Annotated in this window: 52 protein-coding genes (2 of these 52 cut by a window edge); 15 read left to right on the top strand and 37 right to left on the bottom strand. The window is 53.8% G+C overall.

Annotation, left to right across the window (positions count from 1 at the left end; genetic code table 11):
- The 4 genes in view from pstA to phoB are tightly spaced (at most 31 nt apart) and all read left to right on the top strand, a layout consistent with a single transcriptional unit that may run on beyond the window.
- Positions 1 to 79: the 3' end of a phosphate ABC transporter permease PstA gene (gene pstA, locus KORM41_RS04315; RefSeq protein ID WP_068145072.1), read on the top strand. 1,241 nt of this gene lie to the left of the window's left edge; 79 of the gene's 1,320 nt are visible here — the last part of the coding sequence; the start codon falls outside the window, past its left edge; the stop codon is at positions 77 to 79.
- A gap of 31 nt (positions 80 to 110) precedes the next feature.
- A complete protein-coding gene (gene pstB / locus KORM41_RS04310) occupies positions 111 to 881 on the top strand; it encodes a phosphate ABC transporter ATP-binding protein PstB (protein ID WP_068145174.1) in 771 nt (256 codons plus the stop codon).
- A gap of 11 nt (positions 882 to 892) precedes the next feature.
- On the top strand, positions 893 to 1,603 hold the full coding sequence (gene phoU, locus KORM41_RS04305) for a phosphate signaling complex protein PhoU (RefSeq protein WP_068145068.1): 711 nt from the start codon (positions 893 to 895) through the stop codon (positions 1,601 to 1,603).
- A 28-nt stretch (positions 1,604 to 1,631) separates the two neighbouring features.
- Entirely contained in the window at positions 1,632 to 2,321 is a 690-nt protein-coding gene (gene phoB, locus KORM41_RS04300) for a phosphate regulon transcriptional regulator PhoB (protein ID WP_068145065.1), read from the top strand.
- A 12-nt stretch (positions 2,322 to 2,333) separates the two neighbouring features.
- Here the strand turns inward: phoB and KORM41_RS04295 are convergent, their stop codons facing one another.
- The 15 genes from KORM41_RS04295 to KORM41_RS04220 form a co-directional block, all read right to left on the bottom strand.
- Positions 2,334 to 4,226, bottom strand: a complete 1,893-nt coding sequence (locus KORM41_RS04295; RefSeq protein WP_068145062.1) for an XrtA/PEP-CTERM system amidotransferase — start codon at positions 4,224 to 4,226, stop codon at positions 2,334 to 2,336.
- Positions 4,205 to 5,743: an exosortase A gene (xrtA, locus tag KORM41_RS04290; protein WP_068145059.1), complete on the bottom strand. Its 1,539-nt coding sequence runs from the start codon at positions 5,741 to 5,743 to the stop codon at positions 4,205 to 4,207. The genes KORM41_RS04295 and xrtA overlap by 22 nt, the downstream gene beginning before the upstream one ends.
- Positions 5,743 to 6,960 carry a TIGR03087 family PEP-CTERM/XrtA system glycosyltransferase gene (locus KORM41_RS22155; RefSeq protein WP_068145056.1) on the bottom strand — a complete coding sequence of 406 codons (1,218 nt, stop codon included), beginning with the start codon at positions 6,958 to 6,960 and terminating at the stop codon, positions 5,743 to 5,745. Before KORM41_RS22155 ends, xrtA begins: the two co-directional genes overlap by 1 nt.
- Before the next feature lie 5 nt (positions 6,961 to 6,965).
- Positions 6,966 to 8,012, bottom strand: coding sequence for a FemAB family XrtA/PEP-CTERM system-associated protein (locus KORM41_RS04280; protein ID WP_068145055.1), 1,047 nt, complete (start codon positions 8,010 to 8,012; stop codon positions 6,966 to 6,968).
- The gene (locus tag KORM41_RS04275; RefSeq protein WP_082719743.1) at positions 8,009 to 8,932 is read right to left on the bottom strand and encodes an XrtA system polysaccharide deacetylase; all 924 of its coding nucleotides are present in this window, start codon (positions 8,930 to 8,932) and stop codon (positions 8,009 to 8,011) included. Before KORM41_RS04275 ends, KORM41_RS04280 begins: the two co-directional genes overlap by 4 nt.
- Positions 8,922 to 10,010 carry an XrtA/PEP-CTERM system-associated ATPase gene (locus KORM41_RS04270; RefSeq protein WP_068145052.1) on the bottom strand — a complete coding sequence of 363 codons (1,089 nt, stop codon included), beginning with the start codon at positions 10,008 to 10,010 and terminating at the stop codon, positions 8,922 to 8,924. The genes KORM41_RS04275 and KORM41_RS04270 overlap by 11 nt, the downstream gene beginning before the upstream one ends.
- Before the next feature lie 6 nt (positions 10,011 to 10,016).
- Positions 10,017 to 11,498 (bottom strand): TIGR03016 family PEP-CTERM system-associated outer membrane protein, encoded by a 1,482-nt coding sequence (locus KORM41_RS04265; protein ID WP_068145050.1) that lies wholly within the window; start codon positions 11,496 to 11,498, stop codon positions 10,017 to 10,019.
- A 12-nt stretch (positions 11,499 to 11,510) separates the two neighbouring features.
- Positions 11,511 to 12,698, bottom strand: coding sequence for an XrtA-associated tyrosine autokinase (locus KORM41_RS04260; protein WP_068145046.1), 1,188 nt, complete (start codon positions 12,696 to 12,698; stop codon positions 11,511 to 11,513).
- 16 nt (positions 12,699 to 12,714) lie between these two features.
- Positions 12,715 to 14,346, bottom strand: coding sequence for an XrtA system polysaccharide chain length determinant (locus tag KORM41_RS04255; RefSeq protein ID WP_082719742.1), 1,632 nt, complete (start codon positions 14,344 to 14,346; stop codon positions 12,715 to 12,717).
- A gap of 48 nt (positions 14,347 to 14,394) precedes the next feature.
- Positions 14,395 to 15,024 carry an XrtA/PEP-CTERM system exopolysaccharide export protein gene (locus tag KORM41_RS04250; RefSeq protein WP_068145168.1) on the bottom strand — a complete coding sequence of 210 codons (630 nt, stop codon included), beginning with the start codon at positions 15,022 to 15,024 and terminating at the stop codon, positions 14,395 to 14,397.
- Between the two features lie 300 nt (positions 15,025 to 15,324).
- On the bottom strand, positions 15,325 to 16,302 hold the full coding sequence (gene galE / locus KORM41_RS04245; RefSeq protein ID WP_231727136.1) for a UDP-glucose 4-epimerase GalE: 978 nt from the start codon (positions 16,300 to 16,302) through the stop codon (positions 15,325 to 15,327).
- 19 nt (positions 16,303 to 16,321) lie between these two features.
- Entirely contained in the window at positions 16,322 to 17,452 is a 1,131-nt protein-coding gene (locus tag KORM41_RS04240; protein WP_269448950.1) for a glycosyltransferase, read from the bottom strand.
- An 81-nt stretch (positions 17,453 to 17,533) separates the two neighbouring features.
- Positions 17,534 to 20,290, bottom strand: a complete 2,757-nt coding sequence (prsT, locus tag KORM41_RS04230; RefSeq protein ID WP_231727134.1) for an XrtA/PEP-CTERM system TPR-repeat protein PrsT — start codon at positions 20,288 to 20,290, stop codon at positions 17,534 to 17,536.
- A 77-nt stretch (positions 20,291 to 20,367) separates the two neighbouring features.
- Positions 20,368 to 21,765 carry a TIGR03013 family XrtA/PEP-CTERM system glycosyltransferase gene (locus tag KORM41_RS04225; RefSeq protein ID WP_068145024.1) on the bottom strand — a complete coding sequence of 466 codons (1,398 nt, stop codon included), beginning with the start codon at positions 21,763 to 21,765 and terminating at the stop codon, positions 20,368 to 20,370.
- Between the two features lie 157 nt (positions 21,766 to 21,922).
- Positions 21,923 to 22,873, bottom strand: coding sequence for a nicotinate-nucleotide--dimethylbenzimidazole phosphoribosyltransferase (locus tag KORM41_RS04220; protein WP_068145021.1), 951 nt, complete (start codon positions 22,871 to 22,873; stop codon positions 21,923 to 21,925).
- A gap of 159 nt (positions 22,874 to 23,032) precedes the next feature.
- Here KORM41_RS04220 and KORM41_RS21990 point away from each other — a divergent pair, with 159 nt between their 5' ends.
- On the top strand, positions 23,033 to 25,480 hold the full coding sequence (locus KORM41_RS21990) for a hypothetical protein (RefSeq protein WP_068145019.1): 2,448 nt from the start codon (positions 23,033 to 23,035) through the stop codon (positions 25,478 to 25,480).
- A gap of 108 nt (positions 25,481 to 25,588) precedes the next feature.
- Here the strand turns inward: KORM41_RS21990 and KORM41_RS04210 are convergent, their stop codons facing one another.
- The 15 genes from KORM41_RS04210 to KORM41_RS04140 all read right to left on the bottom strand — a co-directional run bounded on the left by KORM41_RS04210 (position 25,589) and on the right by KORM41_RS04140 (position 40,435).
- Positions 25,589 to 25,990, bottom strand: coding sequence for a helix-turn-helix domain-containing protein (locus tag KORM41_RS04210; protein WP_068145015.1), 402 nt, complete (start codon positions 25,988 to 25,990; stop codon positions 25,589 to 25,591).
- Positions 25,991 to 26,247: 257 nt separating this feature from the next.
- Positions 26,248 to 28,884, bottom strand: a complete 2,637-nt coding sequence (pepN, locus tag KORM41_RS04205) for an aminopeptidase N (RefSeq protein WP_068145012.1) — start codon at positions 28,882 to 28,884, stop codon at positions 26,248 to 26,250.
- On the bottom strand, positions 28,884 to 29,375 hold the full coding sequence (locus KORM41_RS04200; protein ID WP_068145009.1) for an Lrp/AsnC family transcriptional regulator: 492 nt from the start codon (positions 29,373 to 29,375) through the stop codon (positions 28,884 to 28,886). The genes pepN and KORM41_RS04200 overlap by 1 nt, the downstream gene beginning before the upstream one ends.
- A 141-nt stretch (positions 29,376 to 29,516) precedes the next feature.
- Entirely contained in the window at positions 29,517 to 29,972 is a 456-nt protein-coding gene (locus tag KORM41_RS04195; RefSeq protein ID WP_231727132.1) for a DoxX family protein, read from the bottom strand.
- Between the two features lie 24 nt (positions 29,973 to 29,996).
- Entirely contained in the window at positions 29,997 to 30,722 is a 726-nt protein-coding gene (locus tag KORM41_RS04190) for an HvfC/BufC N-terminal domain-containing protein (protein ID WP_068145006.1), read from the bottom strand.
- Positions 30,715 to 31,596, bottom strand: a complete 882-nt coding sequence (gene bufB / locus KORM41_RS04185; RefSeq protein ID WP_068145003.1) for an MNIO family bufferin maturase — start codon at positions 31,594 to 31,596, stop codon at positions 30,715 to 30,717. Before bufB ends, KORM41_RS04190 begins: the two co-directional genes overlap by 8 nt.
- 41 nt (positions 31,597 to 31,637) lie before the next feature.
- Entirely contained in the window at positions 31,638 to 31,916 is a 279-nt protein-coding gene (locus KORM41_RS04180; protein WP_068144999.1) for a BufA1 family periplasmic bufferin-type metallophore, read from the bottom strand.
- A 264-nt stretch (positions 31,917 to 32,180) separates the two neighbouring features.
- The gene (locus KORM41_RS04175; RefSeq protein ID WP_156431890.1) at positions 32,181 to 35,384 is read right to left on the bottom strand and encodes a tetratricopeptide repeat protein; all 3,204 of its coding nucleotides are present in this window, start codon (positions 35,382 to 35,384) and stop codon (positions 32,181 to 32,183) included.
- A complete protein-coding gene (locus KORM41_RS04170) occupies positions 35,371 to 36,108 on the bottom strand; it encodes an OmpA/MotB family protein (protein ID WP_197420956.1) in 738 nt (245 codons plus the stop codon). The genes KORM41_RS04175 and KORM41_RS04170 overlap by 14 nt, the downstream gene beginning before the upstream one ends.
- A complete protein-coding gene (locus KORM41_RS21985; RefSeq protein ID WP_068144992.1) occupies positions 36,098 to 36,790 on the bottom strand; it encodes a hypothetical protein in 693 nt (230 codons plus the stop codon). Before KORM41_RS21985 ends, KORM41_RS04170 begins: the two co-directional genes overlap by 11 nt.
- A gap of 23 nt (positions 36,791 to 36,813) precedes the next feature.
- Positions 36,814 to 37,467, bottom strand: a complete 654-nt coding sequence (locus KORM41_RS04160) for a protein phosphatase CheZ (RefSeq protein WP_068144989.1) — start codon at positions 37,465 to 37,467, stop codon at positions 36,814 to 36,816.
- A 67-nt stretch (positions 37,468 to 37,534) separates the two neighbouring features.
- On the bottom strand, positions 37,535 to 38,200 hold the full coding sequence (locus tag KORM41_RS04155; RefSeq protein WP_156431889.1) for a MotE family protein: 666 nt from the start codon (positions 38,198 to 38,200) through the stop codon (positions 37,535 to 37,537).
- 31 nt (positions 38,201 to 38,231) lie between these two features.
- A complete protein-coding gene (locus KORM41_RS04150; RefSeq protein WP_068144981.1) occupies positions 38,232 to 38,657 on the bottom strand; it encodes a DUF6468 domain-containing protein in 426 nt (141 codons plus the stop codon).
- Positions 38,657 to 39,820, bottom strand: coding sequence for a flagellar motor switch protein FliM (gene fliM / locus KORM41_RS04145; protein WP_068144979.1), 1,164 nt, complete (start codon positions 39,818 to 39,820; stop codon positions 38,657 to 38,659). Before fliM ends, KORM41_RS04150 begins: the two co-directional genes overlap by 1 nt.
- Before the next feature lie 42 nt (positions 39,821 to 39,862).
- Positions 39,863 to 40,435, bottom strand: a complete 573-nt coding sequence (locus KORM41_RS04140; protein WP_082719738.1) for a flagellar basal body-associated FliL family protein — start codon at positions 40,433 to 40,435, stop codon at positions 39,863 to 39,865.
- 334 nt (positions 40,436 to 40,769) lie between these two features.
- On the opposite strand from KORM41_RS04140, the gene KORM41_RS04135 reads away from it, so the two are divergent.
- From KORM41_RS04135 to flgH, 4 genes are read left to right on the top strand one after another with little or no spacing between them, the layout of a single operon-like run.
- Complete coding sequence (locus KORM41_RS04135) at positions 40,770 to 41,516, top strand: flagellar hook-basal body protein (RefSeq protein WP_068144973.1); 747 nt, start codon at positions 40,770 to 40,772, stop codon at positions 41,514 to 41,516.
- Between the two features lie 28 nt (positions 41,517 to 41,544).
- On the top strand, positions 41,545 to 42,330 hold the full coding sequence (flgG, locus tag KORM41_RS04130) for a flagellar basal-body rod protein FlgG (RefSeq protein WP_068144968.1): 786 nt from the start codon (positions 41,545 to 41,547) through the stop codon (positions 42,328 to 42,330).
- A gap of 12 nt (positions 42,331 to 42,342) precedes the next feature.
- Positions 42,343 to 43,305, top strand: a complete 963-nt coding sequence (gene flgA, locus KORM41_RS04125) for a flagellar basal body P-ring formation chaperone FlgA (RefSeq protein WP_068144965.1) — start codon at positions 42,343 to 42,345, stop codon at positions 43,303 to 43,305.
- 15 nt (positions 43,306 to 43,320) lie between these two features.
- Entirely contained in the window at positions 43,321 to 44,088 is a 768-nt protein-coding gene (gene flgH / locus KORM41_RS04120) for a flagellar basal body L-ring protein FlgH (RefSeq protein WP_068144963.1), read from the top strand.
- Between the two features lie 190 nt (positions 44,089 to 44,278).
- On the opposite strand, the gene dksA is transcribed toward flgH, so the two are convergent.
- The gene (gene dksA, locus KORM41_RS04115) at positions 44,279 to 44,716 is read right to left on the bottom strand and encodes an RNA polymerase-binding protein DksA (protein WP_068144960.1); all 438 of its coding nucleotides are present in this window, start codon (positions 44,714 to 44,716) and stop codon (positions 44,279 to 44,281) included.
- A 173-nt stretch (positions 44,717 to 44,889) separates the two neighbouring features.
- Positions 44,890 to 45,318: a flagellar assembly protein FliX gene (locus KORM41_RS21495; RefSeq protein WP_082719737.1), complete on the bottom strand. Its 429-nt coding sequence runs from the start codon at positions 45,316 to 45,318 to the stop codon at positions 44,890 to 44,892.
- Between the two features lie 211 nt (positions 45,319 to 45,529).
- Between KORM41_RS21495 and KORM41_RS04105 the strand changes: the two genes are divergently transcribed.
- The 4 genes from KORM41_RS04105 (at position 45,530) to KORM41_RS04085 (ending at position 48,892) form a co-directional block, all read left to right on the top strand.
- On the top strand, positions 45,530 to 46,657 hold the full coding sequence (locus tag KORM41_RS04105; RefSeq protein WP_068144955.1) for a flagellar basal body P-ring protein FlgI: 1,128 nt from the start codon (positions 45,530 to 45,532) through the stop codon (positions 46,655 to 46,657).
- Complete coding sequence (locus tag KORM41_RS04100) at positions 46,657 to 46,989, top strand: rod-binding protein (protein WP_082719736.1); 333 nt, start codon at positions 46,657 to 46,659, stop codon at positions 46,987 to 46,989. The genes KORM41_RS04105 and KORM41_RS04100 overlap by 1 nt, the downstream gene beginning before the upstream one ends.
- Before the next feature lies 1 nt (position 46,990).
- Positions 46,991 to 47,476, top strand: coding sequence for a hypothetical protein (locus KORM41_RS04095; RefSeq protein WP_068144951.1), 486 nt, complete (start codon positions 46,991 to 46,993; stop codon positions 47,474 to 47,476).
- 585 nt (positions 47,477 to 48,061) lie between these two features.
- On the top strand, positions 48,062 to 48,892 hold the full coding sequence (locus KORM41_RS04085) for a flagellin (RefSeq protein ID WP_068144944.1): 831 nt from the start codon (positions 48,062 to 48,064) through the stop codon (positions 48,890 to 48,892).
- A 120-nt stretch (positions 48,893 to 49,012) separates the two neighbouring features.
- Here the strand turns inward: KORM41_RS04085 and pseC are convergent, their stop codons facing one another.
- From pseC to KORM41_RS04065, 4 genes are all read right to left on the bottom strand, one after another.
- On the bottom strand, positions 49,013 to 50,212 hold the full coding sequence (gene pseC / locus KORM41_RS04080) for a UDP-4-amino-4,6-dideoxy-N-acetyl-beta-L-altrosamine transaminase (RefSeq protein ID WP_068144940.1): 1,200 nt from the start codon (positions 50,210 to 50,212) through the stop codon (positions 49,013 to 49,015).
- A gap of 8 nt (positions 50,213 to 50,220) precedes the next feature.
- Positions 50,221 to 51,258: a UDP-N-acetylglucosamine 4,6-dehydratase (inverting) gene (gene pseB / locus KORM41_RS04075; protein WP_068144937.1), complete on the bottom strand. Its 1,038-nt coding sequence runs from the start codon at positions 51,256 to 51,258 to the stop codon at positions 50,221 to 50,223.
- Positions 51,259 to 51,327: 69 nt separating this feature from the next.
- Positions 51,328 to 53,340, bottom strand: a complete 2,013-nt coding sequence (locus tag KORM41_RS04070; protein ID WP_082719735.1) for a hypothetical protein — start codon at positions 53,338 to 53,340, stop codon at positions 51,328 to 51,330.
- A 4-nt stretch (positions 53,341 to 53,344) separates the two neighbouring features.
- A complete protein-coding gene (locus tag KORM41_RS04065; RefSeq protein WP_197420955.1) occupies positions 53,345 to 54,568 on the bottom strand; it encodes an ATP-grasp domain-containing protein in 1,224 nt (407 codons plus the stop codon).
- Between KORM41_RS04065 and KORM41_RS04060 the strand changes: the two genes are divergently transcribed.
- Positions 54,506 to 56,374: a thiamine pyrophosphate-binding protein gene (locus KORM41_RS04060; RefSeq protein WP_068144929.1), complete on the top strand. Its 1,869-nt coding sequence runs from the start codon at positions 54,506 to 54,508 to the stop codon at positions 56,372 to 56,374. The two genes, KORM41_RS04065 and KORM41_RS04060, sit on opposite strands and share 63 nt — an antisense overlap.
- A complete protein-coding gene (gene fabG, locus KORM41_RS04055) occupies positions 56,371 to 57,123 on the top strand; it encodes a 3-oxoacyl-ACP reductase FabG (RefSeq protein WP_068144926.1) in 753 nt (250 codons plus the stop codon). Before KORM41_RS04060 ends, fabG begins: the two co-directional genes overlap by 4 nt.
- Positions 57,124 to 57,149: 26 nt before the next feature.
- Here the strand turns inward: fabG and KORM41_RS04050 are convergent, their stop codons facing one another.
- Positions 57,150 to 57,671, bottom strand: the 3' portion of a protein-coding gene (locus KORM41_RS04050) for a hypothetical protein (protein WP_156431888.1). 27 nt of this gene lie beyond the right edge of the window; only the last 522 of its 549 coding nucleotides appear in the window; its start codon lies beyond the right edge, outside the window — the gene reads right to left on this strand; it ends in the stop codon at positions 57,150 to 57,152.

Genomic DNA, 57,671 nt, shown 5'->3' with positions numbered 1-57,671 from the left:
CTTGGTGCTGCTAACATTCCTCATTGCAATGAACGGCCTAGCCATCTGGCTGCGCCAGAAATTTGAGCGGCACTGGTAAGATGTATAAAATGGCCTCAGAGTTGGAAACCATGACTGAAACACGCAAAGCAAAAATGATGGCGAAAGACGTGCACGTATTTTACGACACGAACCACGCTGTCAAAGGAATTTCGCTGGACCTCCACCAGGATGAAGTCACAGCGCTGATCGGGCCTTCCGGTTGCGGCAAGTCCACCTTCCTCCGCTGCCTGAACCGTATGAATGATACGGTCGCCAGTTGCCGCGTTGAGGGTGAAATAACGCTTGACGGTGAAAACATATACGCGCCCAGCATTGATGTTGTTCAGCTTCGCGCTCGGGTGGGTATGGTTTTCCAGAAACCGAACCCGTTCCCCAAGTCTATCTATGACAACGTAGCCTACGGCCCGCGTATTCATGGTCTGGCACAATCTCGCACAGACTTGGATGAGATCGTTTCTACAGCGCTTGAGAAAGCCGGTCTTTGGAACGAAGTCAAAGACAGGCTGGAAAGCCCAGGCACGGCCCTTTCCGGTGGTCAGCAACAGCGCTTATGTATCGCCCGTGCGATTGCAGTAAACCCTGAAGTAATCCTGATGGATGAGCCTTGTTCGGCACTGGACCCGATCGCCACGGCCAAAGTTGAAGCCCTAATCGATGAACTTAAGGGCCGTTATGCTATCGCAATCGTAACCCATAGCATGCAGCAAGCCGCCCGAGTTTCCCAGAAGACAGCCTTCTTTCATATGGGCGACCTGGTTGAAATCGGGGACACGACAGAAATCTTTACGTCGCCGAAGCAAGAACGGACGCGCGACTATATCACTGGCCGCTTTGGCTAAGGAGTATTGAGATGACGGAACATACTGTCAAAGCCTATGACGAAGAACTGAAAGACCTGCGTGCGATCGTCAGTCGCATGGGCGGGTTGGCGGAAGACCAACTGGTTGGCGCCATGGAAGGTCTGAATGAGTTCGATGTTACTAAAGCGCGTCATATCCTCGATTCTGACAAGCAGCTGGACCGCTTGGAAATTGAAGCGGAAAAAGCCGCGATTGTTGTTTTCGCACGTCGTGCACCAGTAGCTGACGATCTCCGCGAAGTGGTATCCAGCCTGAAAATGACTGGTCTGATCGAGCGCATGGGTGACTATGCCAAAAACATCAGCAAGCGGACCCTTGCGATTTCCGAAATGGGCCCTGTTGCCCTGCCGCCTGTATTGGACCAGATGGCTCGGGATGCCCGTAAGATGATCCAGGATGTTATGGATGCCTATGTGCACCGAGATCCCGACCTGGCGATGGAAGTATGGGAGCGGGACGAGGCACTCGATAACCTGCACAATTCCGCTTATCGCTATATTCTCGCTCGTATGATGGAAACGCCTGAGAAGGTCGGGGTGCTGACCCATTTCCTGATGATCGCCAAAAACCTTGAAAGGATCGGTGATCAGGCAACGAATGTCGCAGAACAGGTTTTCTATACCATCAAGGGCATCATGCTTGAAGAAGCGCGCCGCCCAAAGCATGACCTGACCAGCACTGAGCTGGTGACAGACGAATAGTAAACAGGACAATCCGGAGGGCACTCCTGTGAAGACAAGAATTCTACTGATTGAAGACGACGAAAACATCACTGAACTGGTGCGCTACAATCTCGAGCGCGCCGATTATAAAGTTGATGCAGTTGCTGATGGTGAAGATGGTCTTTACCGCGCTAGTGAAGAAGCACCGGACCTGATCCTACTGGACTGGATGCTGCCGAACCTTTCCGGCCTGGAAATCTGCCGGCAGCTTCGCCGTAATGCCGAAACGCAGAACATCCCAATTATCATGCTGACGGCACGGGCAGATGAACCTGACCGTATCCGTGGTCTTGAGACCGGCGCTGATGATTATATCTGCAAGCCTTTTTCGCCAAAGGAATTGATTGCCCGTATCCAGGCTGTGCTGCGACGCCTTCGCCCTGCCCTGGCAGGCCACGAGTTGGCGTTCGAGGATATCAAGCTCGACAGCGTGTCTCACCGCGTAACGCGTGGCGGCAAGCCGATCCAGCTTGGCCCAACCGAATATCGCCTATTGCGCCACTTTATGGAAAATCCGCGCCGCGTATTCAGTCGCGAACAGCTGCTCGATAGCGTCTGGGGTCATGATGTGTATGTTGAGCCACGCACGGTTGATGTTCATATCCGCCGCCTGCGCAAGGCCATCAATGTGGACGATGCCCCGGATTATATCCGCACTGTCCGCTCAGCGGGATATTCCCTCGACAACTATAACTGACGCGCTTCAGTTTCAGGCCGGGCTGGCATCCAGCTTGGCCAAAGTGCGATCCAGCATCAGGATACACCACAATGAAGCGTGATGGTCTCTCTTCGATGCCAGATGCTCACCCACCATTGCCCTGAGCCCGGAACGCGATATCAGGCCGGTATCCAGAAGCACCTCGCTTTCACAAAGTCCCTCCAGCATTGGCGCCAGCTCTTCACGCATCCACTGACCGGCTGGGATATTGAACCCCTTTTTGGGGCGATCGATAATCTCGTTCGGGATGAAGCCGCGGGCGGCCCTTTTGAAGGCCGCCTTTCCTTCACCGTCGACAATCCTGCTTTCCGGCCCAAGTCGCATGCCCCATTCAAAGAACTTGTGATCCAGAAGCGGCACGCGCACTTCAAGAGAATGCGCCATGCTTGCCCTGTCTACCTTGGTCAGGATATCGCCCGGCAAATAGGTGTTGATATCGATATATTGCACAACCGAGAGCGGATGCGCGCCCTTGATCTGATCCGCCAGTTCCTCAAAGCGTTCCTGGGGATGATACCCGTTCAATTGCTTCTTCATCCGATCAGACTGCAACCTTGACCGGTCCCTGTCCGGTGTTTTGGCAACGGACTGGAAGTATGCCTGTGCTGAATTACGCGCCAGTCCTTCCAAGGTGGATTTGGCGCGCATAAACTGCGGTGCCCAGTCCATCTTTGGGTAAACCCTGGAGAGAGGGCCAAATATGGCACTTCTGATCATTTGAGGAATTGCGCTGCGAAACTGTTCCTCCAGCATGTGGAAACGGTACCGCCTGTAACCGCCAAAAAGCTCATCTCCGCCGTCCCCTGATAGCGCCACCTTCACGGTTTCCCGCGCCAGGGCGCAGACCCGGTAGGTCGGTAGGGCAGACATATCGGCAAACGGCTCATCATAAACATCAGCCATGACATCGATCAGGCTCGCGTCATGGGCTGATATCAATCGCATACGGTGGTGGGCGCCAAAATGGTCCGCCACCATCTGGGCATATCCGCTTTCGTCGAATTCCGGGACATCCGACCCTACTGAGCAAGTCTCAACCGGCTTGTCATTATTCCGGCTCATCAGGCCAACAACGACGCTTGAATCGATACCGCCAGACAGGAAAGCGCCCAAAGGTACATCTGCGATCATCCGCAGCTTCACGGCCTCTTCCAGGCGTTCCAGCAGCTCTTCGGACTCTTCATGAACGACCGGTGGGGTAACCATATCCAGCTGCCAGTAGCGATAAAGCTCAAACTTCCCAGTATTTTTGGACAGCCTCAGGCAGTGCGCGGGAGGAAGCTTTTCCACACCAACCAGAATCGATTTGGGGTCCGGCACATAGCCAAGCGCCAGATAATCCTCTAGGGCATCCAGACGCAGTCGGCGGTTCAGCCCCGGATACTGCAACAACGCCTTCAGTTCAGAGGCAAACAGGAAGGTACCATCTGGCAGGCTAGCGTAATAAAGCGGCTTGATGCCAAGGCGGTCGCGCGCCAGGAACAGTTCACCCTTGCGGTTGTCCCAAATGGCGAAGGCAAACATGCCTCGAAGCCGGTGAACACAGTCAGCGCCCCACTCCAGATAGGCAACCAACAAGACTTCCGTATCGCATTCTGTCTTAAAGCTGTGGCCCAAGCCCTCCAGTTCCCTTCGCAGGAACTGGAAGTTATAGATTTCACCATTGTAGGTCAGGACCACGCCCTCATCTGCGCTGAGCATGGGCTGACGGCCGCCCGCAGCATCGATGATCGAAAGCCTGCAATGGCCAAAAGCAACCTGATTGCCCCAAAAATAGCCATTGTCATCGGGGCCCCTGTGAAGGATGCTCTCCGTCATTCGGCGAACCCCTGCCTGGTCGATGCGGGTCTGAGCCGTCGTGATTATTCCGGTGATGCCACACATAAAGTCTTTTCCCGACCAGTCGGATCAACGCTGAACAGGAAGCGTTCGGGCGTCAAAGTGCTGAAAAACTTGGATAGGATAGCCCTCGCATGCTCTGGTGTCGATGGGAATTCTGTCGCGGCTACAAGCATTTGCCCTATCACAGGCCTCCCCTGCAACCGCTGTAAAGCAAGAGCTAATTTCGCCTTGAGGGCCGAGCCATAAAAACGGCCACCAACATAATAAGTGCGCCAGACAAGACGTTTTCGACCATCGCCATACAGAGCCGTTTCCTCAAAAACAGCACGACCAATTGCCTGGCTGCTAAGGCCCTGTCCGTAAAAGAGGCTCCAGCCCTTTTCGAAGGTTACAGCCACCGGCGATGCCAGCCGGTGCCCAGCCCTGTCAGGCAAAAAAAACGCCGAGACACCAAATACCGTGTCAGCCTCCAGCCGGTACAGCCAAGGCGATGAGACATCAGCTTTCGGTATGTCAATCCAATTCGGCTGATGACCCACAGCCAATTGTCGGACGCCGCAGTCTTCGCAGCTAACAACCTGCATATCCGGCAAGCAGGAAAGTTTAGCCTGTCCTCCGGCAGGCAGCCAAAGTCCGGACGACAGTACTGCGAGCAGGCTCAGTACAACGGCAATCAGCCCGAACAGTTCTGACTGTTCGCTCTCACCCCGCGCCTCGATCCGCGTGTCCGCTCTTTCAATCTCATCATTCAAATCGGAAAACCGGTAAGCTGCCGCGATCAGAATAATCAGTACCGCGCTCAGGAACCCCCAGCCATAGACGATATGATCAACATCCTTGGCAAAAGAACTGTCCGTAGCCTCGGCGATCAGCAAGGTGCCATAAACCCTCACAGCATTGGCAATAATGGGCACGATAATGGACGCCACCAGCATCAGGACACGCCGTCGCCAACTTTTGAATGCCAACCGACACAATAAAATGCCAGTGATAAGGCTTGAAAACAGAAACTTCACGCCTGCGCAGGCCGCTGCAACCTCAAAGATACCGGACGACAGCTGGATCAATACGCCATCAGCCTGATGCCCTATCCCTGTAAGCTTTAAGGCCCAGATAACAATCTTTGCCGTAAATACCTGCAGCGGCGCCACCAGTGCACTGCCAAATGGAACTATGGCAAACAAAAACAGCATTGGGAAAAGGATGCCCCGGTAGAGTTGCGGCCCCAATGTTGCAAGCACAAGAAACTGAATAGCTCCGACGAAAGCTAAATGCTGCACTATCTTTGCTTCCGCGGCTCCGCCCAGCAGCCAAAGGCTAGCAACAAACATCAGCCCTACGGCACCCGGCCACCAGAAGCTTACGGGCACTTTGTCCAGTCTGCTTCGTTCCCGCCAGATCAGCCACAGACTGACAAGAGGCACCCAGATGCCGTGACTGAAAATATCAACCGTCCAGACCAATGTAGCCAGATGGCGAAGGGTGTCAAACCAGGCAACAACCAGAAGGAGCAGTCCTGCCCCAAGAACAGCAAGGTTTTTGCGTACCTCTGCCGCCATCAGCCAACGTCCTTCTGGCAAACCTCGGCAATAAGCACGTCGAGCTCGGCAAGTGTCCTGGACCAGCCATAATGAGTTTCCATATGGACGCGGGCAAAAGCTCCAAGTCTGGCTGCATCGTCTGGATTGCACAAAAGACTGATGATTGCACTGCCTAACCCATCTGCTCCATCCGCCACCAGCAGATGCTTGCCCTCTTCCGCTTCGATACCTTCCTTGGCCGCAGGGGTTGCTACAACGGCTTTCCCCATGGCCATGCCCTCCAGCACCTTGTTTTGCACGCCGCGCGCAGTCAGAAGCGGCGCGACGACAATGCCTGTCCCGGCGATGGTTTCGGCCATGTCATCCACAAAACCAAGCACCGACACGTTCGAGTTTTCGGCCAAAGCCTGAACCCTTGGATGGACCGGCGCGCCTGCAATCAGGAACCGGGCCTCCGGCACCGACCTGCACACAGATGGCCAGACATTGGTGACAAACCACTCCACTGCTTCAACATTGGGCTGATAGTCCATCGCGCCTGTGAAGATGACAGTTTGCGGTGCCACTGCAGTATCCTGGAAGCGCTTTGGATCGAAAGCCTTCAGGTCCACCCCGTTGTTGATATGACAGACCCGCGCCCTGCTTGTGGTCGGAAGTTTGCTGCGGAACAAAGCGGCCTCGGCCTCACTTACAAAAGTGGTCGCTGACGCAGCCTCCGCGACTGACGCTTCGAAGCGGAACAACAAGCGGGCTTCCCTGGCGTAAACCCAGGACATTGGGAAGCTATGCTGCGCGGCATAAGCGGCCCACTTGTCACTGTCCACGTCCACAAGGTCGGCAATCACCGGCACCCTTTCTGGCTTATCGGCAATCAGCGGTGCGACCGCGCCTGAAAACAGGAAAACAAGGTCGATCTCGTCCCTGGCAAACAGGTCGTCCACATAGGCCTTCAACTTACGCTTCGGATAGGCCGCAAGTGTCATGGGCCGCGCGGTTAACAGCCCAAGGGCCGCGCCCGCAAACTGCGATAATCGGCTGACATAGTGGTAGCAAAGACTTTTGACCTTAGTGTGAAGAAAGTCTATGTGCACCAGGTCCCTGGGCTGATCCACATAAAAGGCCAGATGCACCTCATGCTTTTCAAGCAAATGCTCAAGAAAATGCCATGACCTGATCTTGTCGCCTTTATTAGGCGGATAAGGAATACGGTGCGCGAGGAAAAGTATTCGTGCCATATGCGCTACCCCAGATGCCTTGCCACCGGCGGACCAATCAAGTTTGCCAAACCGAGGGGCAGACGCTTCCAGGCAGCAATCAGAAGGCTGAACTTGCGGTTTTGCGGCGACATATTGGGGATGCTTGCACCAGGAGCCAGACGGTATTCATATTCAAGCGGTGTGGGCTCAAAACCCCAGTTTTTCTTGAAATTATATGGCCCCGTTCCCACTTTGCTACGACCAAAATCGAACTTTGCATGACCGTCCGCGACGGCTTTCTTCATCAGGTCAAAATACATGAAATCATGTGCTGCCAGGCCGCGTGCATGCGCACTGCTTCCGGCGTAAAAAGGCAATATGGTATCTTTGGTGCGGAAGCTCATCAGGCTTGCTACGCCTAAACCATCTCCATCACGGATGATCTGAATCAGCACATCGTCACCAAACACCGCCTTGAATGCCTGAAATAGTGCCTTCGGAAATACAGGCGTGCCGAGGCCATGAACTGAATAGGCATAGAGATCATAAAACTCAGAAACAACTGAACTCCAATCACTTACAAGGCCATGCTTAAGTGATTTCCGGACAACGGCCCGTTGTTTGCGCGGAATCTGCAGGAGCATTTCCTGCTCGTCGCCGGGCACGATGTCCTTGATAAAGGTTGCGGCTTTTCCGCTTGCCGTCTGCCAGTCGGGCTCACCTTGGTGGCGCGCACGCAGTGTACGATATTCAAGCGTATCGCATCCGGCGTCACGCGCGAGCTTCCAGGCCGCCTCGTCCAGCGCCTGATATGCTTCGTCATTGACCGCCAGCGGGCCACCATAAACACCAAACATGGTCGATGTTGCCAGTTTGCCGAACAATAGACTAAGCCTAAGCGTAAGTGGCAATACGCCGACAATCGCCCCGTCCTGCTCTGCGATAAGGAATGGGCTTTCGTGCCCTGCCCCGTCTTCAATGACCTGTTTCCAGCCAGCGCGGTGACAAAAGGTTCCATCAGGGTGCGCTTCAACGAATTCGTCCCATGGCGCAACCGCTGCAGTATCAAGTTGTCTAACGCGGACTGTCATTGGCTGCCAGCCTTGCCCTCTTCCGTGAAGGCAACACCAAAAATTTCATCCATGCGCCCCCACGGACGGCTGTCACAGAAGCGCCCCACCTTTCTGGCCATGCGGCTTTGGTTCGTATAGTGCCTGAACCGTGACAAGAGCGGCGCATCTGCAACATAGGGCTGATCAGGGTCCATTTCCCAGGGATGCATATAAAAGACACCTGGCAGGCCGGTTTGGCCGGCACTGCCGCTGAAAAGCCCTTTGCCTAGGAAATACGGTAGCAGGCGGAAATAGCCGCCCCCTGACGCAGGCCATGCCCGGCCAAGATGATAGACGCTCATCGGCACTTCCAGAATTCGGCCCTTGCCAACAGGCCAGAACGGCCGCCGCGGCGCCTCCGGCATACCATAATGATCATGATGGACTGGATAGAGGCTCGAGCTATAGCGAAAGCCAAGTTCTTCCAGGCATTCATAGGCCCACCATACATCCGGCGTCAGCGAAAAGCTGGGGGCTCGATATCCAGTCACTGGCGCGCCTGTCGCATCTTCAAGCTGGGCCTTGGCCCCAGCTACGTCCTCAAGAAACTGGTCACGCGTCATGGTAAAAAGGCGCTTGTGGTCTCGGCCGTGGCACGCCACTTCGTGTCCAGCTTCGTGGATGGCGGTAATAAGCAAAGGATGGCGTTCCACCACCCACCCCAGACAAAAGAAGGTTCCCTTTACGCCGTGGGCATCAAGAAGTTTTAAGACATTGTGGGTTTGGTGTTCCACGCGACTTTCAAGGCCATGCCATTCGTCACGGTGCAGCGTATTCTCAAACGCACCAACCTGGAACCATTCTTCAACATCAACGGTAAAAGCAGACCGGTCACCAAATTTGATGCCGGTCGCCACTGGCTCAATCGACGTAAGGACAGATGTAGCCTTACTTGTCATCCTTTTCACCGCCACCAGCCAACTGAGCCATGAGGCTGGTCAGTTGCTTCAGGGTTTCGTCCTGCGACTTCATCATATTCTCGAGCTGGTTGATACGGTCCTGCATCTCTTCCTTCTCTTTGTCCTTTTCTGCGGACTTTCCGGAAGAAGACTCTTTGGCACCACTGCCCCCCGATCTCTCAAGCGGGACTGAAGGATCATTCTGCAGATTGACGGGCGCAGTAGCGGGCCGATGAATAGCTGAAGATGTCGGCGTAACCTGCCTTGTATCGCTGGCCATATCAGCAATTACAGCGTCTACCGTTTCAGCATCTACGGTGTGAATTTCTTCAAGCGCACCATAAAGCAGGATCCGCGAACAAAGGGTGTTCAGGCGCCGGGGCACACCAGCACTGTGTTGATAAATGGCCTCAACTGCATCAGCCGTGAAGCAAGGGTCATTGTCCCAACCGACCAGGCGAAGCCGGTGCTCGATATAGCCTGCGAGCTCTTCCTCTTCCATCGGCTCAAGATGGTGGGTCGCGATCACACGCTGTCGGAGCTGCTCCAGTTCAGGGGCAGAGAAGATACGTTCGCGAAATTCCGGCTGACCAACCAGAAAGCTCTGGAGCAGAGCCTTGTCACCTTCCTGGAAGTTTGAAAGCATACGCATCTCTTCCAGTGCTGCGTTGGACAGATTCTGCGCCTCGTCAACCACTAGAAGCGCACGGCGCCCCATCTGGAACTGTTCCCGCAGATACTTTTCTAGCCTTGCCAGCAGTTGGCCTTTGTCTTCCGCCTGAGCATCCAGGCCGAACGCTGCCACAACGCTACGCAAAAGGTCCTCGGCGCTCAGTTGGGTGCTTACGATCATTGCCGCGATAAACTCGTTACGGTCCAACGTCTCAAAGAGGTGCCGCACAAGTGTAGTTTTACCGGTACCAATGTCACCGGTCACGATAATGAAGCCTTCCCCCTGGTTCAAACCATAGGTGAGGTAAGCCATCGCCTTCTTATGAGTGCGCGAACTGAAATAAAAGCGAGGATCCGGCGTCAGCTGAAACGGACGCCCCTGCAAATTGTAAAAACTTTCGTACATACCGCCTTAAAACGTCCCTCTTAGATACAGGGTCAACGCATTTTCCATTAAGTCCGAGCCCTGCTCATTCGACTGCCTCTGGCTATGACTCGCATTCACCGAGAAGGTAAAATACTTAGATACGCGCTTTGACCAATCCAAGCTGCCCACAAAATAATTATCTACCCGAACTCCGTCCTCAAATCTACTGCGACGATAACTTATTGTTCCGGATAAATCAGTGTTTTTATTCACCTGCCTTTTAAAGCCAGTGGAAACACCCCAAGATGAGGCTGTACCTGAATTATCATCAAAGGTCCGCCACTCCATGTTACCGTTCAGATATAGCTGAGATCGCTTGTGCCGCCATGTCAGGACAGCGCTGGCGTTCCGGCGACGAAAATCCACATCTGACAAGGAAAAACTCGGGTCCGTTTCATCCACCGGCAGCCCTTGTGTGTCGATAATGCCACGCGACGGATCAAACTGCAGCGACTGCAACGTATCGTTGAGGACAATTGCATTGGAGGTGATGGTATCCGTGTAACTGGCAACCAAATCCAGGCGCACCGAGAAGAAATGCTGCAGGCGACCATACCACTTAGTCCGATTGCCTTCTTTCCCCAGCTTCATGGTAAGGTCAAGTTTGCTTCCCGGTGTTAGCCGAAAGCCTGTCTCCCAGGACATGCCATCAACCGCCAGCGCCTGTGTTTGCAAGCCGTTCTGGGCATAGCCGAGAGAGCCAATAAGCGAAAAATGCCGATTAAACTTCAACTGAAGTTCTGCGCCTGCACTTTCTGTTCGGAAATCATTGACATCCAGGCTGCGCTGACTTCGCTGGCTGCTGGCATAAAGCCGCCACTCCAAGTTATTGAACCGCTGTCCCGAACCAATGGACGCACGCACTTCGTGGGTCTGTGTGTCCGAGAAGTTTGTAGTGATAGTTTCATCCGCCAAGTTGTCTGCAGGGCTGAGGGTCAGTCCATACCGGTAACTTATGCGCCAGTCGGCATAGTTCCGAACTGTACCTTTCAGGATTGCACTGCCTGTATAGCTCTGCACCAGTCGCCGATTGGTGCTTTTATTGGCGATGCTTTTGGAAAGGCTGCCACCCCGGTCCAGAAACACCTGCCGCAAGCTGGCGCGACTGTTGACTGTAAGATGATCTTCCCAAACATCCATATCAAAAGTGCCGAAAAGATTGTGTCGGCTTTCCGACGATCCGTCCGACAAAAAGCGGAGATAGTCGTAGGAATAGTCGAGTGCACCGCGAAGTTTTCGTCCCTCTATGCGGGTATTAAGGCCGGGCGCAAAGTTCAGCACCGTGTCAGCCTGCCTGTTTCCTTCACTCAGCAGAGAATTATCGGAAAAAGCCAGTTTGGCCTCTACCCTAGGGTCGAACCAGATATGCTGGGCGTGTAGGGCACCTAACTCGGCACCCAGGCATAAAGCCAAGGCACCAAGTAAGAAGAGCCGGAATATTCGGATATTGCCGGAGAAAGCCCCCACCTAGCATTTCCCCTATCGGCCGCCGTACCCGTAGTAAGACGCAAATTTCTTGTTGCTACCACTGTAACGGGTCTTGTTCAGAAGCAGGTTGATATGCTCGCAGGCACTGATCATGCTCAGGCTTTCCTTGATCTGAGGCTCAGTGGTCTTTTCCGCCTCAATCACAAAGATTGTCTGCCCCATGTATAGCGCCAGAACCGAAGCTGCCGAGCTCGCAAGTACGGGCGGAGAATCAAAAACCACCAGTCGGTCTGGATACCGAGACCCGATCTCGCTTACAATCTTTTCCATCCGCTCACTGGCGAGCAACTCTGTTGTCAGGTTGTGCTGTCGACCTGCGGGCAACAACACAAGGTTCGGGATATTAGTGCGGATCAGGCAGTCGCCAATTTCAATCTCTTCATCCGCCACGACATCCATCAACCCCCGACCACCACTGACGCCAAGGCGGTTCAGCACCTCAGGCTTTGAAAAGTCAGCATCAATCAGGAGAACAGTCGTATCTTGTTCCGTAGCCACGGAAAGCGCCAGGTTAATGGCGCAGAATGATTTACCTTCGCCAGGATTGGAACTGGTAACAAGCACCACGTTACCGTTATCGACCCGCCGCTCTTTGCCAAACGCGTTCAGTAGGATGGAGCGCTTAATGATACGGAACTCTTCGGACATCAGGTTGGGCGGCATGTCGGGCGTGATATAGCCAGCTTCCCGAAGCGCCATAAGGTCAATTTGCTGTTCCTTACGCTTTCCGCTTCCGGCTTTGCTGGCCTTGCCTACCTTTTCAGGTTTTAGCGGCGCCTTCATTTCGTCTAGCTCAGGCTTTGGGCTAGGCTCTGGCGGCTGCACCGGCAACGGCTTGTCGACAATCTTGTCTGCCAGTCTATCAGCAGTGCTGCGACGCGCCTCTGGCGACCCGATACCGCCTATCGCTGCTTTCTTTTGTGTGTCGCCGTCAGCCGCATCGGTCCGCGGCGCCCCAGGCTGTCCGATACCCCTGAACTGCTTCGGTTGTTCCTGCTGGGAAATAGGGTTTAAGGATGACGGATCAGGCTTCTTTTCCGAAGGAGCCTGGCTACCGACCCCAATGCCTCGCGCTTTGGACTGACCAGAACTGCCAAGCTCAGCCGCGCGCTCGACCAGAGAGCCACCACTCTCCTTCTTCTTCTTTTCTTTCTGCGCTGCCCGTTCGATCAGGTCCATTACACGATACTCACCCTTAACCTACCGTCGGCGCGCCGAAAATATCGAACGCAAGCAGGGATACGAAAATGATCAACAGCAGAAGGACACCTCCGGCAAAAGACAAGAGGTCGATGCTGCGGCGGCGGTTCTCCTCCTCCGACATGGATTTGGTGACATTACCCAAAATAGGCAAGTCAAAATGCGACCTGAGTTGATCCACAGTGATTACTACGGGACGGAGCTGAGACAGCACCAGCGCAACGCCAATCCCAGCAATGAGAGAGCCCACGAAAACACCGGCAAAATAAATCAGGCGAGGCGGACCGCTTGGGCTTTGTGGCGTGATCGGCTCTTCAACCACCCGAAGCGAGAGAGCCTCATCTGTGGCCTCCACATCTGCCCGAAGGTCAAGGTCCTGCTTCTGCTGCACGAATTCGTTATATTGTCCACGGATCGAAACATAGTCCCGCTTGAGCTTGCTCTCCTGTGCCTCGATCTCCGGCACTCGCTTGGCCTTTTCCTCCATTTCAGCAACGGTCTTGCGCTGATCGCTCTCACGTTGCTTCAGTGTTTGCAGCTCTGTCCGCGTCTGAATGATCTGAAGCATCAACTGCTCGTACAGACGGTTTGGCGTTTCTGTCGTCAGGTTGGAATTGCGCCCTGCTTCTGCTGACCCCTCGAGCTCAGCAGCCAACGCGTCCTGCTTGTCCTGAAGTTCTTTCTTCAGGGCATCGATCTGCCGGGTGACATTCACCACATCGGGGTGGCGGTCTTTAAGGCCAAGCACTCTGAGCTGATCCAGTTTCTTCTCAAGATCCGCGATGCGCTCCTCCAGCGGATCAGCATCTCCCCCCCGGGAGCCGGTGCGGCTTGATCGGGCTTCTCGAATGGTGGCTGGCACATTCTTGATCTGCTGTTCGAGTGTATCGTGAGTGACCTGGGCCTCTGCTATCAGGCTGCTGGTCTTGCGTAGTTCCACCTTGGCCGTGTCCAAACGCTGGATGAAACTGCCAGCAGACCCAAGGTATTCGATGTTGTCTTGCTGGAATTTTGCCACTGCCGTCTCAGCATCCGAGAGTTTCTGAGCATATTCCTGGATCTTCTGATCAATAAACTCGATAGCACTGTCTGATTTCTGCCGACCGTCCTCGGTATTGCGCTCCAGGAAAAACGCCAGCAAGCTCGCTACGACGCGCTTTGCGACTTCCGCACGCTGACGGTCGCTCAACCTGTCATCATCAATCGAGTACTGAATCCTGAACATCCCCTCATCAAGCGGAAAAATTCGGATGTCTCGCGTCAATTGAGCGACTAGGGCATCCAGGTCCTTGTCGGTCCGCGCCAGTTGGTCAAGATAGTCTGACCGTCGGATGATCTTCTCGAGGTTAGACCGCGTCACAACGGTACGGCGGACGATATCCACCTTGCGCATCAGGTCAACATTGATGCCCATTTCGCGCGCAATTGTTGGCAGGATTGTTTCTGTATCTACAAATATCTGGGCTGTTGCCTCATACTTGTATGGCATTGTCGCAACCAAAGCCCACCCCAGAAGGCTAACCAACCAGGTTGTTCCAAGCATATACCAACGCTTTCGCCAAATACCATAGGAAATGGCTTTAATCTGTTGATATATATCATGTAAACTGGACTGCTGAACAGCCATTATCTTTACTCCGATACCAACATTTTATACCCTGCAGCTAGCAGTATACTACAGAATGCTCTCTGGGATAATCAGTACATCACCCGGCAGTATCTTAACATTTGCCTCGATTTCACCGTCCTTGAGCAAAGATTCGATCTTCACCCCGTATTCTTTTTGTTCGCCATTCTCAAAACGAACCAGCGTTGCGCGGTCTCCGGCGGCGAATTCCGTCAGGCCGCCGACCTGAATCATCACATCCAGAAGCGTCATATTCGCACGATAAGGAATAGCCTGCGGGCTTGCTGCCTCGCCCACAACGCGCACCTGCTGTGAAAATGGGCCAAAGAAGTTCTGCACCACAACAGTCACGATTGGCTGGGTGATGTATACGCCAAGCTGTTCTTCAATGTCCCGTGCCAGCTGACTTGGCGTCTTGCCTGTGGCTGGCAGGTCTTCAACCAGCGGCATGGTAAGACGGCCGTCCGGGCGCACGGTTACAATCACAGAAAGTTCCGGACTTCGCCAGACATGGACACTAAGCCCATCTCCTGGCCCAATTAGATAATTGGGGCCTGGTCCTTCATTAGGCGGCACGAAAGGCGCCGGAGGCAACCTGTCTGGCCAGTTGAAGAAATAACACCCACTCAACAGACTGGCGCCAGCAATCAGCACAAAAAGCCTGCCCCATAATTTCAATGCCGCTGTCACGAGCCCTTTTTTCCTAACGTCATATATTATTGGCGCAACTACTACGTCTAAGCGCAATATGCCAAGCAGATTCCAAATAAATCAAGCGCTTTATTAATGACTTAGGTTGTATAAAACCAGCCATTTTCGCCATTTCATTGGTCACTTTGCTTTGCTTTCGGATCAACACTGAACTTTTTACCCTCTTCATCGCCCGAGAACTCAGCATAGTCGTCATTTTTAACCATCCAGTAAATTAACCAGGCAGCCAAGAAGCAGAAAATTATAAAATACAATGTTTCCAATACCTTAACTCCTTTTCTTGGTCGCCTGCTCTACCTGCCAGTCAAATGCAGTCTGCAATATCTCTCTCAAATTATCATGCTTTGGCCGCCAGTCCAGCAATGCCGGCAAGCGTGTTGTGTCGGCAATTACAGACGGCGCCTCACCCGCACGTGCTTCACCGTACCCAAATGGCACATCCCGTTTGGTCACCTCTATCAATGCATTGATAACCTCAAGAACACTGTAGCCCGTGCCATAGCCAAGATTCAGCCGCTGGCTTGTGCCACCCAGCTGCAGATACTCCAGAAGGCTAACATGTGCGTCGGCCACATCAGCTACATGGATATAGTCCCTTACGCCTGTTCCGTCCGGCGTTGGCAGGTCCTGGCCAAAGATAGTCAGCGGCGGTGCTATCCCTAAAAGAGCATCAATAGAACGACCGATAAGATGGACTGGCTGCTCCAGATACTGGCCATGACGCATGGCAGGATCAGCCCCGGCCACGTTGAAATATCGGAAAATGCCATACTTCAGCGCACCTGTCGCTGCCACATCCTCCAAAAGCCGTTCCGTGAAAAGTTTGGACCAGCCATAGGGATTCAAGGGAATCGTCTCATCATCCTCAGAAACCGGCCGGTTCGGCGCCGTACCATATACGGCTGCGGTGGATGAAAAAATGAAATCAGCTACACCGCCTGCCACACAAGCCTCAACTAACGCCCGGCTCCCCTCTGTATTATTTTCATAATATTTCAATGGGTTAGAAACGGATTCATCTACTTTGATGGACCCCGCGAAATGCAGGACACTGCGTATGCTATGTGACGCAATGATATCTTTCACCAGTGCCTGGTCATGGACACGGCCTTCATAAAAATGGGTCTGATCATGAAATTCGTGGCGCATGCCGGTAGACAGGTCATCAAGCACACACACATCATAGCCGCAGTCAAGAAGTGACAGGACAGTTTGGCCGCCAATATACCCTGCACCACCGGTCACAAGTATGCTCCCCCTGCCCTTAGCCAACAGCCTGCCCTTTCTTGAATTCTTCTACTGCCTTCTCAAAAATAGCCTGCTGCGCCAAAGACACTTCTCGCCAACCGAATTGCTGGGCGTATGCGCGCACAGACCGGCGCCCCGCGTGATTATAAATGACATCCTTGATCGCAGTTGCATAGGCTTCTGGTGTCTGGCTATAAACCAGTCGCCCAGCCTCTGGTACAGTAACTAGGTCAAGCGCACCCGCAACGGCGTTTGAAACCACAGGTGTACCACATGCCATGGCTTCAAGAAGTACATTCGCCCAACCTTCGCGTTCCGAAGGTAACATCAGGACGTCCGCCCGCCCCAAAAGTCCGGGCATCGCCTCCGGAGGCTGTTGGCCAAGGAATGTCACCCTGGATGAAATACCGAGTGATTGCGCCAGCACCTTAAGTGACGGGAGTTCTGGGCCCTCCCCCACCATCGTTACGCGGGCACCGGGTATTTGGCCTGCTGCTTTCAAAACAAGGTCTGGCCGTTTGCGTGGAATTAGCCAACCAGCGAACACGAGATGGAAGTCGTCAATACCATGAGGCTTTGCAGACACGTCAGGTAGAATATGAAAGCGGTCAGCATCCACACCATTCCTGAGCGTCGTTATCGGCGTCCGGACACCCATTTCCGCAAGCTCCTGACGCAAACTGTTACTGACAGTAATGATATGGCTACTGCTCTCAGCGGCCTGAAGGATCTTCCCCCTGAATACCGGCAATCTGCCAATTTCTGTCACATCGCTGCCCCTTGCGGTCATCACAACAGGTTTGTCGAACGCGCGACCGAGCATCGCAGCGGCAACACCATCAGGATACAGATAATGGGCGTCAATCAGGTCAGGGTCAAAGCCACTCTGCTGCAAAGCCCGCAACTTCCTGGCCGCAGCGCGGGCCAGAAACCAGGGATTTAATCGCATGCCCACCTTCGGCACCACAAGAAACCGCGGATGATGAACAATTATGCCATGTCGCACTTCTCGCGCTGGCACCTTGGCGTATTCGCCGTACCGGCCAAAGACGGAATGCCCAAAAGGAAACCATGGTACGGGGGCCATGACCTGCGCCTCTATGTCCGTATCAGCCAACAAATGTCGCAAACGGTTTTCTACAAACACCCCAAAACTTGGCTGCTCGCAGTTTGGAAATAGGCTTGAAAAAGTTAATATTTTCAATTTATTGAAGCCAAAAAATAATGTTTAACGTAAATTACTAAGCTGACGGCGAGCATCCGCAGCTTGGCTAAACTCCGGGTTCAACTGCAGGGCTGCTTCAAATGCCTGCACCGCGTCTTCTCGACGCCCGCGCGCAAGATATGCCATTCCTAAATGGTAGCGATAAAGCGCTTCGGATGGCGCGCGCCTGGTTGCCTGCTCAAGTGCCGGAATAGACGCCGAAGTATCCCGGTTCGCCTGCAGCAAAATCCAACCATAAGCATCCAGGATAAAGGGGTCCTCAGGGCGGATCAGATAGGCCCGTTCAATTAGAGGCACGCTTTTGCGGTTGCCATCTTCCATATAGGCCATCGCCAAAACAGCAGCGACATAAGCGTCTGCCACACCATTCCGCAGAATAGTTTCATATTGCTTGATTGCAGCTCCGGTCCGGCCTTGGTCGGCATAAAGCTTGCCAAGCTTGAGCCGTGCATCTCGGCTGACCGGCTTGTCCTCGACAAAGTCTTCCAGCGTCGCAATGGCGGCTGTTACGTCACCGAGTTGTTCCTGCGCCTGTGCAAGACCGACAAAAAGATCACTGCTGGATGCAGTAGTCATGGCCGCCCGATAGGCTGCAACAGCCTCTTCCGGACGGCCCGCCCTAAGCAGGAAGTCCCCTACCACGCCAGCAGACACATCTACCGGGCGTTTGCCGGGTATCAGGCCGCTCCGCCTGACAATAGCCTCATCAAATCGTTCGGCCAACGCGTCCGCCGCGAAGAGGTACCAATCAAGCACGTCAGCGTCTGGTCGATCCTTTTCGGCCTGCATCGCACGCCGGAAGGCCGTTTTGGAACCGGTATATAGCTTCATTGCCAGCATTGCCCGGCCCTGGAGCAGATGCGCTTCGCCACTGTCCGGATGATAGGCCACATAGCGTGACAGGGGCCGCACAGCCAATCGAGCTTCACCAAGCCCCAGCAGAAGCTCTCCCATCCGACGTAGCAGGTCTGGCCTGTCGGCCGCCATTACGGCAGTATCTTTTGCCTGCGAAATCGCTTCCGCCGTCTTTCCCGCACCGCCCAGCGCTTCGGAATAATCAGCCCAAACATCGGCGGAATTCGGTATAGCCCTTACCGCTGCACTAAAATAGTCTGTTGCCTCATCCGCCTTTCCCAGCCTTAGCAAGGCCCTGCCTAACATAGCCTTGGCGCGTGCGTCATTGGGCGTGATTTCAAGAAGTCGCTTCAGATCGTCTTCTGCATTCGCATATTGGCCCATCTGAATTTGCGACAGAGCCTTGTTCCTGAGAGCTGTATAATACTCCGGGTTTCTGGAAAAAGCAGCTTCGAAGGAACGGGCTGCCGCAGCATACTGCCCACGCTTGAACTCAAGTGAACCCCTAAGGTTGTAGCCAAGCCCCCGGTCCGGCGCATATGCCAACATCCTCGCAACTGTCTGCTCCGCTCCATCCAGATCGTTCTCCCGGATTTGCATGCCCGCAAGAATGGCCAGGCTCCGTAAATTGGCTTGTTGGTTCTGGACGGCCCGCGCCAAGGTTGACAATGCGTCTTCCGTTTGGCCAGCAACAAACCGTGCAAGCGCCAGCTTGGCAATCAGGTCAATGTCATTCAAACCCGCCTGTCCGCCGGTTTGTGCAGCCAGCGCTTCATACAGGATCTTCCCGTTTTCAATATCGCCCAAACGCATGGTCGCTGCAGCTGCAATCGCCAGAATGTTTGGGTCGTGCGGGCGAGCTTCAAGCGCTGGGCGGAGTATGTTCAGCGCTGCCTGAGGGCGTTCATGCTTGAGAAAGGCTGATGCCAATGTCATCCGCGCTGGCAAGTTTGCTGGCCGGGCTCGGACCACCTTCGCAAGCAACTCTTCGGCTTGAGGGAAGTTACCCAGTTCGTAGGCAACCAGCCCACGGATATAGATCGCCGGCAGATAGTTTTCCGTGACAACACGGGCAGAATTCAGAAGCGTGTTTGCCTCTTCATACCGTCCCTGACGGGCCAGAATGGTACCTGACAGATACATAGCCATCGGGTGTTTGGGAGCGGCCGCATAAATCGCATCCAGATAGGCCTGAGCATCTTCTATGCGTCCCTGGTCGATCCGGATCGCAGCAAGCTCGATGTTCGCCAGAATGTTGCCAGGAAAAAGCTTCTGCGATTCCAGAAAAAACCTCTCAGCAGCCTCGGCGTCACCCTGATAGCGGGCAATCAGGCCTTCTGTATAGCGCACCATTGTATTGCCCGGCGCAAGAGTTGCAGCCCTGTTGGCGTAATCGGCGGCCAAATCCAGCCTGCCATTTTGAAGGCCGAGGCGCGCAAGTCCAAGGTAGGCTTGGAAATTGCTGTCATCCGCTGCCCGCCCGAGTTCATAATTCTTGTGCGCCTCGTCGTATTTTCTCAAGGCGAAATTCGCATCACCGAGAACGATATAGGCCTCAGCGCGCTGATCGGCGGGAATATTGACACCACGCAGGGCGCCAATCGCATCAGCAAACTTCCCCTGTAGCAATTTGGTCTTGGAAAAAGGAACAGCGGTCTGGGCATAATCGGCGCCAAGACGGCGCGCCCTTTCGATGGCTGCCTCCGCGGCGATTCCGGCTCCGCTCTGAATATAGGCCCGAGAAAGCAGCATGTAGAGGTCGCTGTCTGCCTTGCCTTCCTGCTGCAGGCTTTCTAGGCGTTGGATAGCCGCCTCATAGTCGCCAGCCGCCATCAGCTGGCGTACGTCTTCTTTGCCTGCCTGGGCTAAAGCGCCCCCGGTACCCACCAAAGCAATCAGAGCCACTGCCGCAACACCTGTCTGTAGCGCCCTTTTGGTTGCCCGGATCTGGGTTGGAAATGCACTGCCTGACTGCATACTTCTTACCTTACCCCAATCGGAAAAAGAATAACCCTTATGGTCTGGATGATAATCAACAAGTCGAGAAACAAAGAATAGTTTTTAATATAATACAGGTCATATTCCAGCTTGCGACGTGCATCCTCAACGGATGCCCCATATGGATATCGGATTTGCGCCCAACCGGTCATGCCTGGCTTCACACAGTGCCTTTCCCGAAAAAACGGTATCTGCTTGTCTAGCTGCTCAACAAAAAACGGCCGTTCCGGGCGTGGACCAACAAAGCTCATATCGCCTTTGAATACGTTCCAGAGCTGCGGCATTTCATCGAGCCTTGAGCGCCTTAGGAAATTACCGATTGGCGTTATACGGGGGTCTTTTTCCTCCGCCCATTGCGGGCCGCCAGCCTGCTCTGCATCAACACGCATACTACGAAGCTTAACAAGCCGAAATCTCTTACCATTCAGCCCTACCCGCTCCTGCAGATAAAACACAGGTCCCCGACTGGTGATTTTGATGGCGATTGCAGCCGCCAGCAAAAGCGGGCTGACCAACAAGCCAAATACCAAGCTCACGGTGAGGTCCAGCATTCGCTTTGCAGCGCCTTCTAGTCCGGTTGCGCCACGAAATCCTTCGGAGAATATGATCCATTCGGCACTGACCGAACCGACATCTACATATCCCCGGATCTGTTCATAGCAGGCCAATCTGTCTTTCACTTCTACACCCGACAATTTACTGGCTATAAGCGCTTCAAGGGGCAAAGCCGTCTGCACGTTATCACGGGTTACGATGATCATTTCGATATGATTATCATGGACAAACTGATCAAGCCTGGAAATATCTTCCAACTCCACGGCATCCTTGACTTGTACGCGCTCACCCGGCAACGCAACCGTCTTGACAATATTGATCCCGGATTCCCGAGCCTTTTCTGTATACTGAAGCAGGTTTTCTGCTGTTTCGCCAGCTCCCAACAATAGAACTCTTTTTCCCAGGAAATGCGGGCTTCCAAACTTCATGAAAATGCCACGCGAGGTCATCAAGGCGATGCTGGACGTCATAATCGCCAAAACCATGATGGATCGCCAGAGTGGCAGAACCGGCACAAGAAAGAGCACGGCTGCAACGATCATGGCGGCCAGCAGCAACCCCACTGCCAGCCGAACCCAGAAGATACGAAAATCGGATAGTGACTCTGTCTGATAAGCCCCAACACCAAGCAGGACCGGTAAGCTGACAACAGGCAGCAAGGCCTTGGCAACCCATCCGGCCAAACTGAAATCTACGTCAGGCGGCAGGTCAAGAAACTGGTAACGCAACCATTCAGCCCCAATCGAAGCAGCAAAAATCAGCAGAAAATCAATGGCCGCCAATCCAAGTTTGATTGGCGATACATAATGCCGAAAGATACGAACCATCCCGATTACGCCCTACCACTTTACGACTCCCCACCTACCGAGAAGCCTAGGCATTACACCCAAAAATGCAAGTTATTGTTCTTATTCAACAACTTCCCACTGTTGGCGCATTCCTGCTTTCCGGCCATGTTGGGGCAGTCTGTTTAATGCTGAGGGTCTATTGGGTCCGGTCTCGCAAACCCAGCATAGCACACGCTGCCCCCAGAACAGAGACGCCGATAGCAATGCCGCAGCCCGGCCCACCACCGATTTCCAGACCCACGATTGGCGTCTTGCCAATCAGGTGCCAAGCCAAGGCCTGCATGGGATTATCACTTGCTGCTGGCAGCACATGGCCTGTCGCACCATCAACCAGCGCGTCAAGCACGACAGTAGCTGCTATCGCGGCCCACCCATCAGTCAGGACTGGCAGTCGGCGGCTGCGCGCCGCAACAAGCGCGCCTACGGCTGCAGCTATTTCCCGCCCACCAAGCCGACGCATAACCTCAAGCGGATCACCCTCAGCACCTTGGACTCGCGCCAGCAGCACCTTCACATTGTTGGCAAAATCTTTGTCTACTGCCGCCAAAAGAGTATCGTCACTCTGCAGCCCTTTTACAGCCAAAATAATTGCGACCGCACGCTCTGCATTGCCCGGTGCCATGTCCGTTAGCCCGAGGATGTTTCCGCCTGCTGCCGTTGCTTCCATACCAAAGGCCACAGCAGCCATACAGTCCTGCTCCGACCAGTCTCCATCACTTGGATGGGGCATCTCTGGCGCAAGCTGGATAGCGCGTAGACCGATCCCTTTTTCAACGCACAAAAGGTTCACAGCTGCAGCCCCCTTGGACGTCGCTTCAATATAGTCAGTCACGCTTGATGTATCCTGCCCTTCATAACTGGAGGCCAGGACGCAGATATGGCTTTCTGCTATGCTGGGGTTGGATGAACCTTGCCAGCTTGCCGCCCAGGCAGCCAGCTCGGCCAGACCGCTAGTGCTGTCTACCGGCTTGCCGGCTAAGGCTTCTCGAACCTTTTTTGCAGCACAATCGTCCGCATCAGGCAATTGGGCAAGAATGGCCCGAAGATCATCAAAGGGGCGGCCTGTTAACATGTTTTTACGATCCATACTTTAGTCTGGGAACAAAAGGCTTGCTATAATGGGCCAGTGATTAGCCCGCAAACCACGAATAAAGCAAGGGAAACCAACAAAAATGCGTTTGTTAAACGTCATTTTGATGTATTAAGTTAAATTTGAGACAAGTTTTTCGTTGTTGAGGAAACAGAGATGCTGAAAAGCAACAAATCGCTCATTATCTCTACCCTGCTGACCGGCACTGCAGTCGCTACAGGTACGCTGATCTATGGTGCTTGGCAGCAGGAGGACGAGCTCAGCATTCTTGACGACACGCTGCCACCGGTTATTGGTGACCGCCTGCTGCCCCCTCCAGCGACATATGTCATGACCACGCCGCCTCCGGTTGAAATACCCGGGATCAGGCGCTTGAGAGTGGTGCGTCCAGCCCTGAGAAGCGCTGTTTCCGGCACGCAAGATACAGCACCTTTGCAGGATACAGATGAAGAAGCGGCAGATTTCTACCTAACTGGCACCAGAAGTGCTGACCTGATCCGCTCACCGGTTGAAGCCCGGATCGAGACCTTCCCCACGGTCACCCTGGATGAAGCCGTTGAAGGGGCGCTTGCTGTAGACGAATGGGGCTTCCAGGTCGTGCAATCTTATCTAAACCAGGCGATGGGCGATTCTGACGCACTTAAAGCCAGGATGGATGCCCTGCTTTCAAAAATCGAAGAAGCTGCCGGTGACTATGATCTGGCAACCATCTCCGATGCTGCAAACCTGATTATCGAAGCCGGTGCACGGACGCACTGGACAGCCTTTATGGCGCCTTTCGTGCTGGACGATAACTTCAAGCTGACAGAAGGGGCGATGGGCTGGGACCTTGGCCCATCCGGCGGTACGCCGTATGAAAAATTTGTCCGCGTCAGTTCCGAGAGCAAGATGCTGGTCGGCGACCACATGAGCGATGAAGCAGCCGACAGCGGCCCGTCCATCCTTTCAAATGGTGTCCGCAACGTGGAACAATTTGTTGCGAACAATGTTCCAAACGGCCGCTACCGTGTTGTCATTTTGACCGCCCCTCGCCCTAACGGCCAGTCGCCGCTGTATCCATTCGGCGTGGACGTCAAGCGTAATGGCGGCAAAGTCAATATGGTCGACACTCGGGCGACAGATGATCTCGTTCCCGTAATGAAGCTGGGCACTAACGGCCCGGATCGCCTGTCTGCAGGGTCTGGCCATGACAATAATGCCACCACCAGTGACAGCACTGATTTTAACGCTGAAAGCTATAGTCTGCAGGCTAGCGCGTCGGGGCCTCTTTTCTTGTCAACCCTTGATGCTGCAGGCAAAGACCTGCATCTGGGCAGCGGCCCAATTGGCGCGGCAGCAATCAGCGGGCTTTCAGGCCTCTCGCTTGATGCAACACAACCATTCATGCAGTTTGAAGGCTCTGGCGGCTCTGGACCTGCCACCGGCCACATGCTTGTCACCCGTGTAGAGGTGGTTGACGGCACGCTGCGGATCAACTTTCGACAACTGGGCGGCCAGGACACCTATATCACCGCTGTAATCATCTATCCTGAGCCCTCGGATGAAATTGAAGAAGAGCTGGCTGAAGAAGTCGCTGACTTTATTGAGCGAATTGCACCAGCGGCCGGCCAGAATATCACGGTCGAAAGTGTGCTTGAAATCGACACACCTATCATTGATCCAGGCGCTGCCTTTGCCGATGCTTCTGCAGGCTTGCCAACCCAGGAGGCGGTAGCGGCAACCCCTCAACCGTCTACGTCCAATACGGGAAGCACCCCTGAGCCCGCGGCTGAACCTGACCCAGCGCCAGAGCCGACGCCGTCCGAAGACCCGAACGATACACCGGAAGCGCCTGTTCCAGAACCTAACGACGGAACACCGGACCTTGGTTCGCCCACAACGCCTGAGCCTACTCCAGAGCCGACCCCGGAGCCGACACCGGAGCCCACTCCGGAACCAACGCCTGAGCCAACGCCAGAACCAACGCCGGAACCAACACCGGAGCCGACACCGGAGCCGACACCGGAGCCAACGCCAGAACCAACACCTGAGCCGACACCGGAGCCGACACCGGAGCCAACGCCAGAACCAACACCTGAGCCGACCCCGGAGCCAACGCCAGAACCAACACCTGAGCCGACCCCGGAGCCAACGCCCGCCCCTGAACCCCAGCTTGCTGCAGAAGCCGGCACCTATGATGCGGTACTGCTAGGGGAAGACTTCCAGCTGGATGGCTGTGCCTCCAGCTTCGAAGCAGAAGCACTTTGCAACCTGACCGACACATCTGAGTTTGAGCTTGTCTGGTTGTTGGATGGCCAGGAATTGGGTACTGGTGCGAACCTGCTTGTGCAGAGTGGCGAGGGCACGCTTTTTGATGCCACTGGCAATTATCTGGTCACCCTGCGTGTTCGCTATGATGGCAGCCTTCTGGGGAACGGCGAATTCGTCAACCTGATCTCAGGTGGTCGGCTGTTCCTGCCTGGCGACTTTATCCTCACCAGTTTGGACACTGCGGTTATTCGCGTCGTGTCTGTGCCAGAACCAGCAGGCTTCCTGCTGCTGGCTCCCGGGCTGGTTTATCTAGCGCGCCGCGAACGCAAAAAGCGCAAGAAACAAAAGGCATAGGAAGAACGGACCATTGGACCTGCCTTTCGTAGAAAAAAGTCTTTAAAAGAAAAAGCGCGGCCCCCAATTGCCGCGCTTTTGAATTAAGAGTCTCGAGCAGAGAGGGCTTTACATCCCGTATTCGTCCACACCGCTTGCAAGCAGGCGGGCGAGGCCCAACACTTTCTTGCGAATACGCGGATCGGCGATGCGGTAATAGGCTTCCACAAGTTCCTGGGTTTCCTGACGCTCGAACGCGTCTTCGTCCATCCCTTCAATTGCGGCGTTATAGCCAGGCAATTTAGTTTCGGCACCCTCGAAAAAATAGGCTACAGGCACATCAAGGGTTGTAGACATTCTAAAAAGACGACTGGAACCGATGCGGTTGGTACCGCGCTCGTACTTCTGAACTTGCTGAAAAGTCACGCCCAGTTCATTACCCAACTGAGTTTGCGATAAACCCAACATCTTGCGACGCGCACGGACGCGTTGCCCTACATGTACGTCAATTGGATCAGGACTCTTATTCATTTTACTCTCTCTTTGGTGATTGGCTGCGCCCATTATAGATTGCAGCTATTTCGATAACTAGCACATTGTCCGGGCGAATTTGCCGTCGGCACTAGAATCAGATTCTGAAAACCGAACCGATTGTCATTTGCATATAAAAATCAATGACTAATTAATCTGCCAAAAAAGTGCAAAAAGGTTTATCAATCCTTAACATGGCTATCATATTAGACACGGCACATGCCATATTTTCGTTTATTACGCGAATCACCACCCCTTTATGCAAGCGATTTTTCAACCAGTTCTCTAACATCATCGCTCAAATTTGAAACCTTCAAAACAGACATCAGCGCATCTTTCATAAAACCCTTTCGAGGCTCATCAACGCGCCCCCAGCGCCCCAAGGGCGCAACAAGTCGCGCGGCGGTTTGAGGGTTGAGCTCATCTACCCTAACGATCATTTCTGCCAGGAAACGGTATCCCTCGCCATTTTTCTCATGGAATCGCACTTGGTTGAGCATTGAGAAAGTGGAAATCAAAGACCGTAGTCGGTTTGGATTCTTGAATGTGAAGGCCTCATGCTGCGTCAACTCTCGCACTTTGGACACGGTATCAGACCGTTTACTCTGTGCCTGAACGGCAAACCACTTATCGATGACAAGGTCATTTTGGCGCCACTTGTCATAAAATTCCTGCAGGACCTTATCCCTGCAATCAAAATTACTGTGCGATATCAGGGACAGGGCCGCCATGCAGTCTGTCATATTATCTGCTTCGGCATAGCGACGCTGGGTCGTTTCTTCACCATCCGGCATCAAAGCAATATAATTCAGCAGGACATTTCGAAGCCGACGATTTGCCTTTGCGCCCTGCTCGTGGCTATAGCCTTGCGCTGCCTTAAGGCTTTGATAAAGATCAATAATATTTTCTGAGGATGCATCAGCGAATGCCTTCGCCAACGTCTCGCGTGCTGTGTGAATACGCTCCGGCGCCAGGCTTTCCATTTTCTGACCGAGTGCGATTTCGCCCGGTAATGTCAGCAACTCGGCCACCAACGCTGGGTCTGTCGCCTTATCGGCCAGGTGCCCTGTAAAGACTTGAAGCAACAACTCAGGCGGGTGCCCTTCGCCGTCCTCGCTTACCTGTTTCACAAGGTAGCGACTGTAAAGGTCTTGTGTCGACTCCCAGCGTACAAAGGGATCACTGTCCTGCACGGCCAGAAAGGCCAGCTCGTCGTCGCTCAGGTCGTGATCCAACACAACAGGCGCGCTAAATCCCCTGAGGATACTGGGAACCGTTCCTTCAGGGACGTTCTTGAAACGGAACGACTGGTGGGTTTCCCTTAGGTTCACAATACAGCTGCCATCTTCCCATTTACCGTCACCTTCAAGGTCTGCTGTTACTTCGCCTCCATTCGGCCCCACAAGACCAAGTCGGATAGGCATATGGTATGGCAGCTTAACGCCCTGCCCCGGGCTGGGTGCGCACGACTGTTCAAGGGTGATGATAAGGTCACGGCCTTCATGACTGCGACGCGCGGTCACTTTTGGTGTGCCCGCTTGGGAATACCACAGCCTGAACTGTTTCAAATCGGCCCCGCTGGCATCTTCCATGGCTGCAGCGAAGTCCTCGCATGTGGCCGCCTGTCCGTCGTGGCGTTCGAAGTAGAGATCCATTCCCTTACGGAAAGCCTCAGGCCCAATGATGCTGTGCATCATGCGGATAACTTCAGCGCCCTTATTGTAAACGGTCGTTGTGTAAAAGTTATTGATTTCAATGTACTTTTCTGGACGAACAGGGTGTGCCAAGGGCCCGGCGTCCTCAGGAAACTGCAGCATGCGCAGCACGCGAACGTCATCAAGACGCTTGACCGCACGAGACGTCATGTCGCTTGAAAACTCCTGATCGCGAAAGACCGTCAGTCCTTCTTTCAGGCTGAGCTGAAACCAGTCCCGGCACGTCACCCGGTTCCCTGTCCAGTTGTGGAAATATTCGTGGCCGATCACGCCTTCGACATGATCGAAGTCGGCATCTGTCGCAGTTTCCGGGCTGGCCAACACATATTTGGTATTGAAGATATTGAGGCCCTTATTTTCCATCGCCCCCATATTGAAATCGGACACCGCAACGATGTTATAGACATCAAGATCATATTCGAGGCCGAAGACTTCTTCATCCCAGGCCATGGAGCGCTTCAGCGACTGCATGGCATAATCGCACTTGTCCAGGTCCTGCTCTGAAACATAGATGTTCAGGTCAACCTGCCGCCCAGAAGCGGTAGTGTAGCTGTCATTCTGGCATGCCAGATTGCCCGCCACCAGGGCAAACAGGTAGGAAGGTTTTGGGTGTGGATCGTTCCATTCCGCAAAGTGACGCCCGTCGCCCAAGTCACCCTTCTGCCCTGGGTTGCCGTTTGATAGCAGAACCGGGCAACTTTTGGTATCTGCCTCAATCCGAACATGATAACGCGTCAGCACATCCGGACGATCGGGGAAATAAGTGATATGGCGGAAGCCTTCAGCCTCGCACTGGGTGCAGAAGTTGCCGCCGGAAAAATAGAGCCCCTCAAGCCGTGTGTTTTCCCTGGGACGCAGTCTCGTTACCACGCCTAGCTCGAATTTTTCGGGAACTGATCTCAGCTGCAGGACTTCCGCAGATTTGACGAACTGGTCGTCAGGCACAGGGGAGCCGTCGATTTCAAGCGCCAGCAGGTCCATATAGGGCCCGCCGTCAAGCCTGAGCTCGCTGCCTGCCCCCTTTTTCATCCGGAACAGGGAACGTGCCTCTACTTCTGCATAATCGTCATGCAGTCGAAAAATCAGATTGATGCTTTCAATGGTAAAAGCTGGAGCCTCATAGTCCTCCAGCCTTATCTCCTGCTTGGGCGCGGAAGCCGCCGACCGGACATCCACCATTAACTCCGCTTCCGGCGACCGCGGCCACTTTCGATTGCATAGTCAAGAGGCAGGGCTGTGGTGTATTTGATCCGCTCCATGGCAAAGGAAGAGCTCACGTCCGTCAGCTGAACCCGTTTGATCAGCTTCTTGTAGAAGGTGTCATAGGCCGCCATGTCTGGCACCACCACGCGCATCAGATAGTCGATTTCGCCGCTCATGCGGTAAAGTTCCACCACTTCTGGGAACTCGCAAACAAGTCGCGCGAACTCATCAAGCCAATCAAAATTATGCTCGTTGGTGCGGATGGCGACAAAGACATCGAGCGGTACATTGATCTTGTTGCGGTCGACCAGGGCAACACGGCGCGTGATATAGCCCTCCTGCTCCAGAATCTGGATCCGGCGCCAGCATGGAGTGGTCGACAAACCAACTGCCTCGGCAATTTCCGCCGTGCTCAGCGTCGCGTCTTTTTGCAGCAAATTCAGAATCTTACGGTCGATTTCATCCATGACATGTCCTTAAAACAAAGCAAGAGAGATACTTCGGTCTGTATTAACCGATTTTCATTCTAAATAAAAAGCAATTCGACGGAAAAAAACTCAAAAAGCAGGCAAAAAGACCACCTTCATTTTCAAAATTTCGTGATTAGCTTATTTTGCAATCCGAAGGACCAACAAACGGTCCAGAGACAAGCGCCCCGCCCCCATCATCACAATAGGCAATAAAGCTGCAATCCAAGTTGTGTGCTCTGGAAAATAGCCTGGATAGACAAAGAGCTGGATCACCAGTGTCATGCCCATAAGCCCGGCCGCTGCGAACCGGCTTCCCAACCCCACCATCAACATCAGCGGCAGGAACGTTTCGGCATAAAGAGCCAAGTGTGCTGCCACGTCTGGATCGACAAACGGCAGCGCATACTCTTCTTCAAACAGCATCACTGTCAGGTCTGAGGGTGTCAGGAAGCCACTCCCCACCTTCGACCTTCCTGACAAGTAGAATATCTTTGCAATCCAGACCCGAAGGAACAGCAGCAAATAGTCCTGCACCCCAAAGGCCTGCATAACGCGGTCGGACAGAAACCGATATTTTTCTATAAGTTGGTTCAAAGGTTCACCCTTCCCCATTTATGATTATCGGGGCTTAATCGCTCCCCTATCGATTAGCTCCTTCAACAGATCCGCCTCAATCAGCCCGAGGGCCTCGCCATGTTCAATCCTCATCAAACAATCGGCTACCGGCCCTTCCAAGGACTGGTAAAAGACCTGCCCCTCATGGAGAACCAGGAGGACCACTTGCCCTCCGCGACTAGAGATATCCAGTGCTTCCGGCTCCAGTTGGCCGCTTGCAACCTGCCAGAGGTCATAAACCGGAAAGCTGCTAACCAACAGCCGAGCGTTTCCATGCAGGCGAAGACCCGTCCCTTCCTCAATGGCAGCATGTGCCGCAGCATAATCTTCAAAAATCGCTTCTTCTGAAGCGTTTGAAAGTGCGTGCGTATACCACTCCAGCAAGGCCACATCCGCGAGATAAGGCACTGATTCTGCAGCAGGATAGGTTCGCAAGAAATCCGGGAAATTCGCACCGTAAAGAAAGAGCGCGGCCTTATTTGGTGGGCATGCGAGCGCAAAATGGCGCAGCGCCTGCTTCAAAAACAGTTCACCGACAAAAGCCTCACACAATGGGAAGACGCCTGAAAGTGCGCTGCTCAGGCTTTCCCGAAAATTATTCTGATGGATGCGCAAGCGCGCGTCTGGCGGCAAATCACCGGGCTTGACCGCCCGCAGCAGTTCTTCTTCTGGCGCTTGCCCCAATATGGTTTGAGCGAAAGATCGCTGAAGGGATAGAAGGTCAGTCACGGCACGCGCCTTCTGCCTGCGCTAGCACGCCGTTCATCACCTCGCGCGCACGCCCTGCTTCATTAAGCAGCACATCAAGGGGGGGAATATCAGAATCCCACTCAATCAGCGTCGGCCTTGGGCCGATGCGCCCCACCACACTTTCATACAGTTCCCACACGTCCTCTGAGACTTTACTGCCATGATCGTCAATCCGGATAGTTTGGCCATCCACCTCTTTGGTCACATGCCCTGCCAGGTGAATTTCACCAACCAAGGCGGCTGGTACATTTTTCAGGTAGGCGGCGGCATCCCACCCCATATTTTGGCCTGACACATAGACATTGTTCACATCAAGAAGAAGGCCACATCCCGTGCTTCCGGCGAGCTCCACAAGGAACTCTATTTCCGGCATATCGCTACCAGTGAAGGCGAGATATGATGACGGATTCTCTACAAGTATCCTGCGCCCAACCGCGTCCTGCATTGCATTGACATTATCCCTGACAACCTCAAGGCTCTGCGGGTTTAGGGGTAACGGCAGCAGGTCGTTCAAATAGGTGTCGCCCATCCTTGACCAGGCTAGGTGTTCGGAAACAAGCCAGGGCCTGTAACGCTCGACGAGAGCTTTGAATTGCCGCAAATGCGCCTTATCAAGCCCTTCAGCGGACCCAAGCGACATGCCCACACCGTGCAATGACAGCGGGTAGGTATCGCTGATTGCCTCCAGATACCGGTGATGCGCCCCGCCAGGCATCATGTAATTTTCGGCATGGACTTCAAAAAAAGCCAGCGCCGGCTTGGAAGACAACACATCATCATAGTGTTGTGTCTTCAAACCGACGCCGACCGGACATTTCGATCCTTTGGCAGCAATATGCGCTGGAAATGTCATTTTATCTCCAACCCCTCATTGAGCCGCCAGCAGAAGAATAATTAGGAACGCTTGGGCTCTTTGGAACCACCTGCAAGGCGATCACACATGCCGGCAGGTACGAAAATCCATTCTTCCGGATGGTTGTCCATCTTTGCCTGGCCTGCACAGCTATGGGCAGATGTCTGGCAATCGTTCATACCTTTGGCCACCACGCCGTAGCATTTTTCTTTCTTGCCCTTCTTGTCGTCAGCTGTTGCGACACCAGAAGCTGCAGCCAAAGCAAATGCGGCTGCGCTGGTTGTGATTACTGCGGATTTTGCGAAACGATTCAGTTTCATAGTCAACTTCCCTTTGTTAGTCGTCATAAATTCATCCGGGCTGCATCTTTGCCTGCCCTCGCCGCACCATAATCACCGAACGGTGCAGCAAATTGAAATAATATGAGCATCACGCTTTGGTGAGAGAGGCGAGAGCCCTAACCCACACCGGTAACATGGCTGTTTCCTGCTATCTTCTTTTTAAATTATCCTGAAAGCGCTTTGGTCAACTCACTGTCAGCTCACAGCAGCGCGAGGCACCCGCTTGACATCCCTCAAGCTGCATCAGCCGCCGGAGAAATCGTTCCGATATTCCCTCATAAAGGACTGCAACTTTTCCACGCTGGCGATCTGGCTGGCAATTGCGCCCAGTTCACGGCCAGAAAGCTCCTGATCGTTCGTCAGCAGTTCGAAAGCATTGGCGAAATCGCCCTCGCGCATCTGCTGGCCATAGCGGCGGCGCATTTCAATCAGCCCTGCCCGATCCTCGGTGAAGGTAAGCGCAATCGTCAGGCGAATCAGATTGAGGCGCTGTTTATCGTTCAGGGCCTCATTGCGCCGCCAGCCGTCGCCGAGAACGCGCCGCACCGTTGATGCTAGCTGAGGCCAGTTCTTATCGCCCCAGTAAATGTCAGCGCGCAGATATTCCGCAGTGTTGCTGCGATCACCATCCAGAACCACTTCCGCTTCCTCATAGCGGCTCAGTTCAATCAGTGCCCTGGCCTCTACATGGCGCCGCGAAGCTTCAATATCCTGCGGCAACCTTGGCTCTCGAGTGCCGCGCAATATTTGCAGGGCCTGTTCCGGCTTCTCATCAAGAATATGTATCTGGGCCAATCGAGCCGCAATCGCAGCGCGGGCGGCCCCTTCGGTACGCACCCGCACCTGATATTCCAGCAGTTCCGCGGCGCGGTCCAGCAGATCAACTGAAACAAGCCGGGATGCAAGGCGGCGGATCATCAGGTCACCGTCATTACCCAGTGGGGTTAGATCTCGGAAGTCGTAATAGAGGCTGATCGCAGAGATTGGTGTCATATCATCAGCGTCACCATCAAGGAAAAGCTGACGGAACACCTGGCTTGAACGGCTGATCATCTGGCGTTCCGAGGCAAGGTCAGGAAAATAGGAAATACCCTGACGCAGGGTTTCAAGCCCCAAGCGATATTGCTTTGTCTGAAAATAAAGATCGGCCAGATCGTCAAGTAGCTGAATTTCAAACCTGTTGCCACGCCACGCATAGCGAAGGCGCTCAAGCTGGTCGATGCCGTCCTGTTGCGTGATGTCATTCATCCGCAGGCTATATTTGATCCGGGCATACCGGGCACGGGCCGCAATCCAGCGCTGCGGCACGTCTGAAAGGTCATCATACTGAGCCAGCGCCATATCCAGTTGCCCTTGGCGTTCTGCAATCCTGGCGCTCTGGAAAACGGACTCAGATATCTGTTCACTTGTTAGTGAAAGGCCATTCAGAAGGTCCAGCTCACGCTGCGCTTGCTCTATATTGCCAAGCGCAAGGGAGGAACGAATAACCGCCAACTGAATTTCTGCTCGGTCATAATCGTCATAGGTCCCCATGACATCCTTGCCGCGGCGATAGTGCTCAAGCGCCTGTTCATAATTGCCGCGCGCTTCCGCAACGAGCGCACGCCACAATTCGGCGTCCTGTTCGGCCTCCAGCCCCCGCGCCGAAAGATCTGCGGCGGCTTCATCTAGCCTGCCTGCCTTGAAGTTCGCAACGCCACGGACGGCCAGATATTCGCTGTTTTCAGTCAGCAGCGGGTCTTCGTCGAGCATGCGCTCCATAATGCCCAAAGCTTCCTCACCCCGACCATGGGCCAGGAAATAGCGCGCCAGTTTCCAGCGCACTTCATTGCGGTCACTCGCCGGACGCAACGAAAGTTCATATAGAAGCCGGCTTTTGTTCTTGCGGTATTCCCAGTCATTGCCGATCCGCCAGGCCTTGAAATCGATCAGGCGGTTGAAGTTGCCTGTTAGCTGGTCGCCAATGCCAGTACCGCGAGACAGTTTCGACGCGGACAGAATGTCATTGCCGGCAGAGCGAATGGTAACCCCGTCGGCAAAACGCTCCACTGTCACGAAATCCGACAGCGGCACCACGACAATACCCTGGGATGTTTCCAGTACTTCAGACGAAGCATAGCTATATTGTTGTGGCAACCCACGGCCTTCAAGAAGTGTTGGCACAACTACGAGCAGGTCCCCCACAGCCGGGTCTTCCACTTCGATCTTACGGCCAAGGTCTGTCGCAGGAATGTGAATTTGCTGCCCCTGCGTTCCTTCTGTTTGACGCTCAGGCACAAGCGGGAAGCGCGGCTTGGCGGGCGTGTCTTTCAGGGAAACCAACCAATCATTTCGGTCTTTTTCCACCACGGTGCTCTGATCCGTCCGGATACTGAGCCGCATAACAAGCGCATCCCTGTGCTGCACCAGTTCAATATTTCGAATGCGCGGCCCCACAAGTGCTGCATTGGCTCGAAGTCCGCCCATCCGGACCCCAAGCTGGCGATCAAACACCAGCCAAAGAAAACCACCACGCTCAAAGGCCGCAGCCGCAACACCTTCTGGTGTCTGGAAGCGTAGCTTGATACCATTTTCAATTGCCGACACCGATACCGGCACAGGCTCCCCTTCAGGCTCAGAGCCCGTTACGGTCACATTCTGCTGCGGCGGCATAGGAACGCGGTTTTCCGGCACCACATCCGTCACGTTGGTGTTTGTGGTAGCGACCGGATCGGAATCATTTGTGTTATCCGCCTCAGGTTCCGCCGCAGTGATATCCCGGGTCACGCCATCGTCTGAGCCGAGGCGCGCGTCCGCTTCATCTTCCTGCGGCTCACTGGAATCTACCCCGCTCACCGGTTCCTGCGCAGGCTGCGTACCTGCAGCTTCCGATTCTTGCCCGCCTTCCGGGCTATCGCCAGCTGTAGCGTTATCCGAACCATCTGCACCACCCGGTGTATCGGATGTGGGCTGCTGGCTCACTGGTTGCGACACATCAGCCGTTTCTGATTGCGCGTCAGCCTGGGCCGGAACTTGGGTTTGCGGCTGAGCAACAGGCTGCGGCGCCCCTTCCGCCACAATATTTTCCGAATAGACGTCCACAACGAGGAATTGGCCCGACCGAAAGTGACGAACATTGGCATCTTCAGGCACAGTGAACGTAACGATAGTCTGCCCGGAAGCACTATTGGTCCGGGGATTACGAACCTGACGCAACTGACTACCGTCAATCTGGCTCAGATCGAAGCTAATGTCTCCCTCAGCTGTTACACTGACTTCTGTACCTTGATGCTCGACAGAGTATGCGACAGCCTCTGGAATCGCAAAAGCCAATCGGGCGAATGTGGCCTGTTGCGCGCCCTGTACAGGCACGGTTTGCAAAGCCGCGACAGGCAGCGGAGCCAAGCAAGCGGTAGCGAACGCAACCACTGCAGCTCCGGAAAGATATCGCCACTTAGAAAAGGTCATACAGTCCTCTATCCCGTCGTTCATCAATTATAATTATATCAATGCGTTCGGCCAGATCATAGCGCCTCTGCTGGGTAAGGCTACCGGGTAATTGATTGTACCGTGTATCGGCATAGCCCAGCACCGCCATCGGCTCCCTGTACCCCGCGTCGGAAAGTATCCCTGCCACAACCCGGGCCCGAGTAAGTGAGAGTTCCCAGTTCGACCGATAAAGCTGGTTTGCAACTGGCGACTGGTCGGTGTGGCCGGCAACCTGGATTTTGTTCCGCAACTGGATCAGAACACCAGCCAAATCCCGAAGCGCATGTACGCCTGCCTCATTCGGGATCGCGTCTTTGCGTTCGAACATCAAGCTGGCAGGAATAGACATAATCACTTTGCCTTCCTTCCGCCAAACCTGACCGTTCTCAAAGAGCGGGATCTGCGCAAAGCGCTGAGAAACAATCGCCTCAAGATAGGCAGGGTTCAGCCCTTTTGGCTTTGATTTCAGAACCGACGGCGGGTCTTGATGTTCCGTTGGGCTGATCGCCGGCCGGTTTGGATTGAACTCGTCACTCATCGTTCGCACGACAGCCTGCCAGTTTTCAAACCGAATGGTGTTCATGGAGAAAACCAGAACGAAGAAAGTTAGCAGAAGCGATAACAAGTCCGCAAAGGTCAGCATCCAGGCGTTTCCCGGTACGTATTTGGCGGACCCTCGACCGAATGGAAATTTAGTTGCCATTGCGCCCTCTGCCCTCGCCCAGCTTGCTGCGCTCATTCCGGTCAAACGTCCGACTGAAGATAGCAAGGATTTCACCTTCCGGGATGCCAACGAAGCCAGTCGTAAACACATCACGTTCCAGTCCGGAGGTCTGCAGATAGCGGGCCAGCGACCCCGCACGGCGAACTGCGATTTCCTGGGTACGGGTCAGTTCTCTGGCCACAGCGCCTCCCCCTGTGCCGAACAAAAACGCCACTTCCTGACGTCCGCCGCTACTGACATCCGCAAGAGCCGCGATGATCTGGTCCATGAAGGGCGACATATCGCGCCTCATATTGATCGCACCGGGTTCAAACAGATAGCTCTCAGGAAACTGGATTTCAAATGCCCGGCCACCTGCTTCGGAGAAGCGCCCCGGAATATCAAGTTCGGAAAAAAAACGCTGCTGGATGGCCTTCAAAACCGGGTCCTCTGCCGCAGCCGTGCTTGCCCTTGGGTCGATATCCTCTGTCTGGGACTGCCCTGCGCGCGTGAAAGTCTTGTTCACGCTTTCCATGGCCAATGATCCCCGCGCAGCGGTATGGGTGGAAAGGGCTGTCAGAATGATGAAGAAAGCCAACAGAATAAGATAAAGTGCAACAAACAACCCCATTGTGTTGTCTGCCCCGAATATCCGTTTGCTCTCTTTCTCCTCGCTGAACATATGCTCTCTAGCTATGCCACGCGTCAGTCGAAGCTCGCCAAGATGGCATCGATCTCAGCCTGGCTATTGCCCTCGCCCTCAAGCTGCGGGCCATGCAACAGATCGGTTTCATCCTGCACAAGGCCTTCGTCATCACGTTGGATCTCTTCCTCTGGGTCAGGCGCCACATAATCATCACCGATCGCATCGGCAAGCGCGTTCAGGCGCTCTTCCAGATGGGCCAGCGTACGGGTCACTTTGGTGATGCGCTGCCCAGTAAGGTCCTGAAAACTGGAAGCCTGGAAAAGATCTGTAGAGATTTGCGCCAATCGGCCACCAACTTCATCTTCAACTTCTTCCGCGATCTGCCCAACGGCATCTGCGGCATCCATAATGGCTTCGGCAGCATCTTCTGTCGATTTTACGATGGCGTCCAACTGTTCGCCTGCATCCGGGATATCCCTGTTCGAAAGGGATTTAGGCTGCATCTCAACAAGTTCGCTTTTAGCCGCCCCGATATATTCCAGGAGCTCGCGCAACTCTGCTGCCACACGGTCAATATCGTCATCATGGGTAGTGCCTTTGACCAGGCTGCCAACCACATGTGTTATTTCATCAATTGCAATGTTATCGCCGCGGTCTTCCCGAAGCGATGCTGCGCGGTCTTCCAAACTCACGACCGTTGCCTGTTTTCCCATTCCGCTACTCCTGGCCCCACTTAAACTCAAGAAAGGCGGCTACTCCCATATACCGCCCGTCTCCCTCTTAACGTCCGCCACCCCTTACTTCGTCGATATTCGGAGGCTGAACCTGTGTGGCAAGCTCCGTCGTCAAAATCGATGCCTTCTGTGGCGACATATTTTCCATCAGGGCTGCAACCTTTGCCGGCTTCATCCGGGTCACAAGGTCAACCTGTGTCTGCAGCGCCAGCGCCTCAAAGCGCGGTGCGGCATCCTTTGGCTTCATCTTTTCATAAACCGCAACAATGGAATCCAACTGCTTTTCTTCTACTTCTTCAAACAGGCGCAAATGCTTCTTGATCTGCACCTCAAGCTCCTGCAGCTGAACGATCTTGTCATTGATCCGCTTTTCAGTGCTCGCCAGAAGCTGCTCCTGAAGATCAAGCTGTTGTTCCCGTGCCTCCAGGTCCTCGCGGCGCTGGCGCAACTGGGTAATCAATTCCATTTCTTCTGTACTTGGCAGGCCGATGATTGGTGGCGCGGCAGCGGCAGTCGCGGCGGACCCTGAGCCATCAGAATCCGTATCCGAAGCTTCGGCAGTATCAGTCTGTTCTCCGCCCTGGTCCTGGGCTGATGCGACCATCAGGTCATACCCTGAATAAAGGCTGACACCACGCAGCCCCAGCGCAAACACGGCGAAAATAATAAGCAATGGGAACAAACGAACCCGACTGTATATCGCACCACTCATTTTACTGCCTCACACTCATACACCGACCGCATCAACGCGCTTCACGCAGAGCTGCCAAAATTTCCTGCTGCTGTTTCTTGTTTGCCTTCGGCTCTTCAGATTCAGCAGTAGCCTTTCCTGACGCCGGCGTTTTTCCGCCAGTCAGGCCCTTCTCAATTCTGTCAGCAAGATTGTTGCCAGCCTCTGAAATCATGCTCAATTCTTCGGCCATGTTTTTGGCCCGCTTGATTTGGGATTCCAGTTTTTCGTCAGCATCCAGCGCGGCCTGGCGGATATTTCCGACACTACGCTGCGCATCAACAACAGCATTGTTCAGGCTGTCAACCAGTTGACGCAACTGTTCCTGCCCTTCACGTATCGTCGACAAACGCCTGTACACAATGGTCGAAACCACAATCGCCGCAATCAGCAGGATCGCAAGCACACCATCGACAATCATTTCAGGTACGATCTGCATCAATAGCTTCCGGGGTTATTGTCGTCATCAACATGCAGACGTTCAGCGGTTTGCCGTATCTGTACCGCGACATGCTGACCAGCCCGACCAATTGCACCGCTAACCATCGGCACTTCACCGCATTTTAGCACAACTTCATCGTTCGGGCTCTTGTTAAAAAGAATGGTCTGCCCGACCTCAAAATTCATGACGTCACGAAGTGACATGGTGGTCTCGTCCATAATGGCCTGCAAATCAACATCTGCCCGCCACAGTTCGGTAGCCAAGTGGGTTTCCCAAATGCTGTCACGACCAAATTTCTCACCCATGAACCGCTGCAGCAGCAGTTCGCGAACGGGTTCAAGCGTTGCATATGGGAACAGCACTTCAAGGCGCCCGCCACGGTCTTCCATATCTACGCGAAGCTTGATCAGGATCGCCGCGTTCGGCGGTCTGGCGATGGTCGCGAAACGTGGGTTTGTCTCTAGCCGGTCGAAGGTAAAGTTCACAGGACTAAGGGGTTCGAATGCGCCACACATATCCTTGAGAACCACAGAAATCATCCGTTCCACAAGCGTCTGTTCGATTGTGGTGTAGGGGCGCCCTTCGATCCGCATTGCTGCCGTGCCCCGCCGACCGCCCAGCAGCACGTCCACGATTGAGTAGATCAGGCTACTATCGATTGTCATCAAACCATAGTTATCCCACTCTTCGGCACGGAACACAGCAAGCATCGCCGGCAGCGGGATCGAGTTGAGATAGTCACCGAAACGAACCGACGTAATATTGTCGAGCGACACTTCGATGTTGTCAGAGGTGAAATTCCGTAGGCTTGTGGACATCATGCGGACCATACGGTCGAAAATGATATCCAGCATCGGAAGGCGTTCATAGGAAACCAGCGCACTATTGATAAGCGCGTGGATACCTGTCATCTCACCGGAATCGCCGTCCCCATCAAATCCGAGCAGGCTGTCGATTTCGTCCTGGTCGAGAACACGACCCGGGGACGGGCCTGAGCCGTCATCATCGTCGTCATCGCCACCGCCGGCGGCCATGGCTTCCCACTCAGCTGCCATTTCGTCCTGGTCGGGCGCATCATCTTCGTCGTCACCATCGCCGCCGGCCATGGCGGCCCACTCTGCAGCAACTGCTTCGTCGTCAATTTCTTCGTCGTCGGCCATCTTTTACCTTACTCTTTCACCCAGAGGTGTCCCCCGAAGCGGTCAGCTACCCTGCACCAGGAATTCTTGGAACAACACATCCTTGACACGCGTTGGCGCTACAGCCTGATTGATCCGCATCAATAATTCTTCCTTCAGGCGGAAAATGCCTGCAGCTCCAGCCAGATCTTCCGGCCGCAGTTCGCGCATGTAGGCATTAAATTCATCGAGAATACGGGGCATCTTGGCTTCAATATCCGTGCGGTAGCTTTCCCGGTCGATCTCGAGGGCGATGCGTACACGCAAGAAACTTGTGCCCTGCCCGCCGGTATTCAGGTTATATAACTGTTCCGGCAAATCGACGAACAGCAGCTTCAGTTTTTCCGCTGGTTGATCCTCTTCAAGCTGCTCATTTTCACGTTTGGCTGCAGCTTCCTCTGCCATTTGCTCCAGAGCTTCATCCTCGGGGTCCACATCGTCACCGCCTCCGAACAGGGTCACTGCACCAATTGCAGTGAGCAAAGCCACAACGAGCCCGGCTATAATAATGACAACCTTCTTGCCACTGACCTTCTTCCGTTCAAGTCCTTCGACAAGCTCGGCTTCACCCAGCGCTTCTTCCATTCCGTCGGACATAAGCGATCAATACCTCTTGAGTGCCTGATATGGGACGCGCCCATTCGAAATCATTTCGACTTTATCTTTATTGATACATAGTTAACAAGCCGTGAAATAGTCGTAAAGAAATCCGGCGGAAAAGCTGAGAAAAATATCACCACTGCAGCGGGCTTTTCTTTCCCACCTGGGCAAATCCTGTGGGCAAAACATGCTCCTCCACCATCCAGACATTTTCAAAAAATAAAATAAACCATTGATTTGAAACAATAAAAAATATTGGCACAGTTCATGCTTTTATCTCGGCAAACGATAACTGCGAAAAGCAGCAAACTGCGAATGCAGGAGAAAAGTTATGGATACCGCACTGTTTGTCGGGTTGGCTCATAGAAGCGCGCTGAAAAGGCGCATGGATGTTGTTGCACATAATATCGCAAATATGTCGACGGCAGCCTTCAACAAAGAAAGATCTGTCTTTCGTCAACACTTGATTGACGCTCCAGGCGCGGCCGGTACGGTCGGCGGCAAAATCGCCACGGTTATGGACCATGGCGTTGTCCGGAACCTGGAAGCCGGGACAATGATCCCAACGAGCAACCCACTTGATATCTTTATTAATGGGCGTGCCTACCTTTCTGTTCAAGGTGGCGACGGCCAGACCGTTTACACGCGAAACGGCCGGATGACCCTTGATTCCGAAAGAAATCTGACGTTGCTCTCAGGTGAGAAGATCCTGGACGAAAACGGCCAGGCCATTCAGTTTGACGAAGACGACATCGATATCAGCATTGCTACAGACGGTTCGATTTCCACCAACAATGGGGAAAGAGGCAAGCTTGGCATCGTGTCTTTTGCCAACGAGCAAAACATGAAACGCCGCGGGAATTCTCTGTATGAGACTGACCAGGCGCCTCAGCCACCAGAAAACATGACCGAATTTACCATCCGCCAAAAAGCGTATGAAGGGTCAAATGTGAATCCCATCGAATCCATGGTCGAAATGATTGACGTGATGCGGGCTTATGAAAACGCCAGCAAGCAATCAGGCGGCATTGAAGAGATGCGGAAGGATTCCCTCAACCGCCTGGCTCAAGTGAAATAGCCAGGATCAATGAGGAAAGGATAGAACGATGAAAGCACTTAGCACAGCAGCAACAGGCATGTTGGCCCAGCAGTTGAATATCGATGTTATCTCGAACAACATCGCCAACATGAACACCACAGGTTTCAAACGCGGCCGCGCCGAGTTTCAAGACCTTCTGTACCAGAACATCGAACGCGTGGGTGCGAACTCCTCCGACGCCGGCACCGTTGTCCCAAGCGGCATTCAGGTCGGCGTGGGCGTCCGTACCGCTGGCGTATACCGTATTACCGATCAGGGCAGCCTGCAGAACACCGGCAACATGTTCGATATCGCGATCAACGGCCGCGGGTTCTTCCACATCCAACTGCCAGACGGCCAGGATGCCTATACCCGCGCTGGCTCGTTCCAGATTGACCAAAACGGCCAGCTCGTGACCCCTGAAGGGTACGCGGTGCAGCCTGCCATTAACATCCCGCAGGATGCCATTGACGTTACCATCAACGAGCAAGGCGAAGTGGCAGTAAAACAGGATGGCCAGACCAACCCTGCCGTTGTAGGTACGCTTGAACTGGCGATCTTCCCGAACGAAGTTGGCCTTGAGGCCATCGGTGGCAACCTGTACCTGGAAAGCCAGGCGTCTGGTGCCGCAGTGCCCTCTTCCCCTGGTCAGCCAGGTTACGGCACCGTATTCCAGGGCTTCCTGGAGCAATCCAACGTGAATGCCGTGGGTGAAATTACCTCCATGATTTCGGCGCAGCGCGCCTATGAGCTGAACTCCAAGGTCATCCAGACCGCAGATGAGATGCTCCAGGCTGCCAATAACCTGCGCTAATAGGAGACACTGATGCGGAACTGTAGCACAAAAATCATCACTGCCCTGGCCTTCAGCACCATGCTGATGACAGCAGCCCCAGCTGAGGCGGCGGAACTAAAGGCCGCGCCAATGGTGGATGACGCTGTCATCCGCTTGGGGGATCTGTTTGATGACGTGGGCGACAAGGCCGCAGAAATCATCATGCAGGCACCAGCACCCGGCGAAGCCGAAAAACTGAACTCCTACGACCTTGACCGGATCGCAGAGGACTTCGGACTGGACTGGGAACGCCCCAATTACCTGCGCACTGTCATGATCCAGCGTGACGGCGTTGCCTTCTCGCTCACAGACCTCAACGACCTGGTGCTGGATGCAGCAAACCAGCAAGGGTTGACCCACGATGTTGAAGTAACTGTATATGGCAGCAACCGTGGCCTCTATCTGCCGACCACGGCAAGCCTTGCCGATATTGAAATCGAACGCTTCACCTTGAGCGACCGTATGGACCGCTTCAGCGCAACCTTGCTGATTCCCACCGGTAGCGCGATACCCAAGAAGCTGAAGGTCAACGGGACACTGCAGGAAGTGCGACTGGTACCGATGCTGACCCGGCTGATTGCCCCTGGTGAAGTGATCACTGCGCAAGATATTGCCTGGAACCAGTACCCAGCCAAACGCCTGAACCGCAATTCTGTTCTGGACCAGCAAAGCCTTGTCGGCCAGACGGTCCGCCGCCCGCTTCAACCCGGCCAACCTCTGCGTGTCAATGACATCATGGCCCCCGTAGTTGTGGCAAAAGGCAGCCTCGTTACCATGACCATCCAAAGCGGTGCCCTGAGCCTGAGTGCCAGTGGTCGCGCCCTGGAAAACGGTGGCGACGGCGACACGATCCGGGTCATGAACATCAAATCCAAACAAAGCGTTGAAGCAAAAGTTATCAGCCCCGGCCTTGTGAAGGTCATGAGCAACAGCTTTGCGCTTGCCGCCCTCTAACGTCGGAGACTTGTAATGATTAAGAACGCCTTACGCAAAATTGCCCTCACGGCAGCCCTCGCGTCCCTCGCGGCGTGCGGTGCGGCAGATCGGATCTCGAACATCGGCAAAGCGCCGGACATGACGCCAATCAAGGATATCAAGGCGCCTGTGGCCCAGCGCTCCATCAGCCTGCCGATGCCAAACAATACTCCGGACAAATATCAGCCAAACTCGCTTTGGCGCACCGGCGCCCGCGCTTTCTTCAAGGATCAGCGCGCAGGCAATATCGGAGACATCCTGACGGTGAATATCGATATTTCCGACAGCGCCCAGATCGGCAACTCTACCTCTCGCTCCCGCGCGACTGCGGAAGATGCAGGCTTGTCCAACTTCCTGGGCCTTGAACAGAAAATCGGCAGTGCCATTCATGGTAGCGGCGAGGGTGCTCCGACCGTTACGCCAGGCTCGCTGGTGAATGCTGACTCAACAACCTCTTACGAAGGAACCGGCAGCGTAAACCGGTCTGAGGCCATCAGCCTCACGGTCGCTGCCATCGTTACCGAAGTGCTGCCAAACGGCAACCTGGTGATCCAGGGCCGCCAGGAAGTACGAGTGAATTTCGAGAAGCGCGAACTGCTTCTTGCCGGGATTGTGCGTCCTGAGGATATCTCTAGTTCGAACACCATTTCGCACACCCAAATCGCCGAAGCCCGCATTAGCTACGGGGGCAAAGGCCAGCTAACCGATGTCCAACAGCCACGTTATGGGACCCAACTGTACGACATCATCTTCCCATTCTAATCTGACCAAACCAAGGAGGCGTCTAACGCAGGACTTAGGAACTACTTACCGAAATAAAGCCAACTTAATTCTGCATACAGTGCAGTGGCCGGAAGCCCCGAGGGGTTTACCGGCCTCTTTTTTTGCCCCCCACAGGCAATAAAAAGGGAGCCGCAAAGCTCCCTTGTTCAAACTCTCTAATCTCTGATGATTAGTCGTCGCGGTGCACTTTTTCGGCCCGTTCGTGTGCTTCCTGGGCTTCAATCGTCATCGTGGCGATCGGACGGGCGTCCAGGCGGCGCAGACTGATTGGCTCGCCAGTTACTTCACAGTAACCATATTCGCCCTCTTCGATACGGCGCAGCGCAGAATCGATTTTTGACACCAGCTTGCGCTGACGGTCGCGGGTACGGAGTTCAACCGACCAGTCGGTCTCAGAAGAAGCGCGATCTGCAATATCGGGCTCACGCAGATTGTCTTCCTGAAGGTTGTGCAGTGTCTCAGCGGACTCCCTGAGAATGTCCTGCTTCCAGTCATTCAGCTTGCGGCGGAAATATTCCAGCTGAAGCGGGTTCATGAACTCTTCGTCTGGCGACGGTGTGTATCCTTCTGGCAGCTGGATCTTTTTCGCTGTCATCGTCTCGGTCATTGTCACTCCCTAACAAACCAAATCTGGACCTTCGCCTCGAATTCCCCCGAAGGCCGAGAGCAATACATTCGGGGGGTTATATAATGATTTCCGCCCCACAGCACAAGCTGTAATAAAAACGGACGCACCAACGATCTTGTGATGTACAGGAAAAAAATAATAAGGCTTTGATTTTAAACGCCTAGTTTTGCCAGCTCAACTTCGGCCCGGAGCTCGATATCCGCCAGGATTTCATCCAGCTTCTTATCATCTGTCTTGCCGCGCTGATTCCTTGCCATATCCGCAAGGCCCCGAAGCTTAGGTGCAGGAATGGCCCCCAGAAGAATACCTTTGCGCACTTCCTCAAGAAGATCGAGCATCTCTTCAGCACGTTTTAGGCCTTTTGAGCGACGCTCTGTCGCGTCCGGTACACCCTGGAGGGCAATCACTGCATCAAGGGAAGCTATAGGCCCTGCGGCCCCTGCCCCTGATGCTGCGCCGGATGCGGAACTCTCTCTTGTTCCGGAAAGTTCGCTGGCAAAGGCCGACCCACCACTCGCACCCTTGCGAGAGGTCTTTTTGACCGTCTTTGACTGAACTGAACCGGAACCAGAGATCTTCATGCGTCTAATTTATTCCTTGAAGAACGGATGAGCAAGCATTGCTACACCCAACCGGCAGATAATTCCAATTCAATAATAGCCCAGAATTAAAATCCTTAAAATTCAACAAGTTAAACAGACAATTCAATTGGCACGATATTCGCATTGTTGGAGGCGAGATAGAAATAAGCGGCAAAATTGGCCGCACATGAATCAGTAAGGGTGCCAAAGCATGTTTTGCAAATCGAAAGTTCGGACCGGTCTGACACTGATGGTTGCCTTCCTCTTTCTGGGGGCAATGCCTGCCGCACATGCATCTTCGCGGATCAAGGATATCGTGTCTATCGAGGGCATTCGTGAGAACCAGTTGATCGGTTACGGCCTCGTTGTGGGCCTGAACGGTACGGGCGACACGCTCAGGAACACTCCTTACACTGAACAAAGCCTGACTGCGATGCTGGAACGTCTGGGCGTGAACGCCAAAGGCGAGACCATGCGCCCGGAAAATGTTGCCGCAGTTATGGTAACCGCCAATCTGCCGGCCTTTTCCCGCCAGGGTAACCGCATCGATGTCAACGTAAGCTCTATGGGTGACGCTCAGGATCTCAAGGGTGGCACGCTGCTCGCGACCCCACTGATGGGCGCAGACGGTGAAGTTTATGCCGTGGCCCAAGGCGCCATTGCGGTTGCAGGTTTCAGCGCACAGGGCGAGGCTGCCTCCGTCGTTCAAGGCGTACCAACAAATGGCCGTATCGCAAACGGCGGCATCGTAGAGCGTGAAATCCCATTCGAGCTGTCTGACATGACTTCCGTGAAGCTGTCGCTCCACAACCCGGACCTGACAACAGCCCAGCGTGTTACAAGCGCTATCAACCGCCAGCTCAAGAACAATATGGCCCGTGCGCTCGACCCGGCTACGATCCAGATCGACCGCCCAATCGGCTATGAATTGGCACTGGTGGACATTCTGACCCAGATCGAGCAACTGCCGATCAAGCCAGACCAGAAAGCCCGCGTAATCATCGACGAACGGACAGGCATTATCGTTATGGGCGCGGAGGTTCGGATCAATTCCGTGGCCATTGCACAAGGCAACCTGACCATTAGCGTTTCCGAGGAACCACAGGTGTCCCAACCTGGTGCCTTTGCCCAGGGTGGCCAAACCCAAGTGGTACCACGCAGCTCAGTAACGGTGGAAGAAACCGGCACAGAGAAGCTGACCATTCTTGAGAACGCTGTAACGCTTCAAGACCTTGTGGACGGCTTGAACGCCTTGGGCGTTGGCCCCCGCGACATGATTTCCATCCTGCAGGCCATCAAGGCCGCGGGTGCAATGCAAGCCGAAATACAGGTGATGTAATGCAAGTCGTTTCCGTAGATACAGCTCAGGCACAAGCCATCGACGCCCAGATCGGCGCCGCAAAAGCAGGCCTCCAGAATGCCGGATCGTCTGACGCGACCAAACGCGCAGCCCGGGAAGCGGCTGAACAGTTCGAAGCTGTTTTCATTGCCCAGATGCTTGGCCCAATGTTCGAAACAATTCCGACCGATGGCCCGATGGGCGGCGGTCACGCCGAAGGCATGTACCGTTCGATGTTTGTGACCGAAGCCGGCAAGGCCATCGCCAAGCAAGGCGGCATCGGTATTGCCGATCAGGTTTATCGCGAGCTCTTGAAAATGCAGGAGGTTTGACATGCCACTGGATAATCAAACATTGCCAGAAGCCCCCCAGCCCGCAGAGCGCCCTACTCTCTCTGGGCACAGCGCCCGCCTGGCGAAGCTGACTGTGCAACTAAAGGATTTGATTGCTCGCGAAACAGAGCTTCTCAAGGAACGCAAACCACAAGAAGCCAAGCGGCTTCACGGCGAAAAAAGCCGTCTGATGGCCGAATATAAGGACACCATCGGAAAGTTGAAGGTCAATGAATATCAATTGGGAGACAAAGCGTCCCCTGACCGCAAGTACCTTCGCCAACTGACCGATGCCCTGCGTGAAACAATCCGGGACCATGCGCGTGTTGTGTTGCGGCTAAAGTCCGTCACTGAAGGATTGATCCGAAGCGTCGGTGAAGAAGTCAGCAAAAAAAACAGCCCTGTTGTTGGGTATGGTCGCAATGCATCCATGCGGGCAACTGGGCCAGTCAAGCCGACTTCACTAAGCCTCAACCAGGTTATATAGCCCCTTAAGGCCCAGACATGCAGGCCATCACCCCACACACGCTTCCCTCACTGAACCAGAATGCAGGCCTGCCGATCAGAGCCACCCTGGGGAGGCTTGCCGGCCAGGCAGCCTTTTTAAATGAGCTGTTCAAGGCAGCTGGCCGTCAAACGCCACAGCCCTCTCATGCGACGGGCGAACCCCTGCGCCCCGTTACCTTTTTCCCGTTGGCCGCGTCCGGCGCGGCAACAGCAGCGGCAACGCCCACGACTTCCCGAAGTAAAAAGCACAAGAAGAAGACTCTCGGTAGCCCGTCCGGGGGCACGCCCACAGGGCTTACGCTCGACCGCCGCTGAAGGTCCATATCTGCCTATCTCCCACTTAGCCAACTCAAGACCCGGCAGAAACTGCTGCCCGATTCTGCCTTGGCCTGCAGATTCCAACAGGACCATTTTTGCCGACAATTTTTTCGAAAAACTAAAGATTCATTTTTATCCTTATATTTCAATGGCTTATTGCAAGTTAAAAACTGGCACACCTGTTGCATTTAGAGGGGAAAGCCGAGAGATCGGTTGGGTAAAAACGTCATGAAAAGGAGAGGTTCAAATGACCTTTTCAATTAATGTAAACGCCAGCGCCCTTGATGCGCTTCGCAACCTGAATTCCACCAGTAAGGATCTGGAAGTTACCCAGACCCACATTAACACTGGTCTCAAGATTTCGTCTGCAAAAGATAACGCAGCCGTCTTTTCTATCGCGCAAAAATTGCGTGGTGACCTTAAAGGTCTGAACGCTGTTAAACAGTCACTTGACCGCGGTATTTCCACTGTGGACATTGCGCTTGCAGCAGCGAACGCCATTTCCGACCTCCTTTTGGAGATGAAAGAGAAAGCCGTTGCCGCGGCCGACCAGGGCCTTGATAGCACAAGCCGGAACGCCCTGTCGGAAGACTTTGCGGCTCTGCGCGATCAGATTACTACAATCGTCAACAATGCCGAGTTCAACGGGTCGAATCTGATCGACAGCGGCACCGATGCGATTGTGGCCATCACCAACGCCGATGCAACCCAGACTCTGACTGTTGACCACCAGGATTTGACGCTCGGTAGCGCAAATATTCCGATCTCTGCCGCTCAGGACATTTCGACGCAGACTGCAGCAGCGTCTGCTGTGACCGACTTGGGCAATGCCATCAACAACCTGAACTCTGTACTGACCAGGCTTGGCGCAGGTTCCACTTCCCTTGAACAGAACCGTAGCTTCGCCGGCAAACTGGCCGATGTTATCGAGGTAGGTATCGGGAACCTGGTCGACGCAGACATGGCTAAGGAAAGCGCCAACCTCCAGGCTCTGCAAGTGAAGCAGCAGCTGGGTATTCAGGCACTGTCGATCGCCAACCAATCACCACAGTCCATCCTCTCCCTCTTCCAGGGCTAATGATGGCACATCTTCATGACGTAATTGCCAGCGTTGTACCCGGGCTTCAAATGAAAGCCCGGGGCTTCGCCCAAGCGATAACCTCGTGAGTTTCTATTCAGACTTTCTGAAATCCGGCGCTTAGCGCAATATCTTCCCCAGACACTCCACCACGCGGGCTACGTCATCATCAGACATTGCCGGGAATATCGGCAAGCTCAGGACACGCTCATAGTAGCGCTCAGCCCCTGCAAAACTTTGCTTACCATAGAGGCCTTCATAATAGGGCTGCGAAGAAACGGGGATGTAATGCACCTGTGTTCCCACCCCCAGCGCAGACAATTCCGACATCACTGTCGCCCGGTCTTTCTTTTGCGCCTTAAAATCAATCAGGATCGGATAGAGGTGCCAGGCAGAATCCGCCAGCTTTGTGCACGGAATTGGCACCACACTGTTTAGATGCGCCTCAATCTGCCTGTCATAGATTGCTGCGATTTCTCGTCGGCGAGCCACAAAAGAACCCAGCTTTTTCAATTGACTAAGTCCAAGCGCACACTGAAGATCAGTCGCCCGGTAATTATAGCCCAGCTCCTGCATTTCATAGTACCATGGGTTAGGCTCTCCTGAATCCGGAGAAAACGCGGCCTCTGCCTGTTGCCAGGCTGAAGGATCACGCACCATGCCCTGACTGCGCAAAATTCTCATACGCGCCGCAAGCACACTGTCGGAAGTGGTGACTACGCCCCCCTCCCCCATCGCTATCGATTTGACAGGGTGTAACGAGAAACAGGCCAAGTCCTCGAAAAGGCCGTCTCCTGGCGCGCCAGTAACCGAACCTTTATATGACGCCCCAAGCGCATGACAGCAGTCGGTCACGATAGCGACCCCTTCTGCTCGGCAAAGGGCGGAAATTTCTTCCATATCGACACATTGCCCGTTCAAATGAACCGGCAAAACGGCCTTGATCGGACTTGATGCCCGCGCAAAAGCTGCCTTAAGCGTTTCTACTGTCAGAAGGCCGGTGTCTGGGCATACATCGGCAAATACAACGTCTGCGCCAGCCATGCGAGCAGCATTGGCGGTGGACAAAAATGTCACGGTGGGCACGATAACGGCATCGCCGGGGCCAACATCCAGCCCTATCATCGCAAGATGAAGTGCTGTTGTTCCATTTGAACAGACGATGGCCTCTGACGCACCTACCTGATGGGCAAAGGCCTGCTCAAATGCTTCTACCTGGGGACCGCATGTCAGTGCGCCATTCCTGAGCACATCAACGACAGCAGCAATATCATCCTCATCTATTTGGTGCCGCCCATACGGTAGAAATGTATCTGCCATTTTTCCTGCTACTGCCCACCTTCGGGGATCGTCTTGAGGACCTCTTTCAGCTCTTCCGCAGACATCCAGCTGTCATTCTTGTCACTGACGTATTCAAACCCCTCCGGCATGGTTGGATATCCCTTTTCTACAAGCGTCGGTCGCTTCCAGAAGCTCCATTCCGGCTCAATGACATAACGATCACCCATGTCCACGGTGTTATAGGCATTGTGCTCCGTGATCATAATTTCGTGCAACTTTTCACCTGGCCTGATACCTACCTTTTTCTGTGGCATGTCAGGAGCGAGGGCTTCGATCAGGTCTGTAATCTTCATCGACGGGATCTTAGGTACAAAAATTTCCCCGCCTACCATGATTGGAAGACAGGACAACGTGAAGGCGACAGCTTCCTCAAGTGTGATCCAAAAGCGTGTCATACGCTCGTCCGTAACCGGAAGTTCTGTCGCGCCCTGCTTGAGAAGGCCGCGAAAAAACGGGATTACACTGCCCTTCGACCCCAGTACGTTCCCATACCGAACAACCGCAAACCGTGTGCCAGTACCCGAAGCCAGTGAATTTGCAGCAACAAAAATCTTGTCAGAAGCCAGCTTGCTGGCACCATACAAGTTTATCGGGTTCACCGCCTTGTCTGTCGACAGTGCGATGACCTGTTTCACTCCCGCACGGATCGAGGCCTGAACCACGTTTTCTGCGCCAATCACATTGGTCTTGATGCATTCGAATGGATTATACTCGGCAAGCGGCACTTGCTTTTGCGCAGCGGCATGAACAACGATGTCCACATCCCGCATTGCCATCGTCAGGCGATCACGGTCGCGAACATCACCTATGAAAAAGCGAACTTTCTTCTGTTCCTCAGGGGACAGGGAATGCTGCAATTCAAAATGGCTGAACTCACCACGGGCGAATAAAATGATCCTACGAGGATTGTAATGGGTCAACAGTCGTTTGAGCAGTGTGCGCCCAAACGAACCGGTCCCACCTGTGATAAGCACCGACTTGCCTGCAAGATCACACTTAGATTCGTCAAAGGATAAAGTTGCCATCCGTTTGCCTCCTTGACCACTTCGACACCACCCTATCACCGGAAAATGATTTCTTAAACAATTCTTTTATTATAATAGCTTAGCTGTTTTCCCCAGAGATATACGCTGACGCAAGGACATCGGTGCAATCTTGGCGTCCAAACCCGGATCGTCGAATTTGCTGGTCTCGTCCAACTCACCAACGCTCATGTACCCGCGGAGAAAGAAGCTTCCACGCACCGGCGCGCAGGCCACCATGCCGAGGCCGGCACAATCTGCCCTCTTCATCTCAACACACACGTAATGATCAGCATCCCCAAGATATAGGCGGCCTTCGGTTGTGCCCAGGGCGGATGAAGCCGACACCAGCCGTGACACCGGCGCGCCATGGTCCACCGTAACAAGCTCGCCATCTCTGAAGAGAGGATAACGTTCAAGCACCTCTCCACCATTGTGGGTGGCATAAAACAGCGTCTTCCGATCAAAAAAGTCGGGATTCAAAGTTACAAACCCGAGCCTTTTGGATGCGGCCTGCGCCATCAACTCATTGCACTCATAACTGATGTCAACGGTACGCGCCTTCAGGTCCACACGTATCGTCTTGTGAATCCTACTGCCTCCCGCGGCGATTCTCGCAATAATTTCCACCTGCCCCGTTGATACACAGCAGGCTACCTCTGGCTCGCACTTGGCAAGATCGGTTACCTTGTGAGACAATGCCGGCTCGATCACAAAGTGGCCGCTGTAGAAATCAGCGCCATAAGCGATATCTTCAAAGAAACCGTGAGCCAGCGTTCCTATGACCCCTTCCTGTGGTAGCTTGCCAGACAAGGCAACGCCCGCTGCCCCAAGGCCAAATGACTGAATTGCAAGTCCACGCTGCATATTCAGAACAAGGTGGGCTCCATCCCCTTCAATAGAGAGGAACCGGCCCACCCGTTGGACCGAGAGATTGGGCGGCAGGTCGGTGCCCCTGTCGCTCTGGGGTTCCGGTTCCCTGACCTCTATGGCAGGCAGATTATCGGCGAGTTCCAGCCAGCGCTTGCCTGTAATATGAGTTCGGTAGTCGCTCGCCCACATCTGACACAGCTGCCGCCAATCATTCTGCGTAGGCGCCAAGGTGCCGTCAGCGAAGCCCTCATATAGCCGCCAGCAGTGGGTATTAAGCTTCAAATCGGCGCGTCCTGTCAGCCCCCAGCGTGTCAGATTATATTTCCTTTGCTTTTTTACCGGCACAGGTACTGCGCTGGTATCAAGACGCAGAGGCGGCGACTGGCCATCTTCAAGAGCGGCAAGGGCTTCCCTTGGCAGAGCCAACACAACATCGTCGCTTTTTTTGAGACTTGTCAGCAGCAATCTAATGCGTTCGAACTCGCTAATGGCCTCAAGCTGCGCCTCTGCCGCGAACCGCCCGGGGCGATAATCAAACACTTCGGCGTCACTGGTATAAACAGGGATTGCCTTGGCCCCACTGTTGATTTGCTCGGAAAGGAAGCCAAAATATTCTTCAGCAGTCAATTCCCCGTGGGCATAGCGCTGAAACTTCTGAAAAGAAATCGCGTCGGACCAAATGACCGGCAACTCTGTGCCGCAAGCTCCGGCAATCATTTGTGGCCGTTGGGAGAACGTCTTTTCCCAATTCTTGTTGTGGCTGGCAGGCTCCGCCCAGTCCATCATAACGGCATCAAAACCTGCCTCTTTATAAAGCGGCAGGAGACCACTGGAATAAGCCTGTTCATTAATCAGCGCGACAGTGGGGCGACACCCTAACAACGCTTCATAGTCATCAAGGCCCAACTTTAGGTTCTGGCGGGTCAATTCTGCCGGCACAAGCGGCCCGATAATCTGGCAGAAACCACTGCCAATCAGTTCAACTTTTCCCTCTTCGACCAGAATTTTCAGCGTTTTGACCCAGTCGGGGTCAATCTTCTGAACTTCAAGAAGCGTAAAACTTGTAACTTCAAGGCCAATCGGGACTTCTTCCTGCGCTAGGCGCAACAAGGGCCAATAACAGCGCTCTACAACGGTCTTGCGTTCTTCTACTTCAACTGATGAAAAAGCCAGATTGAGGTGGAAAACTGTATATAATATGGGTCCTGGCATGCTTTTAGCTAATATCCAACTTGATCAGGTTCAATGCTTCTTGAGCTCTCAGCTGGGCGTCCTCCCGATTTTCTGCTGTGGTAATCACCATCCCGAGGGACCCACCGGAATTGGTAGGCAGCTTACACTGCGCTCCTGGAACCGCCCAAACAATCAACTTTAAGACGCCCGGTGCCCTCCCCGCTGCGTCAACCCCAGACAGACTGACAACCTCTCCCTCATTCGCAGGAAACAACAACCTGATGCATACATGCCTGTTCTCTGTCGGTTGCAAGTCCTGATCTGTCACCGGCAATCCTGTAGCAAGCTTACCGGCCAGCGTCACGAGCTCAACCCCAGTGGAATAGGGAATTTCGAAGGTACAAAGGTGCCCGCCAGACAACCGGGCTGCCAATTCAATAATATAAATCTTTCCGGTCCTGTCGACCACAAGGTCCCCTTTAACTGGGCCGGAAGCAATATCTAGCGCTGCCGAGGCCGTATCAAGGACTGCCCGAACCTCTGCCACGATATCATCTGACAGGCTGGTCGGCAGATCGCCCCCGTTTTCAATGACATAAGGCGCATAGGTTTCCAAAAACTCATAGTTTCGGTCAGCCATACCGAGGGTATGAGTGATACCATCTATCACGAGGCTCTCTGTGCTCAACTGGCGCCCCTCAATAAAGCGTTCCGCCATGACGCGATCGGTCGGAGAATGGGTCAATGCGTGCTCATAGGCCCATTTAGCGTCCCCTCCAGAATCTAGTATTGAAACCCCCTTGGAACCGCGGCTATCGACAGGTTTTACGACAATCTTGTCCCAACGCTCCACATAATGGTGAAGACCCGACACATGGGTTACCAATGCGAAATCCGGCACAGCGACGCCCGCGCCATGGAGGCACTCTTTCATTGCCACCTTGTCGACCATTCGGTCGGCTACAGGAACAGGCAGCCCAGGAATTCCGATGTGCTCCGCAACACGGGCGCCCACATGGGGCGCATCAACAGCAATAACGATCAAGCCGTCAATCGAACGTATATTGTTGTGAAAATCTGCCACGGCCGGAACACATTGGTCAGCATGATAAATGCTTGCAACAACCGCTGCGTCAGCAACTTTGAAACAGGGTGCTTGGCTATCGCCGTCGCATACAACAGTGAAGAACCCGGCCTCCTTCAATTGGATTACACCTTCAACTGCTTCCAAGCCGCCGCCAATCAACAATATGGTTTTGCGTCCCAAAAAACTTCCTTTCCGCGCCTTCAAGATTCCTGTAGCTTCACTCTAAATGCGTATATTAATGAAGAAAAATCAATCAAAACCAAGAAAGATGATACCGCTGTGGCCCTAGGTGCAAAAGTCATTGCTGATTTCCTCAAGGAAAGGGGAATAAACCGAGTATTCGTATATCCAGGTGGCACGATCGCCCCCGTACTGGACGAGCTACATAAGCTCGATATTGACCTTTTTGTTCCCAAACATGAACAAGGCGCAGGCTTTGCTGCTCTGTCCGCCGCGAAATTGACAGGTGAACCGCAGGTTTGCATGGTCACTTCGGGGCCCGGTGTAACGAATGCAGTCACTCCCTTGGCGGACGCCTTTTTCGACTCTGTCCCAGTGCTCTTCATAACCGGACAGGTCGGCACTGGGGATCTTGCTGGAAGCCCAAAGCTACGCCAGAGAGGGTTTCAAGAAGTAGATACCCCCAGCCTCTGCAGACCTATTGCCAAGGCCGTATTCCAGCCCCATAGCCCAGATGACCTTTCCGACACTTTGCATAAAGCCTATCAAGTGATGTTGTCAGGCCGACAAGGCCCAGTGGTTCTTGATCTACCAATGGATGTCCAGCGATCTGCCACAGATCGAATAGCGCCTACTACTGCAGCAGAAACACCTACTGCCGCCACAGAAATTGACGAAACAGCCATCCAGGAAATCGCCGGCAAACTGGCTTCTGCAGAGCGCCCGCTCATCCTGGCAGGAAACGGTGTACGGATTGGTGACGCCATATCAGAGCTTAGGCAACTGGCGGAACAATGCGGTTGCGGTGTTAGCCAGAGTTTACCGGCCTTGGGTGTTTTTCCTACTGCGCATGCCCAAGCATTGGGATTTCACGGCCACACTGGTAGCCAGGCCGCAGGAAAAGCGATCCAGGAAGCCGATGTAATCCTGGCAATTGGCACTCGCCTGGACGTACGCCAGACAGGAACAGAGTTGAAGTATTTCGCTCCAGATGCCTGGAAGGGCCGAATTGATATCGATCCCACTGAAATAACCCATAGCAGAGTGCCTTGCGACATCACGATTCAAAGCGATGCAAAAACAGGACTTCAGGCGCTGTTGAGTGCCCTAGAAGTTAAACAAATCTCAGAGAAAGCTTCTTGGCTAAGCAGGATAAAGGATCTGCACAGTGAGCACTGCTACCGCTTCGACCATTCTAAGCTGAAGCCACAAGCGATTATTGAGTCAGTCAGCAATCAGGTCAATGCCACACAAGTCATTGTTACATCTGGTGTTGGCTCCCACCAACAATGGGCCGCGCGCCATTTTGACTATGACTTGCCATCTCGTTCATGGCTTACTTCAGCAGGTCACGGAACCATGGGCTATGACCTTCCGGCAGCCATTGGCGCCCAACTAGCCATGCCGGACGCTCATGTCATCTGCTTTGTCGGGGACGGGTCTTTACAGATGAATATTCAGGAATTGGCGACAGTTGTTGAACACGATCTACCGATCAAGATTTTCCTTCTGGACAATGCCCGCCTGGCTATTGTTTCCCAGTTCCAGTTGTTTAACTGGGAAGTTGACCTGACGACCGGCGACAAGAAAAATCCAGATTTCGCTGCAATCGCGAAAGCCTATGGGATGACAAGCTATACGCTGTCGGACCCCGCGCTAGTTGAACAAACCGTTTCTAATGCTCTTGCGACTGCGGGCCCATGCCTTGTTCATTGTATGATTGACCCCTTTGAGGATGTATCGCCCATGTTGCTTGCTGGCCAGAAAATTGATGAAATGTGGCACCGAGAAGGATTGGATGCATGACCCATCTCAAGGGAAAAAACGCTTTGGTGACAGGTGGATCGCGCGGCATTGGGGCTGGCATTGCCCGCGCTTTGGCTGCCGCTGGTGCCAATGTGGCACTGACGTTCCACACTGAAGACCAAAAAGCCAAAGAGGTAGTTAAGCAAATAGAAGCGGATAAAGGTGCAGCAATTGCACTACCACTGGAAAATGGCAACCGCTCTTCAGCTGAAGCTACCATTCAAGCTGCCACAGACCAGTATGGCAGTCCGGACATCTTGGTGAACAACGCCGGGATGGCGCAAGAGAAATCATTTATGGATCTGACGGATGCTGACTGGATGTCTATGCTGAATTGCAACTTGATGGGGGCAGTTCAACTCATTCAATTATGCTTGCCGTCCATGCAGGCTAAAAAGTGGGGACGCATCATTAATATCGCTTCCATTGGAGGGCAATGGGGTGGCGAGCGCCAAGTCCACTATGCTGCATCAAAAGCGGCACTGATCAATCTGACCATGTCTATGGGACGTCTCTATAGCAGGGATGGCATTACCTGTAACGCCATCGCCCCCGGGCTCGTCCCAACAGACATGACATCAGCGGAACTCGGGGATAACGCCAGTAAAGCAAAACTCTCCAGCATCCCCGCGGGTCGGCTGGGGCGCACCGAGGAGATTGCGCAATCATGTGTGTTCCTAGCCAGCAAAGATGCAGGGTATATATGCGGTCAGACGCTTAATGTGAATGGCGGCATGTACTTCGGTTAACACTACGGCCTCAAGCGACTAGACGTTCATAGCACACCATATTTCCGCAAATCTTCTTCACCTGCTGTTTTCATGATGTTGTATATGGTCTCTTTCTCATCATCAGAGAAATATGCTTCACCTCGCCCTCCAACGCCTTTGTTGAAGCGCACTTGGTCTGTTATACTGAGGGTCTTGTCCAAGGCCGCTTGAACTTTAGCGTCGGTATAGGAGTAAATGGGGTCAAAATGCTTGACTAGGGCTGCCAACAATTTCTCTGACGTTTCGGAAAGATCCCTGAACGTCATCCAGAGCGGTGCGGTTTTACCCAATTCCTCACACTCCCTCGTATACCGCAACCACTTGCAATAAAAGCGGGAATACCAAATTGGCGCGACATGAACCAACGCGTATCGTTTCTCTTCCGCTGTCATATCCGTATAGAGTTTGCCTATGTCCATTACAAACTCAGAATTTGCCTCATCGGGCTCATTAGCCTCAAGCTTATTCATTGCGTTGATATAGCTTACAAGCGTAATCAATATGTTTCCCGTCTGAATACCGACACG

This window comes from Kordiimonas lipolytica, from assembly GCF_001550065.1.
The sequence above is the reverse complement of the archived record's forward strand: the minus strand, read 5'-3'. Positions and strand labels throughout refer to the sequence as shown.

Excerpts from the sequence above, each read along its gene's own strand:
- KORM41_RS21495 (WP_082719737.1), bottom strand. The coding sequence starts at position 45,318 with ATGAAGATCTCTGGTTCCGGTTCAGTTCAGTCAAAGACGGTCAAAAAG.
- KORM41_RS04175 (WP_156431890.1), bottom strand. The coding sequence starts at position 35,384 with ATGACCTTTTCTAAGTGGCGATATCTTTCCGGAGCTGCAGTGGTTGCG.
- KORM41_RS04135 (WP_068144973.1), top strand. The coding sequence starts at position 40,770 with ATGGATACCGCACTGTTTGTCGGGTTGGCTCATAGAAGCGCGCTGAAA.
- KORM41_RS04280 (WP_068145055.1), bottom strand. The coding sequence starts at position 8,012 with ATGACAGTCCGCGTTAGACAACTTGATACTGCAGCGGTTGCGCCATGG.
- pstB (WP_068145174.1), top strand. The coding sequence starts at position 111 with ATGACTGAAACACGCAAAGCAAAAATGATGGCGAAAGACGTGCACGTA.
- KORM41_RS04070 (WP_082719735.1), bottom strand. The coding sequence starts at position 53,340 with ATGCCAGGACCCATATTATATACAGTTTTCCACCTCAATCTGGCTTTT.
- dksA (WP_068144960.1), bottom strand. The coding sequence starts at position 44,716 with ATGACCGAGACGATGACAGCGAAAAAGATCCAGCTGCCAGAAGGATAC.
- pseC (WP_068144940.1), bottom strand. The coding sequence starts at position 50,212 with ATGGCAGATACATTTCTACCGTATGGGCGGCACCAAATAGATGAGGAT.
- pepN (WP_068145012.1), bottom strand. The coding sequence starts at position 28,884 with ATGGTGGATGTCCGGTCGGCGGCTTCCGCGCCCAAGCAGGAGATAAGG.
- KORM41_RS04255 (WP_082719742.1), bottom strand. The coding sequence starts at position 14,346 with ATGGCTGTTCAGCAGTCCAGTTTACATGATATATATCAACAGATTAAA.
- fliM (WP_068144979.1), bottom strand. The coding sequence starts at position 39,820 with ATGGCCGACGACGAAGAAATTGACGACGAAGCAGTTGCTGCAGAGTGG.
- KORM41_RS04270 (WP_068145052.1), bottom strand. The coding sequence starts at position 10,010 with ATGTACGAAAGTTTTTACAATTTGCAGGGGCGTCCGTTTCAGCTGACG.
- xrtA (WP_068145059.1), bottom strand. The coding sequence starts at position 5,743 with ATGGCGGCAGAGGTACGCAAAAACCTTGCTGTTCTTGGGGCAGGACTG.
- KORM41_RS04200 (WP_068145009.1), bottom strand. The coding sequence starts at position 29,375 with ATGGATGAAATCGACCGTAAGATTCTGAATTTGCTGCAAAAAGACGCG.
- KORM41_RS04160 (WP_068144989.1), bottom strand. The coding sequence starts at position 37,467 with ATGGGAAAACAGGCAACGGTCGTGAGTTTGGAAGACCGCGCAGCATCG.
- phoU (WP_068145068.1), top strand. The coding sequence starts at position 893 with ATGACGGAACATACTGTCAAAGCCTATGACGAAGAACTGAAAGACCTG.
- KORM41_RS04275 (WP_082719743.1), bottom strand. The coding sequence starts at position 8,932 with ATGACAAGTAAGGCTACATCTGTCCTTACGTCGATTGAGCCAGTGGCG.
- KORM41_RS04180 (WP_068144999.1), bottom strand. The coding sequence starts at position 31,916 with ATGAAACTGAATCGTTTCGCAAAATCCGCAGTAATCACAACCAGCGCA.
- KORM41_RS04220 (WP_068145021.1), bottom strand. The coding sequence starts at position 22,873 with ATGGATCGTAAAAACATGTTAACAGGCCGCCCCTTTGATGATCTTCGG.
- bufB (WP_068145003.1), bottom strand. The coding sequence starts at position 31,596 with ATGACATTTCCAGCGCATATTGCTGCCAAAGGATCGAAATGTCCGGTC.
- KORM41_RS04085 (WP_068144944.1), top strand. The coding sequence starts at position 48,062 with ATGACCTTTTCAATTAATGTAAACGCCAGCGCCCTTGATGCGCTTCGC.
- KORM41_RS04170 (WP_197420956.1), bottom strand. The coding sequence starts at position 36,108 with ATGGCAACTAAATTTCCATTCGGTCGAGGGTCCGCCAAATACGTACCG.
- KORM41_RS04155 (WP_156431889.1), bottom strand. The coding sequence starts at position 38,200 with ATGAGTGGTGCGATATACAGTCGGGTTCGTTTGTTCCCATTGCTTATT.
- flgG (WP_068144968.1), top strand. The coding sequence starts at position 41,545 with ATGAAAGCACTTAGCACAGCAGCAACAGGCATGTTGGCCCAGCAGTTG.
- KORM41_RS04260 (WP_068145046.1), bottom strand. The coding sequence starts at position 12,698 with ATGGACCTGATCGAACGGGCAGCGCAGAAAGAAAAGAAGAAGAAGGAG.
- KORM41_RS04100 (WP_082719736.1), top strand. The coding sequence starts at position 46,657 with ATGCAAGTCGTTTCCGTAGATACAGCTCAGGCACAAGCCATCGACGCC.
- pseB (WP_068144937.1), bottom strand. The coding sequence starts at position 51,258 with ATGGCAACTTTATCCTTTGACGAATCTAAGTGTGATCTTGCAGGCAAG.
- KORM41_RS21985 (WP_068144992.1), bottom strand. The coding sequence starts at position 36,790 with ATGTTCAGCGAGGAGAAAGAGAGCAAACGGATATTCGGGGCAGACAAC.
- flgA (WP_068144965.1), top strand. The coding sequence starts at position 42,343 with ATGCGGAACTGTAGCACAAAAATCATCACTGCCCTGGCCTTCAGCACC.
- KORM41_RS04095 (WP_068144951.1), top strand. The coding sequence starts at position 46,991 with ATGCCACTGGATAATCAAACATTGCCAGAAGCCCCCCAGCCCGCAGAG.
- KORM41_RS04150 (WP_068144981.1), bottom strand. The coding sequence starts at position 38,657 with ATGCAGATCGTACCTGAAATGATTGTCGATGGTGTGCTTGCGATCCTG.
- fabG (WP_068144926.1), top strand. The coding sequence starts at position 56,371 with ATGACCCATCTCAAGGGAAAAAACGCTTTGGTGACAGGTGGATCGCGC.
- KORM41_RS21990 (WP_068145019.1), top strand. The coding sequence starts at position 23,033 with ATGCTGAAAAGCAACAAATCGCTCATTATCTCTACCCTGCTGACCGGC.
- flgH (WP_068144963.1), top strand. The coding sequence starts at position 43,321 with ATGATTAAGAACGCCTTACGCAAAATTGCCCTCACGGCAGCCCTCGCG.
- KORM41_RS04105 (WP_068144955.1), top strand. The coding sequence starts at position 45,530 with ATGTTTTGCAAATCGAAAGTTCGGACCGGTCTGACACTGATGGTTGCC.
- KORM41_RS04210 (WP_068145015.1), bottom strand. The coding sequence starts at position 25,990 with ATGAATAAGAGTCCTGATCCAATTGACGTACATGTAGGGCAACGCGTC.
- KORM41_RS22155 (WP_068145056.1), bottom strand. The coding sequence starts at position 6,960 with ATGGCACGAATACTTTTCCTCGCGCACCGTATTCCTTATCCGCCTAAT.
- KORM41_RS04140 (WP_082719738.1), bottom strand. The coding sequence starts at position 40,435 with ATGTCCGACGGAATGGAAGAAGCGCTGGGTGAAGCCGAGCTTGTCGAA.
- KORM41_RS04225 (WP_068145024.1), bottom strand. The coding sequence starts at position 21,765 with ATGGTTCGTATCTTTCGGCATTATGTATCGCCAATCAAACTTGGATTG.
- KORM41_RS04295 (WP_068145062.1), bottom strand. The coding sequence starts at position 4,226 with ATGTGTGGCATCACCGGAATAATCACGACGGCTCAGACCCGCATCGAC.